This is a genomic window from Leisingera sp. ABM4_103 (assembly GCF_056158685.1).
In genome coordinates, this window is the sequence record NZ_JBSWTU010000005.1 from 2,397,672 (window position 1) to 2,454,547 (window position 56,876).

At 64.4% G+C, this 56,876-nt stretch carries 50 protein-coding genes, 1 pseudogene and 1 riboswitch (2 of these 52 cut by a window edge); of the genes and pseudogenes, 37 read left to right on the plus strand and 14 right to left on the minus strand.

The window, feature by feature from the left end; all coding sequences use genetic code 11:
- On the minus strand, positions 1-272 hold the beginning of the coding sequence (locus ACXAED_RS13305) for a paraquat-inducible protein A (RefSeq protein WP_475050508.1). The gene continues 346 nt to the left of window position 1, outside the view; only the first 272 of its 618 coding nucleotides appear in the window; the start codon lies at positions 270-272; its stop codon lies off the left edge, out of view.
- A gap of 29 nt (positions 273-301) precedes the next feature.
- Positions 302-601 (minus strand): hypothetical protein, encoded by a 300-nt coding sequence (locus ACXAED_RS13310; RefSeq protein WP_475050510.1) that lies wholly within the window; start codon positions 599-601, stop codon positions 302-304.
- A gap of 282 nt (positions 602-883) precedes the next feature.
- Here ACXAED_RS13310 and ACXAED_RS13315 point away from each other — a divergent pair, with 282 nt between their 5' ends.
- From ACXAED_RS13315 to ACXAED_RS13330, 4 genes and pseudogenes are all read left to right on the plus strand, one after another.
- Positions 884-1,927 carry a succinylglutamate desuccinylase/aspartoacylase family protein gene (locus ACXAED_RS13315; RefSeq protein WP_475050511.1) on the plus strand — a complete coding sequence of 348 codons (1,044 nt, stop codon included), beginning with the start codon at positions 884-886 and terminating at the stop codon, positions 1,925-1,927.
- 136 nt (positions 1,928-2,063) lie between these two features.
- Positions 2,064-2,257: riboswitch (cobalamin riboswitch) on the plus strand.
- Between the two features lie 145 nt (positions 2,258-2,402).
- On the plus strand, positions 2,403-3,413 hold the full coding sequence (locus ACXAED_RS13320) for an ABC transporter substrate-binding protein (RefSeq protein ID WP_475050512.1): 1,011 nt from the start codon (positions 2,403-2,405) through the stop codon (positions 3,411-3,413).
- On the plus strand, positions 3,410-4,459 hold the full coding sequence (locus tag ACXAED_RS13325; RefSeq protein ID WP_475050514.1) for a FecCD family ABC transporter permease: 1,050 nt from the start codon (positions 3,410-3,412) through the stop codon (positions 4,457-4,459). The genes ACXAED_RS13320 and ACXAED_RS13325 overlap by 4 nt, the downstream gene beginning before the upstream one ends.
- A pseudogene (locus ACXAED_RS13330) lies at positions 4,456-4,966 on the plus strand (ABC transporter ATP-binding protein); the annotation flags it as partial. The gene ACXAED_RS13325 and the pseudogene ACXAED_RS13330, both read left to right, overlap by 4 nt.
- A gap of 327 nt (positions 4,967-5,293) precedes the next feature.
- Here the strand turns inward: ACXAED_RS13330 and ACXAED_RS13335 are convergent.
- On the minus strand, positions 5,294-6,181 hold the full coding sequence (locus ACXAED_RS13335) for a LysR family transcriptional regulator (protein WP_475050515.1): 888 nt from the start codon (positions 6,179-6,181) through the stop codon (positions 5,294-5,296).
- A gap of 105 nt (positions 6,182-6,286) precedes the next feature.
- On the opposite strand from ACXAED_RS13335, the gene ACXAED_RS13340 reads away from it, so the two are divergent.
- The 11 genes from ACXAED_RS13340 to ACXAED_RS13390 all read left to right on the plus strand — a co-directional run bounded on the left by ACXAED_RS13340 (position 6,287) and on the right by ACXAED_RS13390 (position 18,907).
- Positions 6,287-7,732, plus strand: coding sequence for an aldehyde dehydrogenase family protein (locus tag ACXAED_RS13340; RefSeq protein WP_475050516.1), 1,446 nt, complete (start codon positions 6,287-6,289; stop codon positions 7,730-7,732).
- A gap of 137 nt (positions 7,733-7,869) precedes the next feature.
- Positions 7,870-8,853 carry a membrane dipeptidase gene (locus ACXAED_RS13345; protein WP_475050517.1) on the plus strand — a complete coding sequence of 328 codons (984 nt, stop codon included), beginning with the start codon at positions 7,870-7,872 and terminating at the stop codon, positions 8,851-8,853.
- A gap of 3 nt (positions 8,854-8,856) precedes the next feature.
- Positions 8,857-10,545 carry a hypothetical protein gene (locus tag ACXAED_RS13350; protein ID WP_475050519.1) on the plus strand — a complete coding sequence of 563 codons (1,689 nt, stop codon included), beginning with the start codon at positions 8,857-8,859 and terminating at the stop codon, positions 10,543-10,545.
- Positions 10,542-11,171 (plus strand): DUF3726 domain-containing protein, encoded by a 630-nt coding sequence (locus tag ACXAED_RS13355; RefSeq protein WP_475050520.1) that lies wholly within the window; start codon positions 10,542-10,544, stop codon positions 11,169-11,171. The genes ACXAED_RS13350 and ACXAED_RS13355 overlap by 4 nt, the downstream gene beginning before the upstream one ends.
- Positions 11,172-11,183: 12 nt before the next feature.
- Complete coding sequence (locus tag ACXAED_RS13360) at positions 11,184-12,194, plus strand: Ldh family oxidoreductase (protein WP_475050521.1); 1,011 nt, start codon at positions 11,184-11,186, stop codon at positions 12,192-12,194.
- 77 nt (positions 12,195-12,271) lie between these two features.
- Positions 12,272-14,101: a BCCT family transporter gene (locus ACXAED_RS13365; RefSeq protein ID WP_475050523.1), complete on the plus strand. Its 1,830-nt coding sequence runs from the start codon at positions 12,272-12,274 to the stop codon at positions 14,099-14,101.
- A gap of 285 nt (positions 14,102-14,386) precedes the next feature.
- Entirely contained in the window at positions 14,387-15,214 is an 828-nt protein-coding gene (locus tag ACXAED_RS13370) for a cytochrome c oxidase subunit II (protein WP_475050526.1), read from the plus strand.
- Between the two features lie 111 nt (positions 15,215-15,325).
- A complete protein-coding gene (locus ACXAED_RS13375; RefSeq protein WP_475050528.1) occupies positions 15,326-17,101 on the plus strand; it encodes a cbb3-type cytochrome c oxidase subunit I in 1,776 nt (591 codons plus the stop codon).
- Complete coding sequence (locus tag ACXAED_RS13380) at positions 17,098-17,796, plus strand: cytochrome c oxidase subunit 3 (protein ID WP_475050530.1); 699 nt, start codon at positions 17,098-17,100, stop codon at positions 17,794-17,796. Before ACXAED_RS13375 ends, ACXAED_RS13380 begins: the two co-directional genes overlap by 4 nt.
- A gap of 13 nt (positions 17,797-17,809) precedes the next feature.
- Positions 17,810-18,526 carry a heme-copper oxidase subunit III family protein gene (locus ACXAED_RS13385; RefSeq protein ID WP_475050531.1) on the plus strand — a complete coding sequence of 239 codons (717 nt, stop codon included), beginning with the start codon at positions 17,810-17,812 and terminating at the stop codon, positions 18,524-18,526.
- A gap of 9 nt (positions 18,527-18,535) precedes the next feature.
- Positions 18,536-18,907: a cytochrome C oxidase subunit IV family protein gene (locus ACXAED_RS13390; protein ID WP_475050532.1), complete on the plus strand. Its 372-nt coding sequence runs from the start codon at positions 18,536-18,538 to the stop codon at positions 18,905-18,907.
- Between the two features lie 166 nt (positions 18,908-19,073).
- Here the strand turns inward: ACXAED_RS13390 and katG are convergent, their stop codons facing one another.
- Positions 19,074-21,281, minus strand: coding sequence for a catalase/peroxidase HPI (gene katG, locus ACXAED_RS13395; RefSeq protein ID WP_475050534.1), 2,208 nt, complete (start codon positions 21,279-21,281; stop codon positions 19,074-19,076).
- A 221-nt stretch (positions 21,282-21,502) separates the two neighbouring features.
- On the opposite strand from katG, the gene ACXAED_RS13400 reads away from it, so the two are divergent.
- The 4 genes from ACXAED_RS13400 to ACXAED_RS13415 all read left to right on the plus strand — a co-directional run bounded on the left by ACXAED_RS13400 (position 21,503) and on the right by ACXAED_RS13415 (position 25,349).
- Positions 21,503-22,420 (plus strand): LysR substrate-binding domain-containing protein, encoded by a 918-nt coding sequence (locus ACXAED_RS13400; protein ID WP_475050537.1) that lies wholly within the window; start codon positions 21,503-21,505, stop codon positions 22,418-22,420.
- Between the two features lie 201 nt (positions 22,421-22,621).
- The gene (locus tag ACXAED_RS13405) at positions 22,622-23,683 is read left to right on the plus strand and encodes a Hint domain-containing protein (RefSeq protein WP_475050538.1); all 1,062 of its coding nucleotides are present in this window, start codon (positions 22,622-22,624) and stop codon (positions 23,681-23,683) included.
- A gap of 328 nt (positions 23,684-24,011) precedes the next feature.
- The gene (gene rpsD, locus ACXAED_RS13410; protein ID WP_475050541.1) at positions 24,012-24,632 is read left to right on the plus strand and encodes a 30S ribosomal protein S4; all 621 of its coding nucleotides are present in this window, start codon (positions 24,012-24,014) and stop codon (positions 24,630-24,632) included.
- 147 nt (positions 24,633-24,779) lie between these two features.
- Positions 24,780-25,349 (plus strand): PA14 domain-containing protein, encoded by a 570-nt coding sequence (locus ACXAED_RS13415; RefSeq protein ID WP_475050543.1) that lies wholly within the window; start codon positions 24,780-24,782, stop codon positions 25,347-25,349.
- Between the two features lie 44 nt (positions 25,350-25,393).
- On the opposite strand, the gene ACXAED_RS13420 is transcribed toward ACXAED_RS13415, so the two are convergent.
- Entirely contained in the window at positions 25,394-25,855 is a 462-nt protein-coding gene (locus ACXAED_RS13420; RefSeq protein ID WP_475050546.1) for an Lrp/AsnC family transcriptional regulator, read from the minus strand.
- 104 nt (positions 25,856-25,959) lie between these two features.
- Here ACXAED_RS13420 and ACXAED_RS13425 point away from each other — a divergent pair, with 104 nt between their 5' ends.
- The 5 genes from ACXAED_RS13425 (at position 25,960) to ACXAED_RS13445 (ending at position 32,140) form a co-directional block, all read left to right on the plus strand.
- Positions 25,960-27,384, plus strand: coding sequence for an aminotransferase class V-fold PLP-dependent enzyme (locus ACXAED_RS13425; RefSeq protein WP_475050549.1), 1,425 nt, complete (start codon positions 25,960-25,962; stop codon positions 27,382-27,384).
- Between the two features lie 171 nt (positions 27,385-27,555).
- Entirely contained in the window at positions 27,556-29,202 is a 1,647-nt protein-coding gene (locus ACXAED_RS13430) for a peptidoglycan-binding protein (RefSeq protein WP_475050551.1), read from the plus strand.
- A gap of 120 nt (positions 29,203-29,322) precedes the next feature.
- Entirely contained in the window at positions 29,323-30,408 is a 1,086-nt protein-coding gene (gene hisC, locus ACXAED_RS13435) for a histidinol-phosphate transaminase (protein ID WP_475050554.1), read from the plus strand.
- On the plus strand, positions 30,405-31,325 hold the full coding sequence (locus ACXAED_RS13440; RefSeq protein WP_475050557.1) for a prephenate/arogenate dehydrogenase family protein: 921 nt from the start codon (positions 30,405-30,407) through the stop codon (positions 31,323-31,325). The genes hisC and ACXAED_RS13440 overlap by 4 nt, the downstream gene beginning before the upstream one ends.
- Entirely contained in the window at positions 31,322-32,140 is an 819-nt protein-coding gene (locus ACXAED_RS13445) for an extensin-like domain-containing protein (protein WP_475050558.1), read from the plus strand. Before ACXAED_RS13440 ends, ACXAED_RS13445 begins: the two co-directional genes overlap by 4 nt.
- Positions 32,141-32,302: 162 nt before the next feature.
- Here ACXAED_RS13445 and ACXAED_RS13450 read toward each other — a convergent pair whose 3' ends face one another.
- Positions 32,303-33,301, minus strand: coding sequence for a DUF2125 domain-containing protein (locus ACXAED_RS13450; protein ID WP_475050561.1), 999 nt, complete (start codon positions 33,299-33,301; stop codon positions 32,303-32,305).
- Positions 33,302-33,368: 67 nt separating this feature from the next.
- Here ACXAED_RS13450 and ACXAED_RS13455 point away from each other — a divergent pair, with 67 nt between their 5' ends.
- The 3 genes from ACXAED_RS13455 to ACXAED_RS13465 all read left to right on the plus strand — a co-directional run bounded on the left by ACXAED_RS13455 (position 33,369) and on the right by ACXAED_RS13465 (position 37,013).
- A complete protein-coding gene (locus tag ACXAED_RS13455; RefSeq protein ID WP_475050563.1) occupies positions 33,369-33,899 on the plus strand; it encodes a gamma-glutamylcyclotransferase in 531 nt (176 codons plus the stop codon).
- A 78-nt stretch (positions 33,900-33,977) separates the two neighbouring features.
- Positions 33,978-35,168: a biopolymer transporter ExbB gene (locus tag ACXAED_RS13460; RefSeq protein WP_475050566.1), complete on the plus strand. Its 1,191-nt coding sequence runs from the start codon at positions 33,978-33,980 to the stop codon at positions 35,166-35,168.
- 3 nt (positions 35,169-35,171) lie between these two features.
- Positions 35,172-37,013, plus strand: coding sequence for a peptidoglycan -binding protein (locus ACXAED_RS13465; protein WP_475050568.1), 1,842 nt, complete (start codon positions 35,172-35,174; stop codon positions 37,011-37,013).
- Between the two features lie 356 nt (positions 37,014-37,369).
- Here the strand turns inward: ACXAED_RS13465 and ACXAED_RS13470 are convergent, their stop codons facing one another.
- The 3 genes from ACXAED_RS13470 to gloB all read right to left on the minus strand — a co-directional run bounded on the left by ACXAED_RS13470 (position 37,370) and on the right by gloB (position 41,621).
- Positions 37,370-38,347: a M23 family metallopeptidase gene (locus tag ACXAED_RS13470; RefSeq protein WP_475050569.1), complete on the minus strand. Its 978-nt coding sequence runs from the start codon at positions 38,345-38,347 to the stop codon at positions 37,370-37,372.
- Positions 38,347-40,671, minus strand: coding sequence for an ATP-dependent Clp protease ATP-binding subunit ClpA (clpA, locus tag ACXAED_RS13475; protein ID WP_475050571.1), 2,325 nt, complete (start codon positions 40,669-40,671; stop codon positions 38,347-38,349). Before clpA ends, ACXAED_RS13470 begins: the two co-directional genes overlap by 1 nt.
- A 176-nt stretch (positions 40,672-40,847) precedes the next feature.
- Complete coding sequence (gloB, locus tag ACXAED_RS13480) at positions 40,848-41,621, minus strand: hydroxyacylglutathione hydrolase (protein ID WP_475050573.1); 774 nt, start codon at positions 41,619-41,621, stop codon at positions 40,848-40,850.
- A gap of 55 nt (positions 41,622-41,676) precedes the next feature.
- On the opposite strand from gloB, the gene ACXAED_RS13485 reads away from it, so the two are divergent.
- The 6 genes from ACXAED_RS13485 (at position 41,677) to ACXAED_RS13510 (ending at position 47,703) form a co-directional block, all read left to right on the plus strand.
- Positions 41,677-42,423, plus strand: a complete 747-nt coding sequence (locus ACXAED_RS13485) for a class I SAM-dependent methyltransferase (protein ID WP_475050575.1) — start codon at positions 41,677-41,679, stop codon at positions 42,421-42,423.
- 374 nt (positions 42,424-42,797) lie between these two features.
- Positions 42,798-43,358 carry a F0F1 ATP synthase subunit delta gene (locus tag ACXAED_RS13490; RefSeq protein WP_475050576.1) on the plus strand — a complete coding sequence of 187 codons (561 nt, stop codon included), beginning with the start codon at positions 42,798-42,800 and terminating at the stop codon, positions 43,356-43,358.
- A complete protein-coding gene (gene atpA, locus ACXAED_RS13495) occupies positions 43,359-44,897 on the plus strand; it encodes a F0F1 ATP synthase subunit alpha (RefSeq protein WP_475050577.1) in 1,539 nt (512 codons plus the stop codon).
- 15 nt (positions 44,898-44,912) lie between these two features.
- Positions 44,913-45,788: a F0F1 ATP synthase subunit gamma gene (locus ACXAED_RS13500; RefSeq protein WP_475050579.1), complete on the plus strand. Its 876-nt coding sequence runs from the start codon at positions 44,913-44,915 to the stop codon at positions 45,786-45,788.
- Between the two features lie 21 nt (positions 45,789-45,809).
- Positions 45,810-47,234: a F0F1 ATP synthase subunit beta gene (atpD, locus tag ACXAED_RS13505; protein WP_475050582.1), complete on the plus strand. Its 1,425-nt coding sequence runs from the start codon at positions 45,810-45,812 to the stop codon at positions 47,232-47,234.
- Positions 47,235-47,289: 55 nt separating this feature from the next.
- Complete coding sequence (locus ACXAED_RS13510; RefSeq protein ID WP_222507776.1) at positions 47,290-47,703, plus strand: F0F1 ATP synthase subunit epsilon; 414 nt, start codon at positions 47,290-47,292, stop codon at positions 47,701-47,703.
- A gap of 201 nt (positions 47,704-47,904) precedes the next feature.
- Here the strand turns inward: ACXAED_RS13510 and ACXAED_RS13515 are convergent, their stop codons facing one another.
- Positions 47,905-48,447, minus strand: coding sequence for a GrpB family protein (locus tag ACXAED_RS13515; protein ID WP_475050585.1), 543 nt, complete (start codon positions 48,445-48,447; stop codon positions 47,905-47,907).
- Positions 48,448-48,725: 278 nt separating this feature from the next.
- Between ACXAED_RS13515 and ACXAED_RS13520 the strand changes: the two genes are divergently transcribed.
- Positions 48,726-50,330 (plus strand): class I SAM-dependent methyltransferase, encoded by a 1,605-nt coding sequence (locus ACXAED_RS13520; protein ID WP_475050586.1) that lies wholly within the window; start codon positions 48,726-48,728, stop codon positions 50,328-50,330.
- Positions 50,331-50,474: 144 nt separating this feature from the next.
- A complete protein-coding gene (locus ACXAED_RS13525; RefSeq protein WP_475050589.1) occupies positions 50,475-51,692 on the plus strand; it encodes a PAS domain-containing protein in 1,218 nt (405 codons plus the stop codon).
- Positions 51,693-51,699: 7 nt separating this feature from the next.
- Here ACXAED_RS13525 and ACXAED_RS13530 read toward each other — a convergent pair whose 3' ends face one another.
- The gene (locus tag ACXAED_RS13530; RefSeq protein ID WP_475050591.1) at positions 51,700-52,728 is read right to left on the minus strand and encodes a GlxA family transcriptional regulator; all 1,029 of its coding nucleotides are present in this window, start codon (positions 52,726-52,728) and stop codon (positions 51,700-51,702) included.
- Positions 52,729-52,800: 72 nt separating this feature from the next.
- Positions 52,801-54,231, minus strand: a complete 1,431-nt coding sequence (nhaC, locus tag ACXAED_RS13535) for a Na+/H+ antiporter NhaC (RefSeq protein WP_475053111.1) — start codon at positions 54,229-54,231, stop codon at positions 52,801-52,803.
- A gap of 377 nt (positions 54,232-54,608) precedes the next feature.
- On the opposite strand from nhaC, the gene ACXAED_RS13540 reads away from it, so the two are divergent.
- Positions 54,609-54,959 (plus strand): H-type lectin domain-containing protein, encoded by a 351-nt coding sequence (locus ACXAED_RS13540; RefSeq protein WP_475050593.1) that lies wholly within the window; start codon positions 54,609-54,611, stop codon positions 54,957-54,959.
- Here ACXAED_RS13540 and ACXAED_RS13545 read toward each other — a convergent pair.
- Entirely contained in the window at positions 54,956-55,357 is a 402-nt protein-coding gene (locus tag ACXAED_RS13545; RefSeq protein WP_475050594.1) for a helix-turn-helix domain-containing protein, read from the minus strand. The two genes, ACXAED_RS13540 and ACXAED_RS13545, sit on opposite strands and share 4 nt — an antisense overlap.
- A gap of 69 nt (positions 55,358-55,426) precedes the next feature.
- On the opposite strand from ACXAED_RS13545, the gene ACXAED_RS13550 reads away from it, so the two are divergent.
- Positions 55,427-56,620, plus strand: a complete 1,194-nt coding sequence (locus ACXAED_RS13550; RefSeq protein ID WP_475050595.1) for an MFS transporter — start codon at positions 55,427-55,429, stop codon at positions 56,618-56,620.
- Between the two features lie 55 nt (positions 56,621-56,675).
- Here the strand turns inward: ACXAED_RS13550 and ACXAED_RS13555 are convergent, their stop codons facing one another.
- Positions 56,676-56,876, minus strand: partial view of a ribose-phosphate pyrophosphokinase gene (locus tag ACXAED_RS13555; protein WP_475050597.1) — the 3' end only. The gene runs 822 nt beyond the window's last position; the window shows 201 of its 1,023 coding nt (coding positions 823-1,023); the start codon falls outside the window, past its right edge; the stop codon is at positions 56,676-56,678.

Below are 56,876 nucleotides of genomic sequence, written 5' to 3' on the forward strand. Positions count from 1 at the left end.
GGCCCGCGGGAAAAGGCCAGCACCGCATCCAGCACCGACGCCCGGTGCGACAGTCCCTGAGCCTGCAATTCCAGAAACGGGAAACCGGCCGCGGCGGCCAGCAGGATCAGCGCGGTCAGCGACAGCATCGCGATCCGGGTCATCGCCCCGGACTTGGGTGCCGCCAGCACGGTGCCGCAGCGGGCGCATCTGGCGACCGCATGCTTGGCCACCTCCTGATCGCGGTGCAGCACGTCGCAGGCAGGGCAGGCAATCAGCTGTTCTGGGTCCATCTCATCCTTGTCCGGTCGCGCAGCCAGCCTCAGCACGAAGTTCCGCCTGCCGCGGCCTGAGCTGCAAGCGTCTCCTTGCTGACCCGCCTGTAATTGGCGAAGGCGTTGGCGCTCATAACCACAAAGAAACTGTCCATATCAATCAGAACATAGCCTTTTTCCATCAGCGCGCGCGAGAGTGCGGTGACATCGTCTTCATACAGCCGGCGCCGTCCGCAGATCTCCTGCAACAGTTTGCGCGGGATCCTGTAGCGCCCGGAGGTCTTGCCGCCGAATTCCTGGGTATAAAACCCTGCCAGGGCATTTGCGGCAGTATTAAAGACGGGCATTAAATTTTTCCGGAAGATTTTTGCCTATAGACAAGAAAATATCACGTATGTACTGGGGCGGCAACCGCAGGTCTCCGGCAGCGAGGAGCAGCAGCCTGCGCACGTGGCATTCGGCCGAGGGGGCAGGATTGCAGGCGGCTTACCTGCGTCCACTCTCGCCACGGGCAGTTGCGCAAGAGACAGGAAAGGATTTCAGATGGGACTTGCCAGGCAGGCGGGCAGTGTCAAACCTTTCACCCGCAAAGGTCTCAGGACTGGGGCCATTCAAATCAAGGGGGCAGTATGAAGGCAAGGCAGCATTTCACCATCGGCCACGCCAAGGTGGCGCCGGGTTCACGGCTGACGGTTGACCTGCCGGTCAGCGTTCTGTCCGACCACACGCCGGTCACAATGTCGGCGCATGTGGTGCATGGCCGCCAGGACGGGCCGACGGTGTTTGTCAGCGGCGGCGTGCACGGGGACGAGGTGATCGGCGTGGAGATCATCCGGCGGCTGCTGCGGGCGCCGAACCTGACGACGCTCAAGGGCACGCTGATTGCGGTGCCGATCGTCAACGCCTTCGGTTTCATCAACCACTCCCGCTATCTGCCCGACAGGCGCGACCTGAACCGGGTGTTTCCCGGCAGCGAGCATGGCTCGCTGGCTTCGCGTCTGGCGCATCTGTTCATGACAGAGGTGGTGACCCGTTCGGACCTCGGTATCGACCTGCATTCGGCAGCAATCCACCGGACCAACTATCCGCAAATCCGCATCTCGCCCGATAACTCCAGCACCCGCGAGCTTGCGGGCGTATTTGGCGCCCCGATCGTGATGCAGTCGCCGCTGCGCGACGGCTCGCTGCGCGGCGCGGCCAAGGAGATGGGCAAGGATGTGCTGCTGTATGAGGCGGGCGAGGGCCTGCGCTTTGACGAACTGTCGATCCGTGCCGGGCTGGCGGGTATCCTGCGGGTGCTGCGGCACATGGGGATGGTCCCGGCCAAGGGCATATCCAAGCCAAAGTCGCAGCCGCAGTTCTGCGTCTCCAGCAAATGGCTGCGGGCGCCGATGGGCGGGCTTCTGCGGGTGTACAAGGACGATGGCGAACTGGTCCGGGAAGGGGAGCTGATGGGCTCGGTGTCCGATCCGTTCGGTGAGCATGACGAGGACATCCTGGCGCCTTTCGACGGGCTGATCGTCGGGCGTGCGGTAATGCCCATCGTGAACGAGGGCGATGCCGTGTTCCACCTCGGCAGGGTCCGCTCCGTCGAGAAGGCGGAGGATTCGGTGGAGGACCTGAGCGCCCAGCTGGAGGACGACCCGATGTTCGACGAGGATGAAATTCTCTGAACGGCAACATGGGGGGCAGCACTTGCCAATGGGTCCAGCTGCTCAACACGCGGTTGCCGCAGCTTCCGGCGGGCGCGCCTTTTGCAGGGGATTTCCGCAGCGGCAGCAACTTTTTCTTGCCGCAACCAAAGTGATGCGCTACGCGCGCTTTACCGGTCCCGCAAGGGCTAAGAGGGAATCCGCGGTGCCTGCCGGGCACCAACCGGAACTGCCCCCGCAACTGTAGGCGGCGAGTGCTGAGCCATCGTGTCACTGGATCCCAGCGGTCCGGGAAGACGGCCCAGACGATGACCCGCCAGTCAGGAGACCTGCCGGTATGAAACCGAAGCACACCGGACGGGGTTGTCCGGGGAGGTTGCCGGCAGACCGCGCTGCTGCTTTCAGGCGGCGCAGAGGAAGGGCTCAGGCCCTCCGCCCTGCCGGTCAATGCCCTTTCACCCGTTCTCCGGTCATTGACACATGGAGATCGAAAATCATGTTTCTGCGTTCCGGCCTGATCGGCCTTTCCTTCACCGTCGCGGCCCAGGCCGCGGCAGCCAGCGAGAGCTTTCCGCTGACCATCGAGAACTGCGGCCAGACCGTCACCTTCGAAGCACCCGCGGCGTCTTCCGTCACGGTTGGCCAGGCGGCCACGGAAGTGCTCTATGCGCTTGGGTTGGGGGATAAGGTGCTGGGCACTTCGGTCTGGTTCAACGATGTTCTGCCTGAATACGCGGACGTGAACGCCAAGGTCGAACGGCTGGCCGACAACGACCCAAGCTTTGAAAGTGTGGTGGCAAAACGCCCGGGCCTGGTTGCAGCGCAGTACGAGTGGCACATCGGCCCCGAGGGCGTGGTCGCCAAGCGCGAGCAGTTCCATGACCTGGGCATCCCGACCTATGTGATGCCCGCCGATTGCGCAGGCAAGGACAACACCACCGGCGGCGACGGCACCCGCACCCGGATGTTCACCACCGACAGCCTGTATCAGGGGATCGAGGAGCTGGCAGCGATCTTCGGCGAGGCCGAAAAGGGCGCTGAGCTGGTCGCGGACTACAAGACGCGCGAGGCTGCGGCCGTTGCTAAGGCGCAAGAGGTTGCGCTGGAGGATGCCTCCGCCGTGTTCTGGTTCTCCTCGCCTGAGCTGGAGAGCGATCCGTTTGTGGCCGGCCAGAAAGGCGCGCCGGGCTACATGATGCAGCAGCTGGGCCTGCGCAATGTCATCGAGACGGACGAGGAATGGCCGACCGTCGGCTGGGAAACCATCGCCAAGGCCAACCCGACGGTGATTGTGATCGCCCGCATGGACCGCCGCCGCTTTGCCGCCGATGACTATGAGAAAAAACTGGAATTCCTGCGCAATGACCCGGTTGCCAGCCAGATGGACGCGGTCAAGAACAACCGTATCGTGGTGATGGACGCCCAGGCGATGGATGCCACCATCCGCGCCATCCCGGCGCTGGAAGACCTGGCCGCTGAGCTCAGCGCGATCGGCAACGGCGGATGAGCGTAGCCGCCGCACTTGCATGGCACGGCGTCCGGGGCGCTTGCCTGGCGCTGCCGGTGCTGGCTGCGGCGGTTCTGGCAGGCGCAATGATCGGGGAAACCGCGCTTGCGCCTGACCTTGTCCTGTCCGTTCTGGTCAACAATCTGGCCGGGGCGGGGCTGCCGGTTGACCCGGTGGACCAGGGCATCATCTGGAGCTACCGGCTGCCGCGGGCACTGGTGGCCGGGGCTTGCGGCGCGGCGCTGGCGGTGACGGGCGTGGTGCTGCAGGCGCTGCTGCGCAATGCGCTGGCGGACCCCTACATCCTTGGCATTTCCGCCGGCGCCTCGACCGGGGCGGTGGCGGTCACGATTGCAGGGCTGGGCGGCGGTGCGCTGTCGCTGTCCTTTGGCGCCTTCAACGGTGCGCTTCTGGCCTTTGGCTTTGTTGCCATTCTGGCGCGCGCCGCCGGGGCGGGCAGCAGCCGGGCGGCGGCGGCGCAGATCGTGCTGGCGGGCATTGCCGGCTCGCAGCTGTTCAACGCGCTGACCGCCTTCATCATCGCTAAATCCGCCAATGCGGATCAGGCCCGCGGCATCATGTTCTGGCTGATGGGAAACCTCAGCGGCGTGCGCTGGCCGGATGTGTGGCTGGCGGTGCCGCTGGCGCTGGCCGGCTGGATGATTTGCCGGTTTCACGCAAGGGCGCTGGATGCCTTCACCTTTGGCACCGATTCCGCCGCGGCGCTGGGCATCCCGGTGCGGCGGGTGCAGGTGGTGCTGATCTTTGCCACCGCGCTGATGACCGCGGTGATGGTGTCGATTGTCGGTTCCATCGGCTTTGTCGGCCTGGTGATCCCCCATGCGGCGCGGTTCCTGGTTGGCCCAGGGCATCGCAGGCTGATGCCGGCCGCTGCGCTGACGGGGGCGGTGTTCCTGATCGGCGCCGACATCGTGTCCCGTGTCATCATCCCCGGTCAGGTGCTGCCCATCGGCGTGGTCACAGCGCTGATCGGAGCGCCGGCCTTTGCCATCATCCTGGTGCGCGGGCAGAGGACGGCGCGATGAGGATCGAAGCCCGCAGCCTGTCCTTCTCCGTGCGCGGCAAGGCGCTGCTGTCGGACGTGTCTCTGGCGGTGCAGCCGGGTGAGACGCTGGCGCTGGTCGGTCCGAACGGCTCCGGCAAATCGACGCTGATGCGGTTGCTGGCGGGACTGGCCCGGCCCTCGCAAGGCGAAGTGCTGCTGGCGGAGCAGCCGCTGGCGCGGCTGTCGCGCCGCGAGATTGCCCAGCGGATCGCCATAGTCGAGCAGCAAGCCGACACCGCCGAACGCATTACGGCGCGTTCAGTGGTGGAGCTGGGCCGCACCCCCTGGCTGTCGGCGCTGCGGCCTTGGAGCGGGGAAGACACCCGGCAAGTGGACAAGGCGTTGAAGACGGTGGAAATGGAGGGGTTCGCCAAGCGGGAATGGGCGACGCTCTCCGGCGGAGAGCGGCAGCGGCTGCATATCGCGCGGGCGCTGGCCCAGCAGCCGGGATTGCTGCTGCTGGATGAGCCGACCAACCATCTGGACATCCACCACCAGCTGTCGATCCTGCACTGCATTCGCAATCTGCAGGTGACCGCCGTGGTGGCGCTGCATGATCTGAATCAGGCGCTGACCTGCGACCGGGTTGCGGTGCTGTCGGGCGGGCGCTTGGTGGCATCGGGAACACCGCAGCAGGCGCTGACACCGGAAACGGTATCTGACGTTTTCGGGATCACGGCCCGGCAAATCCGCGATGCGGAGGGCAGTGCGCCGCACCTGTCCTTTCACCTGGCCTGAGGCGGGCGGCGAAACGCTCCCGCCGTTGCCGGTCTTCCTGACGGAAAGCCGCAGCGCCGGCGTCGCGCCGTCTCCGTTACCCCGGCAGATCCGCGGACAGGTCACAAGACTGGATAAAGGCGCTGCATTCCGCAGTCAGCCCCGCGAAGCGGGAGCGTTCGCGCTGATAGAGGTAGACCTCCCGTTTGTCGGGCAGGTCGGCAATGGGGCGGAACGCTGTTGTTTCCGGCATGAAACGCGCAACCGTTTGCGGCAGCACCGTCACCCATTTGCCCGTCCGGACCATGGTGATCAGCGAGTGGGTGTTGTGGATCGTCACATCGGCCGTGCTGATGGCCTCGGCAAAGCGTTCGTTGCGGATCAGTTCGCACAGGGCATTGCGCACAAAGCCAGGGCCTGTGATATCAGCGATGGCGGGACGGGCGTCCTGTAGAATCAGCGGGTGGCTGGTGGAACAGACGAGGCCGAAACGGTCCTCGAACAGAGGCACGGCCTTGACCCCGTTCAGCGGGTGATAGCCGGACGCGATGCCGATGTCCGCCTTGCCTTCGGCCAATGCGTCCAGAACCTGCTGGGTGTCGGTATCGCGGAGCTCGATTTTCAAGCCCGGGTGGCGGGCGGTCATATGCTCCAGCACTGACGGAAAGACCAGCGCCGCCACGGAGGGCACCGAGACGATGCGGATCAGCCCGTGAATGGCCTCAGCCGCCATCTCAATGGCCTGTACCGTCTGGTCGAACCGGCGCACCTGTTTCTGGGCCAGCTCAAAGACTTGCTCCCCCAGCGGTGACAGCTGGTTCTTGCGCTCCCCTTCGAACAGCTTCTTGCCCAGATGATCTTCCATCTGCTTGAGCGTCATTGAAATGGCAGACTGGGTGCGGCCCATCCGGGTTGCCGCTTCTGACAGGTTTCCGGTCTGCGCCACTGTGCAGAAGGCACGCAGCATTTCTATCTTCAGGGCCATGGCTTCAGAAATTGTGAAGTTGTGTTCAGTTTATTGAGTTTGACTGATGCTGGCGGAGAAGTCCATCCTGCCGCAAACCTGAAATTCAGCATCTGGGGCTTCTCCGTGACCAAACTGAACCTGATTGCCGGCGAATGGCTGGCGGGCGAAAGCGAAATCGAAAACCGCAACCCTTCGGATCTGAGCGATCTGGTTGGCATGTTCGCCCAGGCCAGCGCCGATCAGCTGGAAGCGACCCTGGACCAGGCGCAGAAGGCGCAGCGCGAATGGGCGGCCTACGGGCTGGAGCGCAAGCAGGCGGTGCTGATGAACATCGGCAATGAGCTGATGGCCCGCGCCGAAGAGCTGGGTACGCTGCTGAGCCGTGAAGAGGGCAAGCCGCTGGCTGAGGGTAAGGGCGAAGTTTACCGCGCCGGCCAGTTCTTCACTTATTACGCGGCCGAATGCCTGCGCCAGATCGGTGAGAACGCCGACTCCGTGCGCCCGGACATCGAAGTGGACGTGCGCCGCGAGGCCGTGGGCGTTGTCGCCATCATCTCGCCCTGGAACTTCCCGACCGCAACCGCTTCCTGGAAAATCGCGCCGGCGCTCTGCTACGGCAACGCGGTGGTGTGGAAACCCGCCAACATCACCCCGGCCTCGGCCGTGGCCCTGACCGAGATCATCGAACGTCAGGACATCCCCAAGGGCCTGTTCTCGCTGGTGATGGGCTCCGGCCGCTCGATCGGCCAGCGGCTGGTGGAAAGCCCCAAGGTGAACGCGATCTCCTTCACCGGTTCGGTGCCGGTGGGCAAGGGCATTGCCGCCGCCGCGATCCAGAACCTGACCAAGGTGCAGATGGAAATGGGCTCCAAGAACGCACTCGCCGTGATGGACGACGCCGACCTGGACCTGGCCGTCACCCTGGCGCTGGGCGGTGCCTTTGGCGGCACCGGCCAGAAATGCACCGCTTCCTCCCGGCTCGTGGTCCACGCGGCCGTGCATGATGCCTTCGTCGACAAGCTTGTCGCCGGGGCACAGGCCATGAAAGTGGGCCACGCGCTGGAAGAGGGCGTGCAGATGGGGCCGGTGGTCAGCGAGCAGCAGCTGAACGAGAACCTGGCCTATGTCGACCTCGGCAAATCCGAAGGGGCGGAACTGGCCTGCGGCGGCCAGCGCTTGGAGATGCCGCACGAGGGCTTTTACATGTCCCCCGGCGTGTTCCTGAACACCACCAACGACATGCGCATCAACCGCGAGGAGATGTTCGCGCCGCTGACCTCCGTCATCAAGGTCGGCAGCTTTGACGAGGCGCTGGCGGTGGTCAACGACACCAACTTTGGCCTGACCTCCGGTATCGTCACTCAATCGCTGGCCCGCGCCACCCACTTCCGCCGCAACGCGCGCACCGGTGTGGTCACCGTCAACCTGCCGACCGCAGGCACCGACTACCACGTGCCATTCGGCGGCCGCGGCGACAGCTCCTATGGCCCGCGCGAGCAGGGCAAGGCGGCGGCGGAGTTCTACACCACCGTCAAGACCGCCTACATCAGCGCCGGCAAGCCGGTCTGAGACTGAAATCGTGGCAGCGCCGGACACCGGCCTGCCAGTTTGCGGAAGCGCCCGCCCTCCTAGTTTCCCCTGTGGCGGGCGCTTTCTGCCCGCTGCCTGAAGGCCGGGCGTGTGACTTTGAAAACCGAGGTGCTTGAATGACCGGATACCGTATCGACTGCCTGCAATATGCCAACTGGTCGGAAAAGATCTTCCGCCAGCTGCGCGAGGGCAACGTGGACGCGATCCATGTCACCATTGCCTATCACGAGAACTTCCGCGAGACGGTTCTGAACTTCGAGAAGTGGAACCGCTGGTTCGAGCAATACCCGGACCTGATCATGAAGGGGCAGTGGGCCTCTGACATCGACAAGGCCCGCGAAACCGGGCGCACCGCGGTTTTCTTCGGCTTCCAGAACCCCTCGCCGATGGAGGACGACATCGGCCTGATCGAAATCCTGCACACTCTGGGCGCCCGCTTCATGCAGCTCACCTATAACAACCAGTCGCTGCTGGCGACCGGCTGTTACGAGGCCGAGGACATGGGCATCACCCGCATGGGCAAGCAGGTGATCAAGGAGATGAACCGGGTGGGCCTTGTCGTGGACATGAGCCATTCCGCCGACCGGTCCACCATCGAGGCGGCGGAGATTTCCACCCGCCCCATCGCCATCACCCATGCCAACCCGCATGAGTGGTCGCCGGCGCTGCGCAACAAGAAGGACGATGTGATCCGCGCGGTGACCGGCCACGGCGGCATGCTGGGCTTCTCGGTCTATCCGCACCACCTCAAGGATAAATCGGACTGCACCCTGCAAAGCTTCTGCGAGATGATTGCACGCACCGCAGAGAAATACGGGGTGGAGCATCTCGGCATCGGCACCGACCTCTGCCAGGACCAGCCGGACAGCGTTGTCGAGTGGATGCGCGTCGGCCGCTGGACCAAGGAAATCGACTACGGCGAAGGATCAGCCGCCGCTCCGGGCTTCCCGGAAATGCCTGGCTGGTTCAACGACAACCGCGACTTTGGAAACATCGAAGAGGGCCTTCGCGCGACGGGCATGAACGATGACGAGGTCAGCGGCATCATGGGCGGGAACTGGTACCGGTTCTTTGCCGAAAACTTTGGCCCAAAGGGATAGGTCATGGAACGAACCGCGCAGACAACGATATCACGACGGGATCCGGCACAGGTGATGCGCCTCAGCCGGCTCGGCTCCCTGCATCAGTGCCGCCTCAGCTTCATGCGGGTGCTGACACGCCGCATGGCCCGGGAAAACTGGAGTTTTGCGCGCCCCAAGTTCGATATCGACGGCAAGGGCATCGGCGTTGCGGTCTACACCGCCACCGGCCCTGCGCGGACCTATTCCCTGGTTGCCTTTGCCCACGATCTGCCGCCGGAGATGCGGTCGGACCGGGTGATTGCCACCGCTTGGGATGCGACCTTCACCCTGTTCGACGGGGTGCCAACGGAGGCCGACATCGAGCGGCTGTCCAAAAACGTGCCCTATCAGGAGGCAGGCCGGGTCAACGAGAAATCCCTGTCTGTCTCCCGCGCCAACCGTTCTGTGCGCCTGTGGGCGCATTTCGTCGATGCGCTGTCGCAGGGCCAGCAGCCGGACCCGGAACAGGTGGACGCCGTTGGTTACCTGATGCGCACGACTGCCGTTTACGGCTCCGGCAAGCTGGGGGCTGCCGACCGGGAGGCGATTGCAGACCGCCCCGAACTCAGCGCGCCGTTCCAGGCAGAGATGCTGTCGGTCTACCTGACCCGTGTTTTTGTCCGCGACCTGGTGGAGCACATGGCCCGTGCCAAAGGCGGCGACAACGCCGTGCCGCTGGCGCCCGAAATCGCGCTTCGGCTGGGGATCGGCAACTCCACCGGCCTTGGCATGGCGCCCTACATCGTCAATCACCCGGTGCTGTTCAACAACTGGATCATGGCGCGGGAGGAGGCGATTGCCCGGGTGCGCTCGGTCGAGACCGCCTCGGCTGAGGAGGCCGCCTGCTTCCGCCGGATGCTGCGGCGGAGCGAATTGTCGGCGGCGCGCTGGCGCTCCGAACACCCGGTGCAGATTGAAAAGCTGGCCAGCCTGCGCAAGGACCTAGACCTTTTGACGGCGTGGGTGGCGGCAGATGATCTGCTCAACGACCGCCCCTGGGACCGTCTGATCCGCTGGAGCGAGACCGCGCTGGGCCTGGAAGGGCAGGAACTGGCGGCCTCGCTGATCCTGGAGCCTTATGCGGAGCTGGTGGACGGGCTGTCCGACTGCATGGCTGACAGTAACAAGGAAGCCTTTGTGATCGACGGCGCGATGCCGGTTGCACAAGTGCGGGAGCTGATCGGGGACAGCTTTGGCTGGGCGCTGGAGCTGGACTGGAGTGCGCGCGAAAACTGCGCCCGGGCCTGGTACGTCTCGGAGGAGAAGCTGGAACCGCGCATGGGCGAGCGGTTCGACGAGCCCATCGCCAATTACGAGCAGCCGCTTGCGCCCGCCCGCGATGCTGCCTTGGCCTATGCGGCGCTGGCTGAGTGGGACGGGCAGGAGCCAGTTGCGGCCTTCCTGCTGCGCCACCCGGAACACCGTCACACGGTGCGCCGGGCACAGATGAGCCGTGTGGCACCCTATGGCGAGATCCGCAGCAACACCATCAGCGACCGGGTGCTGCCGGTCGACATGCTGCGGGCCAAGCTGTCGTTCTTCGGCGCCACGCATTTCGACCCGCGCTCCGACCGCTGGGTTCGGATCTGCATGTATGCGGGCGCGCCCTATCCCGAAGACCTGACCACCGCCAATGCCGACTTGTGGGTTTATCCGGAGGCAAACCAATGAGCTATGCGCTGAACGAAGTGGAAGCCACCGCCAAACGCGCCGCCCGCGGGGCGGGCTATGACTGGGGGCTGGCCGAGGAGGCCGCCAAGGCCACCCGCTGGCTGTGCGCGCAAGGGCTGGACGGCGCGGCAGTTCTGGCCGGTCTGCTGGAGGCCGGCTACGCATCCGAACGGAACGCTCACGTGCCCCAAGACCTGGAGGGGGACTGGCTGGCCGCCGCACCGCTTTGCCCGCTGGCGACCGGCGCGGCCCTGTCGGACTGCGCCGCACGGCTGCAGGACACACCGCGGAAGATGGGGCCTGTTACCCGGCCTGCGATGATCCTGCCCTTTGCCGCGATGGCCGCCCGTCAGCTTGGCGCTTGCGTTACCGTCGAAGGCGAGGGCTTTCAGGCCGTCACCGACGGCAGCGGACTGCACATTGAGGGCACGCTGCCGGAAACCTCCGGTGCGCTGACCATCCGCGCCGCGGGCAGCCTTGCAAACGCAAACCCAACCCACACCCGCGCCGAACCGGAGGAGGCGGCCTGGGCCGTGCTCAACCGCTTTGCCCATAAAACCTACGCTCCGGCCACCGAGGAGTCGCGTCTGCTGGGCGCCGGCGCCGGGCTGTCGGACAACGACTGAGAAGGTACCGAGATGACCGAAACCCAAACCCTGACCCTCGCCGAAATCGAGGACCTGTCCTTCCGCGCTCTTGTGGCCGCTGGCACGTCAGAGGCAAATGCGCGGCCTTTGGCTGTCGCCACTGCGGCAACCGAGGCGGACGGCGTGGCCAGCCATGGCCTTGCCTATATCCCGATCTATGCCGAGCATGTGCAATGCGGCAAGGTGGACGGGCAGGCGGCCCCGGTTCTGACCCGGCCGCGCCCTGGTGTCGTCGCGGTGGACGCGGCTACCGGCTTTGCGCATCCGGCCATCGACGCAGGCTTTGAGGCGCTGATCCCCGCGGCCCGCGAGCAGGGCATCGCGGTTCTGGCGATCCGTAACAGCTACAACTGCGGTGTGCTGGGCTACCACACCGCCCGGCTGGCGCGCGCGGGGCTGGTGGGCTTGGGCTTTACCAATGCACCGGCCTCGATTGCGCCCTCGGGCGGAGCCAAGCCGGTTGTCGGCACCAACCCGTTCTCGGTCGCGGTGCCGGGCGAAGACGGCGAGCCTGAACTGCTGATCGACCAAAGCGCCAGCACCATCGCCAAGAGCGAAGTGATGAAGCACGCCCGCGAAGGCAAGGAGATCCCGCTGGGCTGGGCGCTGGATGCAGACGGCAACCCGACCACCGACCCGGACGCGGGCCTCAAGGGCTCAATGGCGCCGTCGGGCGGCTACAAGGGCGTCGGTGTGGCGCTGCTGACCGAAATCATGGCCGCCGCGCTGACCGGGGCGACCCTGGGCATCAACGCCTCGCCCTTCTCCGGCACCGCGGGCGGTCCGCCGAAAACCGGCCAAATGTTTATCGCAATCGACCCCGCTGCGACCTCAAATGACACATTTCGTGCCGGAATGGTCGGAATCGTGGAAGCGGTGCGAGGGCAGCCTGGCGCACATGTGCCGGGCGACGGGCGCCGCGGCAAGCGGATCAAGGCCCGTGACCAAGGCGTCGCGGTCAGCGTGGCAACGCTGGACAGGATCAAAGCTCTCTTGGGCTGACGCCACCCCCCGGCGGGACCGCAACCCGCCGGATACCCCGCACCCCGGTGCGGCACGTGCGAAACGGGAGGAAACGCATGTCAATTAAGCAACCTTTTACCGATTTGGAGATTAAGACCTCCAACGGCGGCTTCTACGAGGGCCACAGCGTCGAGATCGCCTTGCTCAGCAAGGGGATCATGGTCGCGCTAGTGCTCTGGGCCCTGGTGTGGCCGGCAAACGCCACCGGCGTGCTGGGCAGCCTGAACTGGCGCATCCTGGAGGATTTCAACGCCTTTTACATCGTCATCGTCGGCTTCTTCGCCTTTTTCCTGTTTGTGGTCGCCGCATTGCCGCAAACCGGTAAGCGGATCATGGGGGCCCCGGGCGAACAGAAGGAGTTCTCGGACTTCTCCTGGTTCTCGATGATGTTCGGCGCCGGTCTGGGCGTCGGGCTGATGGTCTTTGCCACCGCTGAACCGCTGGGCCTGTGGGGCTCCAACCCTGTGGTGCTGTCGCAGGAGGTCGCTGCGAATACCGAAGAGGCCATCCAGTCCGGCTTCCGCTACACGTTCCTGCACTACGGCTTTCATGCCTGGGCGATCTATGTGGTGACCGGCCTGTCGCTGGCCTATTACGCCTACACCCGCGGCATGCCGCTGACCATCCGCACCGCGCTGACGCCGCTGTTCGGCAAGCTTATGAACGGTTTCCTGGGCCACGTCGTTGACGTGCTGGGCGTTGTCGCCACCATCCTGGGCGTGTCGGTCACCATCGGCTTTGGCGTGTCGCAGTTCGTGGACGGCGTCTATGCCATCACCGGCATGGAGTGGATGATGGACATGAGCGGCGACGCGCCTGCACCGGGCACCGTTGGCCTGCTGTCCGGCCTGTTTGCGATCATGGGCCTGTCGATCATCTCCGCAGTGTCCGGCGTGGGCCGCGGCGTGAAGTATCTGTCGAACCTGAACCTGGTTCTGTCGATCATCCTGCTGCTGACCTTTGTTGTCTTCGGCTCCTTCGTGTTTGCCATGAGCACCTACGCGTCGGCCTTCGTGGACTACATCCTGCACTTCACTTCGCTGAGCTTCGGCGCCTTTGGTCCGCAAAGCGCAGCTGAGTTCTCGGCAGCGCTGCCGGCAGAGGCAGCACCTTACGCTGATGCGCTGCGCGGCGGTGCCACCAACGCCTGGGGTTCGTTCGATGGCTTCAAGTCCGGTCTCGAAGGCGAAGCCGCTGCCCTGTCCGACGACGTTCTGTCGGCAGCCTATGCAGCCGGTGAACCGCAGCGCCAATTCGGCTGGCAGGCCGGCTGGACCACCTTCTACTGGGCCTGGTGGATCGCGTTCTCGCCGTTCGTCGGCCTGTTCCTGGCACGCATTTCCCGTGGCCGCTCGGTGCGTGAGTTCATCATCGGCTGTGTGTTCGCTCCGGCGCTGGTCTGCTTTGCCTGGATGACCATCCTGGGCGGCACGGCCATCGACCTGGAACTGAACGGCGCGGCAGAAGGTGCCATCATCGGCGCGTCCAACACTGCCAAGCTGTTCGTGACCCTGCAGAGCATGATCGACGGTGGGCTGCTGTCCGGCATCACCATCATGTGCGTGGTGCTGATCATGACCTTCCTGGTCACATCGGCCGACTCCGGCATCCTGGTGATGAACACCATCATGTCCGGCGGCGACCAGAACATCGGCAACAAGCACAAGATCGTCTGGGGCCTGATCCTGACCGCTGTCATCGGTACCCTGCTGTTCGCGGGCAAGACCAACGGCGGCGCAGACCCGATGGAAGCGCTGAAAAGCGCGATGATCATCGGCGCGCTGCCCTTCACCATGGTCATGGGCCTAATGTGCATCTCGCTGGCCAAGGCGCTGTTCCGTGACGGTCAGCGCGAGAAGGCGGCAGAACGCGCGCCTGCCGAATAAAACACTTCAGCCGTCCAGCCGGGCGGTGCAGGGGCCGGAGGGAGAAATCCCTTCGGCCCCTTTTCCGTCTCTGGTGGCCCGGCGGGAGCGGTGGCGCACCCCTATGCCAGCGGCTTCTGCTGCATCTGGCGAATTACGTGAAATTGGCAACTTTCGGGGGCTCCACGGAGCAGAAACTCCGCTTTCTGGATTAATTTGTGAAATCGCCGTATACTGGCATCTCATGCCGAATGAACCTGCCTGCCGGGCCTTGGGAGTGCCCGGGCAGCAGGGAAAGGGGGCGGGATGCTGATTGCGGTCGTGCTTGTGCTGATCGTTGCGGGGTCTGTCGCGTTCCATCTGTACAGTCCGTGGTGGTGGACGCCGATCGCGTCGAATTGGGACTATATCGACAACACGCTGGTCATAACCTTCTGGATCACCGGCGCCGTGTTTGCCGCGGTGATCCTGTTCACGGCCTATTGCGTTTGGAAATTCCGGCACCGGCCAGGGCACAAGGCGGAATTCGACCCGGAAAACAAGCGCTTGGAATGGTGGCTGACCGCAGTGACCGCCGTGGGTGTGGCGGCGATGCTGGTTCCGGGGCTGTTCGTGTGGAAGCAATTCGTCACCGTGCCGGAAGAGGCCAGCGAGCTGGAGGTGTTCGGCCAGCAGTGGAACTGGGCCTACCGGCTGCCGGGCGCCGACGGGGTGCTGGGCACTGCGGATGCGGAATGGGTGAGCGGCGAGAACCCCCTGGGTGTCAACCCGCATGACCGGTTCGGCAAGGACGACGTCATTGTCGAGGGCGGCGAGGTCTACCTGACGGTGGATCAGCCGGTGAAGCTGCTGCTGCGTTCGATCGACGTCTTGCACAATTTCTACGTGCCCGAATTCCGCGCCAAGATGGACATGGTGCCGGGCATGGTCACCTACATCTGGTTCACCCCCACCCGCACCGGCAATTTCGAGGTGCTCTGCGCCGAGTACTGCGGCACCGCGCATTCCTTCATGCGCGGATATGTGACCGTGGTGGAGGCGGAGGAATACCAGGAATGGCTGCAGGAGCAGCTGACCTTTGAAGACTACGCCCACGCGGCAACTGAACCCGCGACCAGACTGGCAGAACGGTAAGGGCAGTGCCCGGCCGCGGGCGGAAACGAAGTGCCCCCTCCGTATTGCCGGAGGCAAACCTCCGGTGTGACGGGGCGGCCGGGCGGAACGCAACTGCGATGGAGTCCTGTTATGACCGACATCTTGCCAGACCCGGACAGCAATCTGCCGCCGCGCGAAGTTGCAGATGTGATGCCGCCGCATGCGCACAGCTGGATCGGCAAGTACGTCTTCTCGCAGGACGCCAAATACATCGCCATTCAGTATTCCGGCACCGCCGTGGCCATCGGGCTGGTGGCCCTGGTGATGTCCTGGCTGATGCGGCTGCAACTGGGCTTCCCCGGTACCTTCGACTTCATCACGCCCGAGGCCTATTACCAGTTCGTCACCATGCACGGGATGATCATGGTGATCTACCTGCTCACCGCGATCTTCCTGGGCGGTTTCGGCAACTACCTGATCCCGCTGATGGTCGGCGCCCGGGACATGGTGTTTCCCTTCGTCAATATGCTCAGCTACTGGGTCTACCTGCTGGCGGTGCTCGTGCTGGTCGCCAGCTTCTTTGTTCCCGGCGGCCCGACCGGCGCGGGCTGGACGCTGTATCCGCCGCAGGCGGTGCTGTCGGGCACCCCGGGCGGCCAGCAGAGCGGCATCATCCTGATGCTGGTCTCGCTGATCCTGTTCATCATCGGCTTCACCATGGGCGGGCTGAACTATGCCGTGACCGTGCTGCAGGCCCGCACCCGCGGCATGACGATGATGAGGCTGCCGCTGACCGTCTGGGGCATTTTCACCGCCACGGTCATGGCCCTTCTGGCCTTCCCGGCGCTGTTTGTGGCCTGCGTGATGATGCTGTTCGACAGGCTCTTGGGCACGTCGTTCTTCATGCCCACGCTGGTGGAGCTGGGCGAAAAGCTCAGCTACGGCGGCGGCAGCCCGATTGCCTTCCAGCACCTGTTCTGGTTCTTCGGCCATCCCGAGGTCTATATCGTGGCGCTGCCGGCCTTCGGCATCGTCTCCGACCTGATCGCGGTGCATGCGCGCAAGAACGTGTTCGGCTACCGGATGATGGTCTGGGCCATCGTGATCATCGGCGCGCTCAGCTTCATCGTCTGGGCGCACCACATGTATGTGTCCGGCATGCACCCGTGGTTCGGCTTTTTCTTTGCCACCACCACGCTGATCATCGCCATTCCGACCGCGATAAAGGTCTACAACTGGATCCTGACCCTGTGGAAGGGCGACATCCACCTGACCCTGCCGATGCTGTTTGCGCTGGGCTTTATCGTGACCTTCGTGAACGGCGGCCTGACGGGGTTGTTCCTGGGCAATGTGGTGGTCGATGTGCCGCTCAGCGACACCATGTTCGTGGTGGCGCATTTCCACATGGTGATGGGGGTGGCGCCGATCATGGTGATCTTTGGCGCAATCTATCACTGGTATCCCAAAATGACCGGGCGGATGCTGAACGAGGCGATGGGCCAGATCCATTTCTGGGTCACCTTCATCGGCGCCTATGCGGTGTTCTTCCCGATGCACTACGTAGGCCTGGTCGGTGTGCCGCGGCGCTATTTCGAGATCGGCGAGCCGGAATTCCTGACCGCGCCGGTCGATGGCCTCAACGCCTTCATCTCCTCCGCCGCGCTGATTGTCGGCGCGGTACAGGTGCTGTTCCTGTTCAACATCTTCTGGAGCCTGCGCCACGGGCTTGCAGCAGGCGGCAACCCCTGGCGCGCCACCTCGCTGGAATGGCAGACGCCGGAAACACCGCCGCGGCATGGCAACTGGGGGGATGAGCTGCCCAACGTCTACCGCTGGGCCTATGACTACAGCGTGCCCGGCGCGCCCAAGGATTATGTCGCCCAGAACGATCCCTGGGTGCCGGACGGCGAGGGGAGGCGGGTGTGACGGTCATCCTTGCCTTCCTGGCGCTGGTCGCGCTGGCCGCTGGCCTGTGGCTGTCGCAGCAGGGCCTGGCCTCCAAACCCTGGCTGGAAACCGGGATTGCCCCACTGGCAGGGCATGGCCCGGGGAAGGCGCCGGGATTCATCTTCATTGCCGTTTTCCTGGCGGTGGCCGGCGGGCTGTTTGCCATGCTGGGCAGTGCCTTTGTCATGCAGATCGAAGAGACCCCGTGGGAGTTGGTGCCGCTGCCTGGCCGGGTCTGGCTCAATACGGCGCTGCTGCTGCTGGCCAGTTTCTTCCTGCAGTTTGTGGTGATTTCGGCGCGGGCGGGCACCACGCGCTGGCTGCGCGCCAGCCTGATCGCCGCCAGCATCGCCACGCTCGCCTTTCTGGCCGGGCAGGCGCAGGTGTGGATCGCGCTGACCGCGGACGGCTACCCGCTGGACGGCCCCCCGGCGGCGAGCTTTTTCTATCTGATCACCGGCCTGCACGGGCTGCATGTGCTGGGCGGCATCATTGCGCTTGCGGCAATCAGCCTGCGCCACGCCGGGGGCGGGGACGTCAAGGCGCTGCTGCCGGGCGTCCGGCTCTGCGCGCTGTACTGGCACGTGCTGCTGGCCTTCTGGCTGATGCTGTTTGCGCTGCTGCAGGGCTGGGGCAACGCCTTTCTGGCGCTGTGCCGCGCGGCCGTAAGCTGAAGGAGGGAGATTGATGGAACATCCGCTTCAAGGCCAGGACCAGACACTGCTGCAACAGGGTCACAGCGGGTTTGCTGCCGACTGGGGCTCGGACCAGCGGGTGTTCAAAAAGGTCTCCTGGGGCAAGGCGATGATGTGGATCCTGCTCCTGAGCGACACGTTCATCTTTGCCTGCTTCCTGGTCGCCTATCTGAACGCCCGCAACTCCACCACCGTGGAATGGCCCAACGCCAGCGAGGTCTTTGCCCTGCATATCGGCGGCCAGGATCTGCCGCTGATCCTGATCGCCATCATGACCTTCGTGCTGATTTCCTCCTCCGGCACCATGGCGATGGCGGTGAACTGCGCCTACCGCAAGGCGCGCAAGGCGACCGCCGCACTGATGCTGGCCACCGCCGCGCTGGGCGCGGCCTTTGTGGGGATGCAGGCGTTTGAGTGGTCCAAGCTGATCTCCGAAGGCGTGCGCCCCTGGGGCAACCCCTGGGGGGCGGAGCAATTCGGCGCCAGCTTCTTTATGATCACCGGCTTCCACGGAACCCATGTGACCATCGGGGTGATCTTCCTGATCATCGTCGCCCTCAAGGTCTGGCGCGGTGAATTCGACCGCGACCAGCGCAGCTGGATGTCACAGGGCAACGGTGATTACGAGGCGGTTGAGATCATGGGTCTCTACTGGCACTTCGTCGACCTGGTCTGGGTCTTCATCTTTGCATTCTTCTATCTGTGGTAGGGGGCCGCCATGACAGACACACCGCAAGCAATGGATACCGGGCAGATCGCGCATGAAGAGGGGCAGCAGCATCCGATCAAGCTTTATTTTGTGGTCTGGGTTTTGCTGTTCATCCTCAGCGCCGCGTCTTACTGGGTGGATTATGCGCAGCTGCAGGGGCTCTTGCGCTGGAGCCTGATCCTGATCTTCATGACATTGAAGGCGGGGCTGATCATTGCCGTTTTCATGCATATGGCCTGGGAGCGTCTGGCGCTGATCTACGCGATCCTGCTGCCGCCGCTGGCGATGATCGGGCTGCTGGCAATTCTGATTATCGAGTTGGATTACACCGCTGATACCCGTGTGATTGAGCTCGGGCAGGGCGCTTCCGCGCCTGAGTAACTGCCGTTCCGGCCGGCCGCAGGCCGGGCAGCGCCCGACCCTCCCCACGGGAGGGCGCTTCAGCACCCACCCAGGGTCAGGCGCTGCTCCCCGCTTTTTTCTCAATTCAGCAACAAAAGCGGCGCCCCGGTTTCCCGGAGCGCCGCTTTACTATGCTGGGTGCCTATTACGCCGCCAGATCAAAGCGATCGGCGTTCATCACCTTGGTCCAAGCATCAACAAAGTCCTGCACGAACATTCCGGCGGAGTCATCCTGCGCATAAACCTCAGCCAGCGCCCGCAGCTGCGAGTTGGAGCCGAACACCAGATCGGCGCGGGTGGCAGTCCATTTCACCTCGCCGCTGGCACGGTCGCGGCCCTCATAGGTGCCGTCGTCACCCGGCTTCCACTGCACGCCCATGTCCAGGATGTTTGTGAAGAAATCGGTGCTGAGCGTCCCAATTCGATCCGTGAACACCCCGTGCGCGGAGTTGCCGTGGTTGGCGCCCAGCACCCGCAGTCCGCCAATCAGCGCCGTCATCTCCGGCGCGCTGAGGGTCAGCAGCTGCGCCCGGTCCACCAGCATCTTCTCGGCCGGAATGCTGTAGTCCGCTTTCTGGTAATTGCGGAAGCCATCGGCCTCCGGCTCCAGAACGGCAAAGCCTTCAACGTCGGTCTGGTCCTGGCTGGCGTCGGTGCGGCCCGGGGTGAAGGGAACTTCGATGGAATGCCCTGCAGCCTTGGCGGCCTTCTCAACGCCGGCACCGCCTGCCAGCACGATCAGATCGGCCATCGAGACTTTCTTGCCGCCGGATGCACTGCCGTTGAAATCGTTCTGGATGCCCTCCAGAACCTTCAGCACCTTGGCCAGCTTCTGGGGCTCGTTCACCTCCCAGTCCTTCTGCGGTTCCAGCCGGATGCGCGCACCGTTGGCGCCGCCGCGCATGTCGGAACCGCGGAAGGTCGAGGCCGAGGCCCAGGCGGTGGAGACCAGCTCCGGCACCGAAAGCCCGGAGGCGAGCACTTTGGCCTTGAGGTCCGCCACGTCGCCATCGTCCACCAGCGGGTGATCCACCGCCGGCACCGGGTCCTGCCAGATCAGATCCTCCGCCGGAACCTCATCGCCCAGATAGCGCGCCTTGGGCCCCATGTCGCGGTGGCACAGCTTGAACCAGGCGCGCGCAAAGGCGTCGGCGAATTTCTCCGGGTTGGCGTGGAAATCGCGCGAGATCTTTTCATACTCCGGATCCATCCGCATCGACATATCTGCGGTGGTCATCATCGGCGCGTGCGTTTTGCCGGGGTCATGGGCATCCACGACCATATGCTCAGGCTTCACGTCCTGCGCCTGCCACTGGTTTGCACCCGCCGGGCTTTTGACCAGTTTCCACTCATAGCCGAACAGCACGTCGAAATAGCCCATGTCCCAGTTGGTCGGGTTGGGCTTCCAGGCGCCCTCAATGCCGGAGGTCGTGGTGTCGGCCGCGTTGCCGGTGCCGTGCGAATTCAGCCAGCCAAGCCCCATATGCTCGATCTCCGCGCCTTCCGGCTCGGTGCTGACAAGCTCCGGATCGCCTGCGCCATGCGCCTTGCCGAAGGTATGGCCGCCCGCAACCAGTGCCACCGTTTCCTCGTCATTCATCCCCATACGGGAGAACGTCTCGCGCACATCCTTGCCAGAGGCGACCGGATCCGGGTTGCCGTCAGGGCCTTCGGGGTTCACGTAGATCAGCCCCATCTGCACCGCCGCCAGCGGATTGGCCAGGTCGCGCTCGCCGGAATAACGGCTGTTGGGCTGGTCGCTGGTGGCCAGCCACTCGGTCTCCGAGCCCCAATAGACGTCTTCCTCCGGCTCCCACACGTCCGCGCGGCCGCCGCCAAAGCCGAACACAGGGCCGCCCATCGATTCAATGGCGCAGTTGCCCGCCAGGATCATCAGATCCCCCCAGGAGATCCGGTTGCCGTATTTCTGCTTGATCGGCCACAGCAGGCGGCGCGCCTTGTCGAGGTTGCCATTGTCCGGCCAGCTGTTCAGCGGCGCAAACCGCTGGCTGCCGGTGCCGCCGCCGCCGCGCCCGTCCGCCGTGCGGTAGGTGCCGGCACTGTGCCACGCCATGCGGATGAACAGCGGCCCGTAGTGGCCATAGTCCGCAGGCCACCAGTCCTGGCTGTCGGTCATCAGGGCATACAGGTCCTGCTTCACCGCCTTCAGGTCCAGCTTCTTGAATTCTTCGGCATAGTTGAAATCAGCGCCCATCGGGTTCGACGCAGGCGAATGCTGGTGCAGAACTTTCAGGTTCAGCAGGTTCGGCCACCAGTGCTTGTTGGTGGTGCCGCCGGATGCGGCAGCGCCATGAAACACCGGGCATTGTCCTTGGGGGGTATTTCCGTCCATTTTTGTCTCCGATCGTGGCTGCAGTTATTGACGTGCTACGCGGCAGAAGCGTCCTGGGGCCCATGCGGCAGCTTGAAACTCGGGCGCAGCCATGACCACGCCTTGAGGATGCAAGCGCGGCAAAGCTGCTGCCGGTTTTCCCTGTCTTCGTGAGATGAGGCTAGCAGAGGAAAGTCATTGGATTAAGTTGCATTTATTCATCGCAGTGATAATCAAAACCTATGATAAACGTGACCCTCCGCCAGATGCGCTATTTCGAGGCGCTGGCCCAGCACCGCCATTTCGGCCGCGCGGCAGAGACCTGCGCGGTGTCTCAGCCGGCTTTGTCGGTTCAGATCAAGGAATTGGAGGATGTGCTGGGGGTGCAGCTGGTGGAGCGCGGGGCGCGCCAAGTGCGCCTGACCAGCTTTGGCGAGGATCTGGCCTTGCGGGTGCGCGGCATCCTGCGCTCGGTGGATGAGCTGGGCGAACTGGCCCGCGCCTCCCGTGACGGTCTGGCAGGGCGGCTGCGGATCGGGGTGATTCCCACCATTGCGCCCTATCTGCTGCCCTCGATTGTCGGCACGCTGACACGCCAGTATCCGGAGGCCGACATCCGGGTGCGTGAAACCGTGACCCCCAAACTGCTGAAGGAGCTGGGGGAGGGGCGTCTGGACACCGCCATCGTGGCGCTGCCGGTCTCTGAGCCTGCGTTTGAGGAAGTGCCGCTGTTTTCCGAGGATTTCGTGCTGGTGCGCCCGGGGGAGGACAGCGGCAAGCCGGTGCCGGGGCCGGAGGGCTTGCGCGAAATGCGGCTGCTGCTGCTGGAAGAGGGGCACTGCTTCCGTGATCAGGCGCTGTCGTTCTGCAATATGCAGTCAGCGGCCCCGCGCGAGCTTTTGGACGGAAGCTCCCTGTCGACCCTGGTTCAGATGGTCAGCGCCGGCATTGGCGTCACGCTCATTCCCGAAATGGCGGTCCCGGTTGAAACCCGCTCGGCGGTGGTCTCGGTGGCGCGCTTCCGCGATCCGCAGCCTGCGCGCACCATCGGCATGATCTGGCGCCGCAGCAACCCGCTGGCGCGGCAGCTGACGCAGGTCGCGGATGTGGTGCGCCAGGCCGCCGATGCTTTGCGGGCCAGCTATAATCCGATGCCTTGAGGCATGGCATTGTTCAGCCATTGCGAACAATCGCGGGTCCTTTCCCCGATGATTGAGTTCCCTTACGGCAACTTCAACTGCATGAGGAATGGTGCGTAAAGGGCACGTTCACAAGCATTTTATGGCCCTGTTGTTTCCTGCATCAGGGTGCTTGGTTAATGTTTCGTAAAAAATAATGAAGTGAAGCGGGCATACAGGCAGATGAAAACGGGCTTTCGTGGCACGTTTGTTGTTTCCTGGTCGCAAACCGAGATCGACGGCCTTCCGGCCGCGCCGGTGGACGCTCTGGATGTGGGCGCGGCCTGGTCCTGGCACGGCGACGCTGTGCGGGTGGACGGGCCGGCAGGGCTGTTGCGGCTGGATGGGGCAAACGGCAAGGCAGAGATGCGCCGCCGGGCGGCAAGGACTGTGCGCAGGCTGGTCGGGGCCGCGGTGCAGAACCGGACCGATGTGGCGGCGGTCGAGGCTGATGATCCGCTGATGGACAGAAGCTTTGCTGTGACCAATGGCGTGCAGAGTTTCACCGTCACCCTGATCGAGGTCGGCCCGGGCCAGCGTCCGCTCCTGATGTTCGTCGATGAGCTGCCGCCGCGCGGAGCCGACCTTTGGGTGGTGCATCATTCGCTGGACACCCTCCGCGAAGACCGGCCCCAGGGCGAAACCGGGGTGGTCTGCTTTACTCCGGGGACCCTCATTGCCACACCCTCCGGCCCGAAACCTGTGGAGCAGCTGCGCGAGGGCGAAAAGGTGCAGACGCGCGACAACGGCGCACAGGAAATCCTGTGGATCGGTTCGCGCCGGATTACCGGGGCCCGGCTGTACGTGATGCCGCGGCTGCGTCCGATCCGCATTCATGCAGGGGCCTTGGGCATCGACCGCCCGGAACGGGAGCTGCTGGTTTCTCCCGATCACCGGATGCTGCTGCGCGGCGACCGGGTGCGGGACCTGTTCAACACGCCCGAAGTGCTGGTGGCGGCTGGCGATCTGGTCAACGGCCGAACGATCCTGCCCGATGCCTCGGTGCGGGAAGTCACCTATATTCACCTGATGCTGGCCAGCCATCAGGTGCTCTGGGCCAACGGGGGGGAGACCGAAAGCTTCCATCCGTCGAATGCATCGCTGACCGCACTGAACGGCGCAGACAGGGCGCGGCTGTTCGGACTGCAGCCTGAGCTGGAGCACAACCCGCTGTCCTACGGCGCCGCGGCCCGCCGCAATCTCAGCGCCTCTGAGGCGGCGATTCTCGGCCACGAGGCCGCCTGAGCCTTTACCCGGCCGGGCCGGGGCGCTATTTCGCGGCCAGGCTTCCGCCGCAGGTGCAGATTTTCACGCCTAACCTTGCCGGGCCATGTTGACTCTGCCCCGTCCCCCTATATAAGCGCGGCTTCATTGGTGTTGGTGGCCCCCGCAAGGGGATGCCTGTCATGCCCGGATCCTGGATACGGAGCAAGAGGACAACGCCCTTCGATTGTTGCAGGTGCTCCTGGAACAGGTGACCACAGACGGCGCAGTGGCAGACGCGATTGCAGCCCGAAAAATGGGAACCGGTTTTCGGAAACAGCTGCAATGCCATTTATGAAGGAGATCAGCCGTGACCAAACGCACGTCTGCCAAGTACAAAATCGACCGCCGCATGGGCGAAAACATCTGGGGCCGTCCGAAGTCCCCGGTCAACCGCCGCGACTACGGCCCGGGCCAGCACGGCCAGCGCCGCAAGGGCAAGCTGTCCGACTTCGGCATCCAGCTGCGCGCCAAGCAGAAGCTGAAAGGCTACTACGGCGACCTGACCGAAAAGCAGTTCCGCCGCATCTACGGCGAAGCCGTGCGTGTGACCGGCGACACCGGTGAAAACCTGATCGGCCTGCTGGAGCGCCGCCTGGACGCGGTTGTTTACCGCGCCAAGTTCGTTGCAACCGTCTTTGCAGCCCGTCAGTTCGTGAACCACGGCCACGTCCTGGTGAACGGCAAGCGCGTGAACATCCCCTCCTACCGCGTGAAAGAGGGCGACGTGATCGAGGTCCGCGACAAGTCCAAGCAAATGGTTGCCCTGCTGGAAGCAACTCAGCTGGCTGAGCGCGATGTGCCGGATTACATCGAAGCCGACCATTCCAAGATGACCGCAACCTTCGTGCGCACCCCGGCTCTGGGCGATGTGCCGTACCCGGTTGTGATGGAACCGAACCTGGTCGTCGAATTCTACGCCAAGAACTAAGCCTGCTGCCCTTGGGGCATCCGGCGGAAGGGCTGTCCTCTGGGGCAGCCCTTTTTCGTTTTGCACGGGCCTTTGCCGCCGCAGGAAAAGCCGGTAGCCCTGCGCGCGTCCTGCCACTATCCTATGAGAAACATTAGGGAGTGACAGATGAAGAACATGATGAAGGCCGCTGCTATCGCACTGACGGTCATGGCCTCTGCCGCTGGCGCCGCGCCGCTGAAACTCACCCCTGCGGATCCGCAGCCTTCAGGTCTCCAGCCGGGGCTTTCCGTGGTCTACGCCTATCCCCAGGATGTGAAGACCCTGGCAGAAGCGTCTTCGGCGCTGAAGGTCGGCAGCGAGCGGGGCCGCCCCATTGCCGGGCTGGACAACCGCGACACGGAGGAGGGGCAAAACACGCTGACCTCCAAGCGTCCGATGCATGTGGTGGCCCGGATCACCGGATACGTGAAGCTGGACCGGCCCGGTGTCCACAACATTGATTTCCTGACCAATGACGGCCTGCGCGCCAATATCGGCGGTCAGATCGTGGGCGAATTCGACGGCCGCCAGTCCTGCGACAGCACCATCATGACTCAGGTCGAAGTGCCCTCCGCCGGCTGGTATCCTGTCGACATCCTCTATTTCCAGCGCCTTGGCACCGCCTGCCTGCATATGCGCATGGGGCCGGACGGCAAACGCCCCAAATGGATGAAGGACAGCGCCTTCGCGCACTGACAGCGTTTGACAACAGGAAGCGGGCGAACCTTGTGCCCGCTTCATCACAAGGGCAGCGGGCGCCCTTCGGCAATGGCCTCCATCGCGAAATAGGAGGTCACGCTGTCCAGCTCGACACCTGAGATCAGCCGCTGATAGACCTTGTCGTAGCTCGCCATGTCCTGCGTTACCACCTTGAGCTGATAATCGTAGTCGCCGCCGATGCGGTGGAAATCCACCACCTCAGGGATGGTCAGCACATGACGGCGGAACTTTTGCAGCCAGTCGGCTGAGTGGTGCCGGGTGCGCAGCAGCACAAAAACCACCAGATCCAGCCCCAGCTGCTTGCGGTCCAGCCGCGCGGTGGAACCCTTCAGCAGCCCGCTCTCGTTCAGCGCCTTCAGCCGCCGCCAGCAGGCGTTCTGCGACAGCCCAACCTGGTCCGCCAGCTCCCGTTGGGACAGGCTGGCGTCCTGTTGCAGCGCCCGAAGTATGGCGCGGTCTATATGATCGGCTGTTATACTCATCGATAGATCATATGACACAAAAAGACTGCAATCCACTCAGTAATTGATAAAGTTACCTCGCAGATTGCCGTTCAAAATGCCTCAACAGACTTCGGAGGCGCGGCATGACCCTGGCAGCATTCAAACAATCAATCCGGCAGGCGGCTTTGGACGGAACCCTTGGCCGCAGCGTGATCGGCGACGGGGTGATGATCCCCGGCCTCGATGGCGAGGTGCCGCTGGTTTATGCGGACTACGTCGCCTCCGGCCGGGCACTGCGCCAGGTGGAGGACTTTGTGGCAGAGCAGGTACTGCCTTTCTACGCCAACTCCCATACTGAGGCGTCCTATTGCGGCACCCAGATGACCCGCCTGCGCCGCGAGGCGCGTGCTGAGATCGCCCGCATTACCGGCGCCACGGCGCAGGATGCTGTGATTTTCACCGGATCGGGCGCCACCGCGGGCCTCAACCGGCTGGTCAGCCTGTTCGGCGTGAACGAGGCCACCCGCCCGGTTGTCTTAATCGGCCCTTATGAGCACCACTCCAACATCCTGCCCTGGCGCGAGAGCAAGGCGAAGGTGGTCGAAATCCCCGAAGCGGCTGAGGGCGGACCGGATCTGGCAGTGCTGGAACTGGCCTTGAGGCAGCACGCGGACAGCGACCTGAAAATCGGCAGCTTCTCCGCCGCCTCCAACGTGACCGGCATCGTGACCGATCCCGATCCCGTCAGCCGCCTGCTGCACGCGCACGGTGCGCTGGCGGTCTGGGACTACGCCGGCGGCGGCCCCTACCTGCCGGTCGACATGGGCGCGGGCGGGGCGGAACGCAAGGACGCTGTGGTGGTCTCGCCGCACAAGTTCCCGGGCGGACCTGGCGCCTCGGGTGTGCTGATCGTCAACACAGCCGCCGTGCGCCGCCGCTGCCCCTCGTGGCCGGGAGGGGGAACAGTCAGCTTTGTTTCCCCTTGGCGGCATGAATACAGCCAGGACCTGGCGGCCCGCGAGGAGGCCGGGACCCCGAATGTGATCGGCGATATCCGCGCGGCGCTTGCGTTTCTGGTCAAGGAAGCTGTGGGGCAGGAGCAGATCGAGGCGCGCGAAGCGCAGTTCGCTCAGATGGCCTGGGACGGCTGGTCCGCCAACCCGCGGCTGCGCATCCTCGGCCACCGCGAGGCGCACCGGCTGCCGATCTTCTCCTTCCTGGTGACAGACGAGGCAGGCAAGCCGGTGCACCAGCAGCTCTTCACCCGGATGCTGAGCGACGTCTACGGCATCCAGGCCCGCGGTGGCTGCGCCTGCGCTGGTCCCTACGCGCACCGGCTGCTGGGCATCAGCAAGCCGGAGTCGGAAACCCTGTTCGCCGACCTGCAGGCGGGGCAGGAAATGAAGAAACCGGGCTGGGTGCGGCTCAACTTCTCATACCTCATGGAAGAGCAGACCGCGCAGTACATCATTGATTGCGTCAATGATCTGACGCTTCGGGCAGGGGAGATTTCCGCCCGGTACGATGCGGATCCGGCAACGGCCCGGTTCAAGGCGCTGGTGGCCTAGGCCAAGCCCTGATGGGTGCTTTCCCGTGCCGGGGAAGCACCTCACATACTTGTGATATGTAGGCAGCGGACCCCCGCATTTAAAGGGGGAAAGTCTATTTCAAATCCCCCGCGACGGGGCTGACAGGTGCATGGCACGCTTTGATCGTACTTTATTGGTTGGAGCAAAGTTATGGCCCTCAAGCTGTCCGCCCCTGTTGGTGACAAGAAGCGGATCACCAAACCGGACCCAAAAACTGGCGAAAGCAAATTCAAACCGGTCAAGAACGCCCCTGCGGATGTCGAACTTGTCCGCCTGATGCTCAAGGCAAACGGCTATTCGGTCGAGATTAGCACCAAATGCGATGCCGGGCTGATCAAGACGATCAAGGATTTTCAGAAGAAGAAACTGGGCTTCCGCAAGCCCGACGGGATCGTCGATCCCGGTATGCGGACCTGGAACGCAGGCCTGCCCAAGCTGGCCGCGATGCATGCTGCCGACACCAGGGTCGAGCGGGTGGAGGTTGTCGAGAACGGCAAGACCAAGCTGATCACCGTGGCGGAATTCGAGGCCGGGCAGGAGGAACTGCGCCGCAAGCTGCTGGCCAAGGCCAACATGATGTACGGCCAGGCGGAATCCTGGGTCGACTTCTGCAACGAGGTGGAGAACACCCGCCAGGGCAATGAAACCTTCCTGAATGCGCTCACGGAATTTGCCGTCAGCGTGGTCAACGACAAGACTGATCCGCCCTGGACCCCGATCCTGAATGCCCGCTCCGAGTCGAGCCTGCTGAAAACGCTGGTTTCGAAGAAAAAGCCTGACTGGAAAAAGGTCTACAAACAGGATGTTAAGGCCTCCAAGGCCTATAACACCGGCGGCAAGGCTTTCAAGAAATTCATTGACCAGCGGATCGCCACCGCCGGCGGCATCGTCTGGAAACTCGAAGTGGTGCGCGAGGTCTCCTTTGCCGTGGTCGAAACCTATATGACCGCCCGTCTTGTGGCGACCAAGGGCATGTCGCCCGCCAAGGCCCATGCCGTTGCGGCGGCCAGCACCGAGGCGCTGAAATCCAGCGCCGGCCAGCTGGGGGAGCACCTGGCAGGCAACAAGGTCACCTGGGACGGCGCCGCCAAGAAGGTGTTCATCGACAGCTTCATTGCGGGCCTTGCGGGCGCAGCCGGCGGCAAACTGACGGCCAAGCTCTCTGCCGGCCTTGCCGATGACCTGGCCAAGGCCGCGGCCTCCAAGCTTTCCCGCGAGATGCCCAAGAAGGCGGTCAAGGTCTTCTTCGAGAAGTTCCTGAAGTCCAAGGCCGGGGAGGCCATGGTGACAGAAGCGCTGAAGGAAACCATCGGACTGGCAAAACCGCTGATCGAAAAGGGCCGCCCGCCGAACACCAAGGAGATCAAGGAAAGCATCGCCAAGATCCTGACCGCAGGCATCATGTCCGCAGGCGCGGGCAAGGCGCTGGACAAATTCTCCTCCGGATTCACTTCGGCAGCCGAGAAATTCCTCAAGACCAAGCTGGCGCCCGCGGCAATGGAAGGCGTGGTGAAGAAGGATCTGATCGCCAAATACGGTGTGAAGGCGACCGAGGATTTCATCAAGCTGCATGGCGACGCCATCTATGGCGAGATTTCGAAACAGATTTCCGGCAAGACCTTCAGCAAATACGCCGGCGAGGTGCTGACCAGCTCGGACGGCTCTCAATCTGCATCGACCATGCAGAAGCAGGCCAATGAGGCGATGCGCAAGGACATGGAGCTGCGCAAGCAGATCCAGAAAATCATCATGGCCGAGGCCAAGCGCAAAATGCCCAAGACCGCAGCCGCGCATTAACGCGGTCCTGCGGGCAGGGCAGGCTGCCGGAGGGGGCGGCAGCATGGGGGAGCGTCATCTTGGTGCTTCCCCGCCAGCGTTCGGGCCGTTATGACGGGTTGGAATTAAGGAGCCCGTATTATGACCCAACTCACACCGCAGCCCGGTATCATGGACATCGCTCTGTACCAGGGCGGGGCTGCCCATGTGAAAGGGGTGAGCAATGTTGTGAAGCTCTCCTCGAACGAGAACCCCCTTGGCCCCAGCCCGCGCGCCATCCAGGCGATGCAGGACGCGGCGGCCAATATGCACCGCTATCCCAGTTCGGACCACGCGGCGCTGCGGCAGGCCATCGGCGAGGTGCACGGGCTGGAGCCGGAGCAGATCATCTGCGGCGCCGGCAGCGACGAGATTATCGCCTTCCTGTGCCAGGCTTACGCCGGCCCGGGGGATGAGGTGCTCTATACCGAGCACGGCTTTGCCATGTACCGCATCAGCGCGCTGGCCGCCGGGGCAACCCCGGTGGAGGTGAAGGAACGCGAGCGCGTCACCGATGTCGACGCGCTGCTGGCGGGCTGCACTGAGCGGACCAAGCTGGTCTTCATCGCCAACCCCAACAACCCCACCGGCACCATGATCAGCGAGAGCGAGGTCGCGCGCTTGGCCGATGGCCTGCCGGATGGCGCGCTGCTGGTGCTGGACGGCGCCTATGCCGAATATGTCGAGGGTTTTGATGCAGGCGCCGCAGTGATCGGTGCGCGCAGCAACGTCTTCATGACCCGCACCTTCTCCAAGATCTACGGCCTCGGCGGCGCCCGGATCGGCTGGGGGTACGGCCCCAAGGAGATCATCAGCGTGCTGAACAGGGTCCGCGGTCCGTTCAACGTCTCCAGCACCGCGCTGGCGGGCGCCGAGGCCTCTGTGCGCGACACAGACTATGTGGATCATTGCCGGTCCGAGAACGCCAAGTGGCGCGCCTGGCTGGCCAATGCACTGGCCGAACTCGGCGTTCCCTCGGATGTCTCCAGCACCAACTTCATCCTGGCCCGCTTCTCCAGTCAGGCAGAGGCGGAGGCTTGCGACCTTTACCTGCAGGCGCAGGGCCTGATCGTGCGCCGGGTGGCGGGTTACAACCTGCCAACCGCACTGCGCATCACCATCGGCGACGAGGACTCCTGCCGCCGCATTGCGCAAGGCGTGAAGGCATTCAAAGAGGGGCAGGCATGAGCAACCAAGTATACGGGCGCGTCGCGCTGATCGGGCTTGGCCTGATTGCCTCCTCGATGTTCTGGGCAATGAAACGCGCCGGGCTGGCGGGCGAGGTCACCGGCTATGCCCGCAGTGCGGAAACCCGCGAAACCGCCCGCCGCATCGGCCTGTGCGACCGCGTCTGCGACAGCGCGCGCGACGCCGTGCAGGACGCCGATCTGGTGGTGCTCTGCGTCCCGGTCGGCGCCATGGGCCCGGTGATGGAAGACATCGCCCCGGTGCTGAAACCCGGCGCCACGGTCTCCGACGTGGGCTCGGTCAAGCGCCACGTGATCGAGGCGGTGCAGCCGCACATCCCCGCGGGCGTGCATTTCGTGCCCGCTCACCCCCTGGCAGGGACCGAGCATTCCGGCCCCGAATCCGGCTTTGCCGAGCTGTTCGACAACCGCTGGTCGCTGCTGGTGCCGGTTGAAGGCACCGACCCGGCGGCCACCGCCCGTCTGCGCGCCCTATGGGAAGGCATGGGCGCCAATGTCGATGAGATGGACGCCGACCACCACGATCTGGTGCTGGCCGTCACCTCGCACACGCCGCACCTGATCGCCTACACGATGGTGGGCGTGGCGGACGACCTGCGCCGGGTGACCGACAGCGAGGTGATCAAATACTCGGCCGCGGGCTTCCGCGACTTCACCCGTATCGCGGCCTCCGATCCGACCATGTGGCGCGACGTGTTCCTCACCAACAAAGACGCCACACTGGAAATCCTCGGCCGCTTCACGGAGGAGCTCTTTGCCCTCCAGCGCGCCATCCGCACCGGCGACGGCGAGCATCTGCACGACTACTTCACCCGCACCCGCGCCATCCGCCGCGGCATCATCGAGGCTGGCCAGGACACCGATGCGCCGGACTTCGGCCGGGGGCAGAAGAAATGATCCGGGCCGGGGTGACGCTTCTGGCTGCCGCTTTTGCCAGTGCGGCAATGGCCTTGGCTCCGGAAGCACCGCTCCGGCCCGCTGCGCGTCCGGCACCTGCCAGCCAGCAGCTAGAGGCGCCGGCACCGGTTGCGGACATCCGCCCGGCGCTGCGCCCGCAATCGGAACAAGTGCTCGCCGCCGCTTCCCGGCCCGGGGCGTTGCCGGCGCTGGGGCCGGGGTCCTCGCTTCTGCCGCAGGCCCGCCCGGACAGCGTGGCAGAGCAGGCGCTGTTCAAACGCCGCCAGCGCCGCAAGGGCTCGGTCTGCGGGGATATCGACATCCAGGGCGAGCGCGCAGGCAATGTCACCGGCGCGCTGCCCGGCTGCGGCGCCAAAGACGCGGTACGGGTGCGCGAGATTGCCGGGGTGCGCCTCAGCCAGACCTCGCTGATGACCTGCAACACCGCGCGGGCATTGAAGACTTGGATCAACCGCGAGGTGGAAACCGCCTTCGGGCGCCGCAACAAGGTGGTTGGCCTGCGGGTTGCCGCCCATTACGCCTGCCGCACGCGCAACAACCGCCCAGGCGCCAAGATATCCGAACACGGCAAGGGCCGGGCGATCGACATTTCCGGCTTCACCCTGGCCAGCGGCGAGACCATCACCGTTCTGCGCGGCTGGCAGAAACGCAAGACCCGGAAGAAGCTGAAAAAGATCTGGCGCGCCGCCTGCGGCCCCTTCGGCACCGTGCTGGGGCCCGAGGCCGACCGCTATCACAAGGACCATTTCCACCTGGATATCGCCCGCCACCGCGGCGGAACCTATTGCCGCTAGCCTTTGCCGCTGCCGTGGCCGGTCTGAAGCAAGGATCCCTTGTTCATCTGGCTGAAAATATCCCGGAGCGCGAGGCAGAGCCTCGCACGCCCCCGGTCGCCTCAACGGCCCGCAGGCTGCTTCGTGCTGCCATTGCACGGCCCTTGACAGGCGGCGCCTTTGTCAGCGGATGATCAGCCGCGGCGCGTGTCCCAGGGGCAGCGGGCCGAGCGTGACATAGCCGTCCGAGAAACCCAGCGTGATATCAAGATGCCGCGGGTTGCCGCCGGCCTCTGCCAGCAGGCCCAGCACCCGCTCCACCGTGCCGCGCAAGGAAGGCGCCAGGGCGCCGGTGCGTTCTGCCATCAGAACAAGTCCGCGCCAGTTCTCTGCCTGCAAGGCGATCTCGCCTTCCGGCAGGCCGCGCTCATCCACCGTCAGCGTCCCCGCCGCCTTGAGCCGCAGGTCGCCCCAGCGGGCCTCCGCCAGTTTCAGGGTGATCCGCCGCGGCTGCGGCCGCTGCTGCTCCAGCGCCGACCGGTCCCAAGGCTTGTCAAAGGCAACCGTCATCTCCAGCGCCAGCGCATCAAAACGCTCCGGCAGGGCAGAGCTGGCCGCCAGCAGCCGCCGCCAGGCCGCGCGCGGCGCAAACTCCCGGGCATCGGCGGTGATCCGGTAGCTCTCGGGGCTGTCCGTTTGCACCATGCGCAGATCCAGCGCTGCGCCGCTCAGCACCGTCTCGCCGCTGCGCTCGATCCGCCAGGGGGCAGAGACCAGCGCCATGTCCTCCAGCTCCAGCGCCACGCCCGGCGCCAGGTTGAGGCTGGCCTGCAAGCCTTGCGCAGTGATCACCGCAGTCCGGTCGAAATACGAAAGCCGCTGCGCCGTGGCGGGAAAACGCAATGTCAGCCGCCCGGGCCAGGCAGCCGGGTTTTCCAGCTCCAGCCAGTCCGCCCGCCAGGCAGTGCCGGTGCCTGGGTCGGCCAGCGCCGGGCGCTGGATGCGGTTCAGGTGCCGCAGCGGATAACCGCTCGTTTCAAGCCCCGCAAACTCTGCCTGCCAGCCCTGCCGCTCCTGCTCGGCGAACCAGGTTGCGATCCCTGTGCGCAAGCCCCAGGCCGCCGCCGCCCAGTACAGGCTCCACACCGCCGCAAGGGCGATCAGCAGTTTTGCCAGGCGCATCGGATAGCCTCTTTTGTCCGCAACAGGATTGCTGTTTATAGGGGGGGAGCAGAAAGGGCCAGACGACATGACCATGTGGGTATTCGGATACGGATCACTTCTTTGGAACCCCGGTTTCCCGGTGGCCCGGCGCGAGGTGGCGGTGCTGCACGGCTATGCACGTTCCTTCTGCATGACCTCGATCCACCACCGAGGCACAGAGGACCATCCGGGCCTGGTGCTGGCGCTGGATGAAACCGAAGGCGCCCACTGCAAGGGGCTGGCGCTGTCGGTGGAGCAGGGTCACGAGGAGCAGACCCTGGCGGAGCTGCGCGAGCGCGAACTGATCTCCTCGGCCTATCTGGAGCGCGACCTGGAGGTGGAGCTCGCGGATGGCTCATCGGTGACCGCCGTCACCTATGTGATCGACCCGCACCACGTGCAGTACTGCGGCGGCCTCAGCCTGGAGAAGCAGGCGCAGATCATCGCCCATGCGGTCGGCGGGCGCGGGCCTAACACCGAGTACCTCTATAACACCGCCGAACATCTGGCTGAGATCGGCCTGCATGACAGCGATCTCGACTGGCTGGCCGGCCGGGTGCGGGAAATCACCGCATAAAGCCTTGGCGCTTCTGACACTTTGCTTATAGGCTGCGAACGCAATAAGAGCAGTCAAAAGTGTCAGGAGCCAAGACGTATGGCGCAGCCAGACCGTAAGACCCGGCCGCAGTTCTCCCAGCCGGTGCGGCAGATCATCATGATGCTGATCGCACTCGGGCTCTCGGGCTTTGGCGCCTTTGTGGCGCTGCCGCGGGTGCTGCCGGTGTTCGAGGCCAACCCCTGGCTCAACGGCTTCATCGTCTTTGTCTTCGTGATCGGGGTGCTGGCCTGCTTCTGGCAGGTGGTGCAGCTCATTGGCTCGGTGCGCTGGATCGAACGCTTTGCCGCCGGCGACAGCCAGGAGCACCGCCGCCCGCCGTCGATGCTGGCACCGCTGGCCTCGCTCCTGGCGACGCGCAGCGCGCGGATGCAGCTGGGCTCGGCCTCGACCCGCTCCATTCTGGACTCGGTCGCCAGCCGCATCGACGAGGACCGGGAAATCACCCGCTATATCGTCAACCTGCTGATCTTTCTCGGCCTTCTCGGCACCTTCTACGGCCTGGCCACCACTGTGCCCGCCGTCGTCGACACCATCCGCAGCCTGGCACCGCAGGAAGGGGAGGAAGGGCTTTCCGTCTTCAACCGCCTGATGACGGGTCTTGAGGCGCAGCTGGGCGGCATGGGCGTGGCCTTTGCCTCGTCGCTCCTGGGCCTGGCCGGATCATTGATCGTAGGCCTTCTGGAACTCTTCGCAGGACACGGCCAGAACCGCTTTTACCGCGAGCTGGAGGAATGGCTGTCCTCGATCACCCGCGTCAGCTTCTCCTCCGGCGAGGATGGCGCCAGCGACAGCGGTGTGGTCTCGCAGGTGCTCGACAACATGGCCGAGCAGATGGACGCGCTGCAATTGATGTTTGCCGAGACCTCCGAAGGCCGCGCGGCGGTGGACCGGAAACTTGGCGCGCTGGTGGAGACCATCCAGGAGATGAACCAGCGTCAGGAGCAGACCGGCACCATCACCGCGGCGCTGGACCGGGTTGCGGTGGGGCAGGAAGCGCTGACCGAGATCCTGCGCGCTCAGGGCGAACAGGGCGGCATCGACGCCGAAAGCCGGATGCGGCTGCGGTCGATCGATGTGCAGATGCTGCGCATCCTTGAAGAAATTTCAGCGGGCCGCCAGGAAAGCCTGGCCGAGCTTCGCAAGGACATCGACCTGATGATCAAGGCCTTTGCCCGCCCGCGCGGCCTGTCGCGCGGGGGCCTGCCGGGCCGGGACGCGGGGGAATAACCGATGGCCCTTTCCCGGCGCACAGGGCAGCGGTTCCAGGCCTCGATCTGGCCCGGGTTTGTCGATGCGATGACCGGGCTGCTTCTGGTGCTGATGTTTGTGCTGACCATCTTCATGGTGGTCCAGTTTGTGCTGCGAGAGACAATCACCGGCCAGGAAAGCGAGCTGGATGAGCTCTCCGCCGAAGTCAGCGCGCTGGCCTCCGCGCTGGGGCTGGAAGAGCGTGAAAACAGCCGCCTGAACGCCCGGCTGGGGGCGCTGACCTCGACGCTCAACACCGCTGAACAAGACTTGGAACAGGCCCGCAGCCTGATCACCTCTCTGACCGCGGAACGCGACCGGCAGGCGGGCGAACTGGCCGAGGCCGCCAGCCGCATCACCAGTTTCGAGGCGCAGGTGGCCGCCCTGATCGCCAGCCGCGATGCCGCGCAGGCCCGGGTGGCGGACCTGAGCGCCGAACGCGAAAGCCTGGAGGCGGCGCGTGCGGCTCTGCTGAGTGAACAGGAGGCGCTGAACCTGGCGCTGGCCCAGGCCCGCGGTGAGATTGATGCCCAGGCAGAGGCCGCCCGGCTGGCCGCGGCAGAGCGGGAGGCGATGGAGGCCCTGATCGCCAGCCTAGAGGCGGAGGAGGCCGCGAATTCCAAGGAAATAGCAGGTCTTCAGGAACAGCTGAGCGCCGAGGAAGCGGCCCGGATGGTGGAAGCCGCCGCCGCCGAAGCGCTGCGCGAAAAACTGCAATCGGCAGATGCCGAGCTCACCGCGATGACCCTGGCGCTGGAGGCGCAGCGGCAGGAGGCGGAGGACACCCTGACATTGCTCGCCGCAGCCGAGGCCGCAAAGAAGCAGCTGGACACACAATTGTCCGAACTGGAAACGGCCCGTGCAGGCGCTGATGCCGAAGCGGGGCGGCTGGCGGCGGAGCTGGCAGAGGCTAAGGCCGCGCTGGCGGCGGCGGAAACCCAGGCCAGCGAGCTGGACGTGTTGCGCCAGCGGCTGCTGGCGGCCGTCGCCGCGCAGGAAACCGCAGAGGCCAGCGCCGCCGAGCAGCTGAGCAGCGCCGAAGAACGCGCAGCCCTGCTGGCGCAGGCGCGCTCGGCGCTGTCGGAGGAGCAGGCCCTGTCCGAGGAGGCCCGCCGCGAAACCGCACTGCTGAACCAGCAGGTGGCCGCTCTGCGCGAGCAACTGGGCGGGCTTCAGGCCATTCTGGATGACTACCAGGCCCGCGACGCCGCCCAGCAGGTGCAGCTGCAGAACCTGGGCCAGGATCTGAACGCAGCCTTGGCCCGTGCCGCATCAGAGGAGCGCAGGCGGCGGCTGCTGGAGGAGCAGGAGCGCAAGCGGCTGGAAGCCGAGGCCGAGGCACTGGCCAGCAAGGCGCAGGATCTGGAGCGCTACCGGTCGGAGTTCTTTGGCCGTCTGCGCGACCTTTTGGGCACTCAGGAGGGCGTGCGCATCCAGGGCGACCGCTTTGTCTTTGCCTCCGAGGTGCTGTTCACCCCGGGCAGCGCCACCCTGTCGCCGGAGGGGCGGGTGGAAATCGCCAAGGTGGTGTCGATCCTGCAAAGCGTGGTGGCGGCGATCCCGCCGGAGATCAACTGGATCATCCGGGTTGACGGCCACACCGATGACACGCCTTTGGGGGCGCATCCGAAATTTGCCGATAACTGGGAGCTCAGCCAGGGGCGGGCGCTGTCGGTGGTGCGTTACATGGTGGAGGCGCTGGGGGTGCCGCCGTCGCGTCTGGCGGCCAACGGCTTTGGCGAGTACCAGCCGGTGAACCCGGCGGACACACCGCAGGCGCGCGCGCAGAACCGCCGGATTGAGCTGAAATTCACCGAGAAATGACCGAAAGCATCGCGCCTGGCGCTTGGCTTGCGCTCAGGCCGCCGCCTGCGGGCGCGCGCGGGACCTGCGGCATGCGGCCGACGGCAGGTGCAACCCGCTTCACTAATGGAGACAAGCTACTAGTTACACACGGGTTGCGGCCCCACCGGGCAGTAGGGCTCCTCTAAAACTATTGCGAATTCGGGAGTTATCAACTTTTCGCCGTGAAACGCGGCGCAAGGGGCGGTGGCTTCACCCGCAACCAGGGGGGCTCCCGCCCGGTGCCTGGCCGCCCCAGTGGGACGTCCGCACCTGTTGGGCCGGGCATCTGCCGGGGCTGGCGCCCCGGCAGATGCGGAACCGCTATTCATCCGGTGTCATTGCAAGGCGCCCGCAAGCGTCATGCTGCTGCTGAAACTGTCCACCTCGCTGCCGCCGCGCAGCAGCCGGGCCGTTCCGGTATAGCTGCCCGCAGGCCAGGACCCGCCGCGCAACCGGCGGCCGGCGGCGCGGAAGAACTGCGCCTGGTCCTTATTCAGGGCCTCGCTGTGGGCAACAAGCTCGCCGCCGGGGCCGGTCACCGTCAGCTCCAGCGTGTCGCCGGCCTGGCCGCCAAAGGCGTAGGCCCAGAACACAAAAGCCGGCGCATCCGCGGCCAGCGGTGCCTGATCCGCGGTGCCGTCCTTAACGTCCTGGTATTGGGGAATGGCGGTGCTGAAGCCCGCGCCCAGCACCCCGCCGGGCTGGTAGGCCGGCGGATCGGCCCAGAGCGTCTGCCCGGACGGGCCGCCGCAGGTGCCCAAGCTGTCGGGGGCAAAGGGATCAACCACCGCGCCATCCTTGCGGACGGATAGATGCAGGTGCGGAAACTGGGTCTTGCCGGAGAGGCCAACCTCGCCCAGCACGTCGCCGGCCCTGACCTTCATCCCGCTTTGGACCCGGACCGAGCCGCGCTTCATGTGGCAATACTGGGTTTCCCAGCCGCCGCCGTGGCGGAGCACGACGCCGTTGCCGCATTCCCTGCCGTCGATCCCGTCCGCGTTTGCATCCGTCGCGTACTGATCCGGCATTGTATTGCGGGTTCCGAGGACAACGCCATCTGCGGCGGCAAGCACCGCGGCACCGGACCGCATGTCCGCGAGATAGGGCAGGGCGATATCCGTCCCCTTGTGGCCCTCATAGCTGAGGGTGCCGCAGGTGAAATCCGCAGCCCCCGGTCCCGGATCATGGTCCACGAACTGCTGGATATGGCAGTCCTGGCCCAAGGTGCAGTCCAGCGGGAACTGCAAACGAAAATCGCCCGCCGCGGCGGGCGCGGCGAGCGATATAGCAATCAGAAGCCCTGCAGGGCGCATCAGTCCGCGGTCAGCAGCGGCGGCTTGTCGCCGGAAATCCGCGGGTTACTGGGGCCTTCCAGGCGCAGTTCCAGCTTGCCGTCCTTGATGCCAACCTTGACGACACCGCCCTTGGTCAGCTTGCCGAACAGCAGCTCCTCGGCCAGCGGCTTTTTGATGTGCTCCTGGATCACCCGGCCCAGAGGCCGCGCGCCCATCCGGTCGTCGTAGCCCTTGTCGGCCAGCCATTCGGCCGCCTTGCGGGTCAGCTCGATCGAGACATTGCGGTCCATCAGCTGCGCTTCCAGCTGCAGGACGAACTTCTCGACCACCTGCAGGATCACCTCTTTGCCCAGCGGCGCGAAGGAGATCACCGCGTCCAGACGGTTGCGGAACTCCGGCGTGAAAGTGCGCTCGATGGCAGCGGTGTCCTCGCCCTCGCGGCGGTCGCGGCCAAAGCCGATGGCGGCCTTTGCCATGTCAGAGGCGCCCGCGTTCGAGGTCATGATCAGGATCACATTGCGGAAGTTCACGGTCCGGCCGTTGTGGTCGGTCAGCTGGCCGTTGTCCATCACCTGCAGCAGGATGTTGTAGACATCCGGATGCGCCTTCTCGATCTCGTCAAGCAGCAGCACGCAGTGCGGGTGCTGGTCGACACCGTCAGTCAGCAGGCCGCCCTGGTCGAAACCGACATAGCCCGGAGGCGCGCCGATCAGACGGGAGACCGCGTGTTTCTCCATGTACTCGGACATGTCAAACCGCAGCAGCTCAACGCCCAGCTGGTCTGCCAGCTGCTTGGCCACCTCGGTCTTGCCGACGCCGGTCGGGCCTGCAAACAGGTAGTTGCCAATCGGCTTCTCCGGTTCGCGCAGGCCGGCACGGGCCAGCTTGATGGCGCTCGACAGGGCGGTGATTGCATCGTCCTGGCCGAAGACCACGCGCTTCAGCGACTTCTCCAGATCCTTCAGCACCTCGGCATCGTCCTTGGAGACGTTCTTGGGCGGGATGCGGGCGATTTTCGCGACGACAGCCTCGATCTCCTTGACGCCGATGGTCTTGCGGCGCTTGCTTTCGATGATCAGATGCTGCGCGGCGCCGGCCTCGTCAATGACGTCAATCGCCTTGTCCGGAAGCTTGCGGTCGTTGATGTAGCGCGCCGACAGCTCCACCGCGGTCTTGATCGCGTCGCCGGTGAACTTGATGCCGTGATGCTCCTCGAAATAGGGTTTCAGCCCCTTCAGGATCTCGATGGAGTCTTCCACCGACGGCTCGTTCACGTCGATCTTCTGGAACCGGCGGGACAGGGCGCGGTCCTTCTCGAAGTGCTGGCGGAACTCCTTGTAGGTGGTGGAGCCCATGGTGCGCAGCTTGCCGCCTTGCAGCGCAGGTTTCAGCAGGTTGGACGCATCCATGGCGCCGCCGGAGGTGGCACCTGCACCGATCACGGTGTGAATCTCGTCGATGAACAGCACCGCGTCCGGGTGCTCCTCCAGCTCGGAGACCACCGCCTTCAGCCGTTCCTCGAAATCGCCGCGGTAGCGGGTGCCGGCCAGCAATGCGCCCATGTCGAGCGAGTAGATGGTGGTTTCCGACAGGATATCCGGGGTTTCACCGGAGACGATGCGGCGCGCCAGGCCTTCAGCGATGGCAGTCTTGCCGACGCCGGGGTCGCCCACCAGCAGCGGGTTGTTCTTGCGGCGGCGGCACAGCACCTGGATGCAGCGCTCCACCTCGTGATCGCGGCCGATCAGCGGGTCGATGTCGCCGTCGCGGGACTTGGCGTTCAGGTCGACGCAGTATTTCGCAAGCGCGCTTTCCTTCTTCTCGCCTTCGGGCGCGGTGGTCAGGTTGTCCTCTTCCTGGTCCGTCGCGCCGGTGACCGGACGGGATTCCCCGTAGGCCGGGTCCTTGGCAACGCCGTGGGCGATGAAGTTCACCGCGTCATAACGGGTCATCTCCTGGTCCTGCAGGAAGTAGGCGGCATCGCTTTCGCGCTCGGCAAAGATCGCCACCAGCACATTGGCGCCTGTCACCTCGGTCCGGCCGGAGCTTTGAACGTGGATCGCGGCGCGCTGAATGACGCGCTGGAAGGCGGCGGTCGGCACCGCCTCGGATCCGTCTATGTCGGTGACCAGATTGGCAAGATCCTCATCCACGAATTCCACCAGGGAGGATCGCAATTCGGTCAGGTCGACACTGCAGGCGCGCATCACGCGGGCCGCGTCGGGCTCGTCGATCAGGGCCAGAAGCAGATGTTCCAGGGTTGCGAATTCATGACGGCGTTCATTCGCCAGCGCCAGCGCTGCGTGAATGGCCTGTTCCAGGGTGCTCGAGAATGAAGGCACGGGCGTGCTCCTCTGATCTTGGGTTGGCCGGCGGGGCGGTATTAACCAACCCCTCAGTTCAACCATGTGCTTATATGGTTAGAGTTTGGTTGATAGCGCGCCGGCTTCAAGGGCTTTTCTTCATTTTGGGGTCACAATTATTTTCTCCCTGTGGCGCCGTGATGCCCTTGAACTGCTCAGAAATTGTCCTTGCGCTTGCGGATTTCGGCGAAAACTGCTGCGTCTTCAGCATCTTCCATGCCCAGATGCGCTCTCACGGCACTGTCACCCGCGCGCAGGAATGGATTGGTGCCGAGTTCCAGCTGCAGGGACGAAGGCACTGTCGGGACGCCGTTTTCACGGGCCTTTGCGATATCCCTGATGCGATCCTGCAACGCCGGGTTGCCCGGGTCCACGGTGGCCGCAAATGCACCGTTGGACCGGGTGTATTCATGCCCTGAGTAAACCATAGTTTGCGGCGGCAGCGCGGCAAGACGCGACAGGCTGGCCCACATCTGCTGCGGCGTGCCCTCAAACAGCCGCCCGCAGCCCAGTGCCATCAGGCTGTCCGCAGTAAACACGGCTTCAGCGCCGGGAATGTAATAGGCGATGTGGCCCACCGTGTGGCCGGAGACATCCATCACCTGCACCTCTTCACCCAGCAGGGAGAATGCGCCGCCATCCTCGACCGCCATGTCCAGCGGCGGCAGCCGGTGCGCGTCTGCCTTGGCGCCAACCACCTTGGCGCCATAGGCATCCCGCAGCTCTGCCACGCCATCCACATGGTCCCAATGATGGTGAGTCAGCAGGATCCAGTCCAGCCCCCAGCCGCGTTCCGCCAGCGCGGCCTTGACCGCACCGGCTTCGGGCGCATCCACCAGCGCGGTCTCGCCCGAGCCCGGATTATGGATCAAAAAGGCATAGTTATCGGACAGGCAGGGCAGGGTGATGATCTCAAGAGGCATGGTCATTCGCCTTTACATTGCTAAACTGCGCCCAGATTGGCCGAAGCAGCAGGCGCCCGCAATGCATCTTGATGTTCAGGATCTGAGGAACTTCTATTACCGCAGCACGCTGGGCCGCGCGGCGCAGGCGTCTATCCGCGGCCGCCTGCTGGAGCTGTGGCCGGAAGCCGAGGGGCTGACGGTTGCGGGCTTCGGCTTTGCTGCGCCGCTCTTGCGCCCCTACCTGCCTGAGGCGCGCCGGGTGATGGCGCTGATGCCGGGTCCGCAGGGGGTAATGCAGTGGCCCGCGGGGATGCCCAATGTCTCGGTCCTGTGCGAGGAGACCAGCTGGCCCATCGACACTGGCCGGGTCGACCGGCTGGTGGTTCTGCACGGTCTGGAAACCTCCGAACGCCCCTCCCGCCTGCTGGAGGAATGCTGGCGGGTGCTGGGGCCGGGCGGGCGGGCGATTTTCATCGTGCCGAACCGGGCCGGGTTCTGGGCGCGCTCGGATCTGACCCCTTTCGGCTATGGCCGCCCCTACACGCTGCGCCAGCTCGAAGGCCAGCTGCGCGAGCATCAGTTCGCCATCGAGCAGCACACCGCGGCGCTTTACCGGCTGCCCAGCCACAAGCGGTTCTGGCTCAAATCCGGCGCCATGCTGGAAAAGATGGGCCGCAAACTGCCCGCGATGCTGGCCGGCGGGGTGTTCATGGTCGAGGTCAGCAAGCAGACCTACCCGCAAAAGGGCCACATGATCCGCACCAAGACCCCCAGCCGCATCCGGGTGCTGGAGGGGCTATCCAACCCGATGCCCGAACCGGCCTGACGTCGCGGCCGCCGATTTCGATTCCCTGAAACTGCCCAAGTGGCCCCATGACTGCGCCAAAAGCGGCCTCAGCACCGATATGTGACGTTTTTTGGCGCAAATGCCGCTTTCCGGAATTGCAAAATCCTGCAGTTCAGCCGCACTTTTTTAATTACCGACTGTGGTCAAAGGGCCGCACTTCCCGCAAGTCATTGAAAACACGTGAAACATGCTTTCATCTGTTACCGTTATAGGCAGTTGATAGGTCGCATCCGCTCTGCTAGACCCACGCTGATTTCAACGCCCCGCTGCCAATGGGGGATGACTCACGCCCCCGGACGCCTCCTGAAGCCAGGTATGCCAACCGGGGCCAAAAACATATCGGAAGGGTGGACGTGTCCGAACCAGCTTCGATTTCTGCAGGCATTGCTGCGCGCTATGCCACGGCGGTGTTCGACATCGCTGAAGAAAACAAGGCGCTCGACAGCCTTGAAACCAGCATCAATGACCTGGCAGCCGCGCTGGCTGACAGCAAAGACCTCAACAGCCTGATCCACTCGCCGCTCGTGTCGCGCGAAGAGCAGGGCGCCGCGATCACCGCGGTGGCAGACAAGATGGGCCTGGAGCCCGTCCTGCGCAATACCCTTGCCCTGATGGCCGACAAACGCCGCCTGTTCGTGGTGCCCGCGATGATCGAGGCGCTGCGCGCCCGTCTGGCCGAAGCCCGCGGCGAAGTCACCGCCGAAGTGGTGTCCGCCAAGGCGCTGACCAAGACCCAGAGCGAAAAGCTGGCCAAGACTTTGGCTGAGCGCGTGGGCAAGAAAGTCACCATCAATGCCACCGTCGATGCGTCCATCATCGGCGGTCTCGTCGTTAAAGTGGGCTCGAAGATGATCGACAGCTCGATCCGCTCCAAGCTCAACTCCCTACAGAATGCAATGAAAGAGGTCGGATAAATGGGTATCCAAGCAGCAGAGATTTCTGCGATCCTGAAAGACCAGATCAAGAATTTTGGTCAAGAAGCCGAAGTGGCAGAAATCGGCCGCGTGCTGTCCGTTGGTGACGGTATTGCCCGCGTTTACGGCCTCGACAATGTTCAGGCCGGTGAAATGGTCGAATTCCCGGGCGGCATCATGGGCATGGCGCTGAACCTGGAAAACGACAACGTCGGTGTGGTTATCTTCGGCTCCGACCGCGACATTAAAGAAGGCGACACCGTCAAGCGCACCAACTCGATCGTGGACGTTCCGGCCGGCCCCGAGCTGCTGGGCCGCGTTGTCGACGGTCTGGGCAACCCGCTGGACGGCAAGGGCCCGATCAACGCCTCCCAGCGTCTGGTTGCAGACGTCAAGGCGCCCGGCATCATCCCGCGTAAATCGGTGCACGAGCCGATGGCAACCGGCCTCAAGTCCGTTGACGCGATGATCCCGATCGGCCGCGGCCAGCGTGAGCTGATCATCGGCGACCGTCAGACCGGTAAAACCGCCGTGGCTCTGGACACCATCCTGAACCAGAAAACCTACAACGACGCCGCAGGCGACGACGAGTCCAAGAAACTGTACTGCGTCTACGTTGCTGTCGGCCAGAAGCGTTCGACCGTTGCCCAGCTGGTGAAGAAGCTGGAAGAAGCCGGCGCGATGGAATACTCCATCGTTGTGGCCGCAACCGCGTCCGACCCGGCGCCGCTGCAGTTCCTGGCGCCCTACGCCGCAACCGCGATGGCCGAATACTTCCGCGACAACGGCAAGCACGCGCTGATCATCTATGATGACCTGTCCAAGCAGGCCGTGGCCTACCGCCAGATGTCCCTGCTGCTGCGCCGTCCGCCGGGACGTGAAGCCTATCCGGGCGACGTTTTCTACCTGCACTCCCGCCTGCTGGAGCGTTCGGCCAAGCTGAACGAAGACTTCGGCGCCGGCTCGCTGACCGCTCTGCCGGTTATTGAGACCCAGGGCGGCGACGTGTCCGCGTTTATTCCGACCAACGTGATCTCGATCACCGACGGCCAGATCTTCCTGGAAACCGAACTGTTCTACCAGGGCATCCGCCCCGCCGTAAACACCGGTCTGTCGGTTTCGCGTGTGGGCTCCTCGGCCCAGACCAACGCGATGAAGACCGTTGCAGGCCCGGTGAAACTGTCCCTGGCCCAGTACCGCGAGATGGCGGCCTTTGCCCAGTTCGGCTCCGACCTCGACGCCGCCACCCAGCAGCTGCTGGCCCGTGGCGCCCGTCTGACCGAGCTGATGAAGCAGCCGCAGTACTCGCCGCTGACCAACGCGGAAATCGTCTGCGTCATCTTCGCCGGCACCAACGGCTACCTCGACAAGGTCGACCTCAAGGACGTCGGCCGCTGGGAAGCAGGTCTGCTGGCGCACATGCGCGGCAAAGGCAAAGAGACCCTGGACTGGATCACCAACGAAGATCCCAAGATCAAGGGCGACGCCGCTGACAAACTCAAGGCTGCGATCGACGAATACGCCGCCACCTTCGCATAAGGAGAGAGTCGGGACATGCCTTCTCTCAAGGACCTTAAAAACAGGATCGAGTTGGTCAAATCGACCCGCAAGATCACAAAAGCCATGCAAATGGTGGCCGCGGCGAAACTTCGCCGCGCCCAGGAAGCTGCCGAGGATTCCCGGCCCTACACCAAGCGGTTCAATGCCGTGATGGCGGGGCTGGCGGCCTCGGTCGGCGGCTCCGACTCCGCGCCCAAGCTGCTCCGCGGCACCGGCTCGGACCAGGTGCACCTGCTGGTCGTGATGACTGCCGAGCGCGGTCTGTGCGGCGGCTTCAACTCGAACATTGCCAAGCTCGCCCGCCAAAAGGCGGCCGAGCTGAAGGCCGCGGGCAAGACGGTCAAGATCCTGACCGTCGGCAAAAAGGGCCGCGACGCCCTGAAACGCGACCTGGGCGATGATTTCGTCGGCCATGTGGACCTCAGCGAAGTCAAGCGCGTCGGCTATGCCAACGCGCAGGCGATCGCCAAGGACATCCTGACCCGGTTCGATGCTGGTGAATTCGACGTTGCCACGATCTTCTACTCGGAGTTCGTCAACGTGGTGACCCAGATCCCGACCGCGCAGCAGATCATCCCGGCTTCGTTTGAAGCTGAGGAAGGCGAAAGCTCTGGCGCTGTCTACGACTACGAACCCGGCGAAGAGCAGATCCTGGCGGACCTGCTGCCGCGCGGCGTGGCGACCCAGATCTTCTCGGGCCTGCTTGAAAACGGTGCATCCGAACAGGGTGCCCGGATGAGCGCGATGGACAACGCGACCCGCAACGCGGGCGAGATGATCGACAAGCTGACCATCGAGTTCAACCGGTCGCGCCAAGCCGTGATCACCAACGAGCTGATTGAAATCATTTCGGGCGCTGAGGCGCTCTAAGAGACAACCGGAGACCAACAAATGGCACAAGCAAAAGGCAAGGTGACCCAGATCATCGGCGCCGTTGTGGACGTCCAGTTCGACGACCACCTGCCCGCAATTCTGAACGCGCTGCACACCGAGAACGAGGGCAAGACCCTGGTTCTGGAAGTGGCCCAGCACCTGGGTGAAAACACCGTCCGCACCATCGCAATGGACGCAACCGAAGGCCTGGTCCGCGGCCGGGAAGTGACCGACACCGGTTCCCCGATCTCGATCCCGGTCGGCAACGCAACCCTGGGCCAAATCCTGAACGTCGTCGGCGAGCCGGTGGACGAGAAGGGCCCGGTCAACGCGACCGAGACCCGCGCAATCCACCAGCCCGCGCCCGAGTTCAGCGACCAGTCGACCGAGTCCGAAGTCCTGGTGACCGGCATTAAGGTGATCGACCTGCTGGCCCCGTACTCCAAGGGCGGCAAGATCGGCCTGTTCGGCGGCGCCGGCGTGGGCAAGACCGTTCTGATCATGGAACTGATCAACAACATCGCAAAAGTGCACTCCGGCTACTCGGTGTTCGCGGGTGTTGGCGAGCGGACCCGTGAAGGCAACGACCTGTACTGGGAAATGATCGAATCCAACGTGATCAAGCCGGACAACCTGGAAGAATCTCAGGTGGCTCTGGTTTACGGTCAGATGAACGAGCCTCCGGGAGCCCGTGCCCGTGTTGCGCTGACCGGCCTGACCCTGGCCGAGCAGTTCCGCGACCAGTCCGGCACCGACGTTCTGTTCTTCGTGGACAACATCTTCCGCTTCACCCAGGCAGGCTCGGAAGTGTCCGCTCTGCTCGGCCGTATCCCCTCCGCTGTGGGCTACCAGCCGACCCTGGCCACCGACATGGGCGCCATGCAGGAGCGTATTACCTCCACCAAGAACGGCTCGATCACCTCGATCCAGGCCGTCTACGTTCCCGCGGACGACCTTACCGACCCGGCACCGGCAACCACCTTTGCCCACCTGGACGCGACCACCGTTCTTAACCGTGCGATCTCCGAGCTGGGCATCTACCCGGCCGTGGACCCGCTGGACTCCACCTCGCGTCTGATGGACCCGGCGATCGTTGGCGAAGAGCACTATGCGGTTGCTTCCGACGTTCAGCAGATCCTCCAGCGCTACAAGTCGCTGCAGGACATCATCGCCATCCTCGGCATGGACGAACTGTCGGAAGAGGACAAGCTGACCGTTGCGCGTGCGCGTAAGATCCAGCGTTTCCTGTCCCAGCCGTTCGACGTTGCGAAGGTCTTCACCGGCTCCGACGGTGTTCAGGTTCCGCTGGAAGACACCATCTCGTCGTTCAAGGCTGTTGTGGCCGGCGAATACGACCACCTGCCCGAAGGCGCCTTCTACATGGTTGGCGGCATCGACGAAGTGATCGCCAAAGCCGAGAAGATGGCTGCGGAAGCCGCCTAAGAACGGATTTTCCCCCGCGCCTTTGCGTGCGGGGGAACCCTGAAAGGAGGCCCCAATGGCACAAACGATGCAATTCGACCTCGTGAGCCCCGAGCGCGCCCTGGCGTCGCTGCAGGCCAGCGCGGTTCAGATCCCCGGAGCCGAGGGTGACATGACGGCGATGCCTCAGCACGCGCCGACCATCACCACCCTGCGCCCCGGCGTGCTGAAGGTCGAAAGCCCGGAAGGCAACTCGGAGTATCTGGTGACCGGCGGTTTTGCCGAAATCGCAGGCGACAGCCTGTCGGTTCTGGCCGAACGCGCGATCCCGATGGCCGAGATGACCCGCGATCAGATGAACGCGCTGATCGAGGAAGCCCGCGAGATGTACAAGACCGCGAAAGAGGAAGACCAGCCGCACGGCCTGGTCGAGGACGCAGCCAAGCTGCTGGCCGACATGGAAGCCCTGGGCACCCATATGTCCCTCTGATCCAAACGCGGATTGGACAAATTGAAACCGGCTCCCTTTGGGGGCCGGTTTTCTTTTGGGGGGGCAGGTGGCCTTAGAAGAGAGGCCGTGATCTTGTACGCTTCCAAGGGAACTGTGCGTATTAGGCGCTACACGGTGAAATCACCGCCTGTTGCGCTTGTACAGCCGACAGCTTCTTCCGGAACGATCCTTACTACGGCGTCAGTCGTTTACTTGCCAAGACAGCACTCGCTGAATGAACCCTGCCTTGGCGGCGGTGTAGCTGGCCCGATCGTCGGGCAGTGCGGCAGCCAAGTCTGTCTTTAAGCGTCCATACTGCGTGCGCAGATCTGCATTCGACCTCAGAATCCAACGGAATTTCAGATAGGCGTCCCATTGGGGGTCACCTTTTAGGATAACATGCATGTGAACAGTTCGAACGCCGGGAGAGGACTCCAGTACAAAAAAATGGCCACCTTGTTCGCCGTGGTTTCCTCGGTATGAGTACCCTTTTGAGCATAGGAAGGACTTCAAGTTCGGAATGATCGCGGATTGCCGCACGAGCAAAGCGATATCGAGGATTGGTTTTGCCGGCAAACCCTTCACCGACGTGCTGCCCACATGTTCGACATAGAACTCGCGAGAAATTGGGATCGCCGCCAATCGCTTTCGTTCATTCTGAAAGGCTTGTTTCCAAGAATCATGATGCGATCTCAACTCGACGACGCCCTTGTTCAGGCCCAAAGTCATCTGTTCAACTTTCATGATGCAGTTTCCTTCTTATGAGCGCACCCGTGTGAACTGCATCCTTCTTCCGCAAGTGATCACATGCAATTATGGCGGCTGGGCTTGGGGACACAGGAAACGGTAGGATCTTATCTGACCTTAGTCTGGCGCGTGCCGTTATGTTTGGCTGCGGGCAACCATCCTAACTCTGTTTTTCCCGGATTACCGCGCCAATCGTATCAGCCTTAACCCAATTCTCATCAATTTTCCAAAAAGTCGACGGGAACCATCAATATACCCAACCAGCAGGATTTCCCGTGACCGATTGGACCTCCGGCTATGTCGCCGGCATCGACTACACCTTTGATTTTCACTGCCAGCTGACGCCGGCTCTGCTGGCGTTCGGCGCTATGCGCCAGGGGCACCGGCACGGGCTGGACAAGGCCAGGCTCTCCTATTGCGAGCTGGGCTGCGGCCAGGGGTTCTCGGCCAATCTGCTGGCAGCCGCCAATCCGCATATCGACTTTCACGCTATGGACTTCAGCCCCGCGCATATCGCCGGCGCGGCCGAACTGGCGCAGGAGGCGGGGCTGGAGAATGTGCATTTCCATGAACGCAGCTTCGAGGATTTCGGGCAAACCCCGGACCTGCCGGAGAGCTTCGACATCATCGCGCTGCACGGGGTCTACAGCTGGGTTTCCTTGGAAAACCGTCAGCATATCCTCCGCTTCATTGCTGAGCGGCTGCGGCCGGGCGGGCTGGTTTACGTCAGCAGCAACGCGCAGCCGGGCTGGGCTGCGGCGATGCCGCTGCGCCGCCTGCTTGCCAGCCGGGCAGAGCAGGGCAGCGGCCCGCTGGCCAAGCGGATCCAGGATGCCATGGCGTTTGCCCGCCAGCTGAACGCGGCCGGCGCGGGGTTCTTTGCCAGCAACCCGGCCGCCGCCAAGCGGCTCAAGCACATGGACGCGATGCCCGCCAACTATCTGGCGCATGAATATTTCAACAAGGACTGGACGCCGTTCCACTTCGAGGATCTGGCGGCGGAACTGGCAGGCGCCAAGCTCAGCTTTGCAGGCTCGGTGCATCCGCTCGACAATATCGACAGTGTCCGCTTCACGCCGCAGCAGCAGGCGCTGCTGGAGGCTGAGCCGGACCCGGACCGCCGCGAGGGCCTGCGGGATGTGCTGCTGAACGAGCATTTCCGCACCGACATCTTTGTGAAGGGCAAGCTGGCGCATACTCCGCGCGGCGAAATCGGTGCTTGGTTTGCAACGCCGTTTGCGCTCACCCGCACCTACAGCGGCGGCGCGCTCAAGTTCAATCACCGCGGCAGGGACCTGCCGCTGGAGCAGGAACAGTACGCGCCGGTTCTCAAGGCTCTGGCGAACGGCCCCGCAACGGTGCGCAGCCTGCTGGATCAGGGCGTGTTCGGCACCGTGGACTGGGGCAGCATCGCCCTCATGCTGTCAGCGCTGGCAAGCACCGGCTGTATCGCGCCGTGCCTGCCGCAGGAGGGGCTGGCGGAACGCGCCGCCGCCTGCCGTGCCTTCAACCAGGCCGTCTGCAAACGCGCAGAAGACAGCGAGGCCCTGCGCTTTCTCGCCTCGCCCGTCACCGGCGGCGGGGTGGAGCTTGACCGGTTTGAGCAGCTGTTCCTGCTGGCCCGCAGCGAGGGGCTGGAGACCCCGGCGGACTGGGCGGGCCTGGCCTGGCGCATCCTGGCGCCGCAGGGCCAGCGTCTGCAGCACGAGGGCCGGGTGCTGGAAACCGAAGAAGAGAACCTCGCCCTGCTGCGCGCCCGGGCCGGCAATTTCGCTGCCCGCCGCCTGCCGCTTCTGGAAAGCCTGGGCGTGACGCTTCAGGACAGCAGCGCTGCGCTGCAGGCCGGCGCAGCTGCGCCGGCACAGGGCGCCGCAGCCTGATTTCGCGGGCGCCGGCAGCGGTTCAGCAGCCGGCCCCGGACCGCCGCCGGAACGGCCGCAGGGCTGGCGCCGCATTAGCATTTTGACAAGCACTGGCGGTTAGACAGGACCCTGTAGAAAACTAACACTGACAGGAACTGAAACGTGTCCTTTGAAGACCGCACGCTGGCTGCTCCGGCAAGGAGCAAAGAAGCTTACTTTGCCTTGGACGAAGTGTTCTTTTCCCGAACCGATAGCCGCGGTGTTATCCGGGCCGGCAATGCGGTGTTCAGCCGGGTTGCCAAATACCCGCTGGAGGAGCTGCTGGGCGCGCCGCACAAGGTCATCCGCCATCCGGACATGCCCCGCGCCGTGTTCCAGCTTCTATGGGATACCATCAAGGACGGCGGCACCGTCGGCGCCTATGTCAAGAACCGCGCCAGCGACGGCAGCTTCTATTGGGTCTTTGCCATCGTCACCCCCTGCGAGGGCGGCTATTTGTCGGCGCGGATCAAGCCCACCAGCCCGCTGCTGCGCACGGTAGAGCAGGAGTACGCCAAGGTGCGCCAGGCCGAGCAGGCCGAGGGGCTGAGCCCGGAGGACAGCGCTGCGCTTCTGCTCGCCCGCCTGAAGGAGCTGGGCTTTGACACCTACAATGATTTTGCAGGTCACGCCCTGGCAGAGGAGCTGCTGGCGCGCGATGCCGGTCTCAACCGCCCGGCCTGCGCCCGGCTGGCGGAACGCCGCACGATGCACGCAACCGCCGGCACGCTGGTCGGGGAGACCGAGGCGCTGGTGCAGGAGTTCGAATCCATGCGCACCATCCCGCATAACCTGCGGGTGATCGCCTCGCGGATTGAACCGGCGGGCGGGCCGGTGACAGTTCTGTCGCAGAATTACAGCTCCATGTCCCGCGACATGTCCAGCTGGTTCGAGGCCCACGTCTGGGGCAAGGACAGCAATTTCCGGGCCATCAAGGGTACCGTGACGGCGGCGATCTTTGTCGAAGGGCTGGCGCGCATCCTGACCGAATGCGGCCACCAGCTCGACCAGGAGGACGGCTCCGCCTCCACCGACATCGCCCGCGAGCAGGCCATCCTGTCGGAGCTGACCGAAACCCAGTTCACCAAGGCCCGGGCCAGCCTGCACGACGTCCGCTTTGAGGCCGACCGCATCCAGAAGGCCTGCCTGACGCTGCACCGCCACTTCATGGCGCTCACCACCACCCGGGTGCTGTGCAAGATCGAATGCGCGCGGCTGGGCCACGTGGGGGAATCGCTGAACTCGATCATTGACGAGCTGGGCCAGTTCCAGGACCGGATCTCGGCACGGCTCGAAAGGATCTCTGAGCTGAGCACCGCACTCGCCTGCGAAGAGGGCTGAGCGGCGCTCAGTCCCCGTTCTCTTTCGCTTTCTCCGCCCAGCTCTTGCGGAAGGAGGCGGGCGACTGCCCGTACCGCTTCTTGAACCGGATCGACAGCTGGGTGGCGCTGCTGAACCCGGTGGCGGCGGATATTTCCGCCACCGTCATGTTGGTCTCATTCAGCAAGGCCAGTGCCCGGCCCACCCGCAGCTCGATATAGAACTGCACCGGCGAGGTGCCGGCATAGCGCTGGAACAGCCGCTCCAGCTGGCGCCGCGAGATTTGCGCATGTTCCGCCACCACGCCGATCTCCACCGGCTCCTCGATGGTGTCATGCATGAACTGCATCGCGTTGATCAGATGCTGGTTACGGCTGCTGAGCGCCACGGAATAAGCCGACTTCTGCAGCGCCTCCCGGTTGTTGGAGCGGAAGTGGATGCACATGTCCGACACGATCACCGCCAGGTCCTTGCCATGGTCGGTCTCGATCATCTCCAGCATCATGTCGGTGGCCGCATTGCCGCCGCCGCAGGTCATCATCCCGTTGTCGATCTCATAGAGGTTCGCAGTCGGTTCCAGCCCCGGAAAATACTCGGAAAACGACGGCTGATTCTCCCAATGCAGGGTAAAGCGCTGGTCCTGCAGAATTCCTGCCTGGGCCAGGGCAAAGGCGCCGGTGCAGATGCCGCCAAACCGGCTGCCATGGGCATTCTGCCGCCGGATCCAGGCGAGCGTCCGGGGGTTGGTGCTGTCCGACGGCTCAATGCCGGAGCAGACAAAGGCAAAGCTGCCGCGCGGCAGGTCCTCCAGCGCCATGCCGGTGTTGATCTCAATACCGTTGGAGCAGGGCACCGGCGCGCCGTCCTCGCTCAGCAGAAACCAGCGGTACAGCTCCTTGCCAGTCACCTGGTTGGCGATCCGCAAGGGTTCCACCGCGGCGCTGAATGCCAGCATGGTCAGCTTCGGCAGAAGCAGGAAGTAGATGTCTTTGGGCGGCCCGTCGTAATCAACCCGGAAACTGGCCGCACCTTTCGGGACAAAGCTGCGGAGTGTCATATCGCTAACCTAACAGATGGGATGTTCACTTTGAAATGCGCGCCGGAGGGGAGGCTCCGGCGCGCGGGGCGGTCAGGCGGTCAGCTCGGCCACCGGTTCGCCGCTGTCCTCCCAGGCGGTGATTTCCTCCTCACTGGCCCGGGGCGAGAACAGCCCGGTCATCGCATAGAAGATGCCGATCAGCGGCGACAGCCAGCAGGCAAAGGCCAGCGGGATGTACAGCAGGTTCTCAAAGTTGCCGTCGGCAATTCCCAGCGCCAGCGCCGAGATCACAAATGCGCCGCCCGCGTTCCAGGGGATCAGCGGCGACACCAGCGTGCCGCCTTCCTCGATGGCGCGCGACAGGTTCAGCGGCGAGTACTTCATGCCGCGGTAAACCGGCGCATACATCCGGCCGGGCAGGGCGATAGACAGATAGGGGTCACCCGCCACGGTGTTGGTCGTCACCGAGGTCAGAATGGCCGAGGTCTGGATGCCGGCAAAGGACTTCACCCGGGCAATGATCACCTCGATGATCGCCTGCAAACAGCCGGTCCGCTCCAGCGCGCCGCCGAACCCCAGCGCCAGCAGCACCAGCGAGATGGTCCACATCATAGACTGGATGCCGCCGCGGTTCAGCAGCGGGTCGATCTCCGCCACGCCGGTGTCGATGGAATAGCCGCTGTTGGCGAAGGTAAAGGTCTCATGCAGGCCCGCACCCTGACACACCATCGCCATGATGCCGCCGACCACAGCCCCGGCAAACAGCGACGGGATCGGCGGCTGCTTCTTCACGGCCAGGAAAATGACCAGCAGCGCCGGCAGCAGCATCAGCGGCGAGATCCAGAACGCCTCGTCCAGCGCCGCGGTGATCGCGTCAATCCGCTCAAACGACACTTGCGAGGTGTCGATCAGGGTGAAGCCCACAACCAGATAGATCACCAGCGCGATCAGCATCGACGGCACGGTGGTCGGCAGCATGTTGCGGATGTGGTCGAACAGGTTGGTACCAGTGACGGCAGGGGCCAGGTTGGTGGTGTCCGACAAGGGAGAGATCTTGTCGCCGAAGAAGGCGCCCGAAACCACGGCTCCGGCGGTCCAGTACATCGGAATGCCAAAGCCCGCGCCGATCCCCATCAGCGCCAGGCCGACGGTGCCCACGGTGCCCCAGGAGGTGCCCAGCGACACCGACACGATGGAGCACAGCACCATGCCCGCGGCCAGGAACAGCTCCGGCGACAGGATCTTGAGGCCGTAATAGATCAGCGTAGGCACGGTGCCGCTGGCAATCCAGATGCCGACGATCATGCCCACGGTGATCAGGATCGACACCGACGGAAGCGAGATGTTGATGACGTGGAACACGCCCTCTTCGATGTTGTCCCACTTGTGGCCCAGCTTCAGCCCCACCAGCGCGGTGATGGCAATGCCGATGGCCAGCGGGATATGCGGGGTGAAGTCCCCGAAATAGAACAGCTGGACCCCCAGTACGGCCAGCGTCAGCACGATGGGCAGCAGCGCCATTCCAAGGCCGGGTTTAACAGTTTTCGGATCGATTGGTGACACGGGGTTTCTCCTCCCTTGGGTCAGATCGCCTGTGCGAGGCGGATGCAGATACACACCAGACAACGCCCTCCCGGACTCGATGCCAGCGCGCCGGAATGGTCGGCATTTGCGACATTGAGGAGATAATTCCCCCTCTGGGGAAGTTGTGTTCCAATAGGGGAATTGTTCCGATGCGGCCTGGGCTGCGGCACCGTGAGGGAACACGGGACAGCACGCGCAGGGAGCCTCAGGTGCCTTGCGCAAACGCAACAGCCGCAGGGTGATTGCAGCCGGTTTCTGGATTATCCTGCCGGTTGCCTTACTCTGGCCGGCAGGCTAACCGCTTGGGAAACGGCATGAAAAGACTGCGCAACCCCCGCACTGGGGTCGATCAGGGCGATACCGGCATCTTCTCGGATTTCGAGGATGGCGGCGCGATGTGGACCGGCTCCGGCCCGCGCGAGCGGCGCCGGGCGGTGGCTTTTGCGGAACCTTTTGCCCGCCCGCCCTCCGTGCATGTGTCGGTATCGCTGTGGGATATGGACACCTCCGCAGCCATTCGGGCAGAGCTGGTGGCGGAAAACATCACCTGCGAAGGGTTCGATATCGTTTTCCGCACCTGGGCCGACAGCCGCGCCGCCCGGCTGCGCGCCGCCTGGCTGGCAATCGGCGAACTGCCCTATGCCGATGACTGGGACGTCGATTAAGCCTCGGCCGTAAGGCGTCCGGCGCGCAGCAGCTTGCGGAACTTGGGGCACTCCAGATGGCTGGGCGCCGGGCAGTCCGCTACATGGCGCAGCGCGTCGCGCAGGGTGGACAGCTCTTGGATTTGCGCCTCCAGCGCGTCGGCGCGGGCGTGCAGCTGGTCCCGCGGCAGATCCGGCCGGCCGTCCTTGCCGAACATCCCGGAAATCTCCTGCAACGAAAACCCCGCCGCCTTGGCCAGCGTGATCAGCGAAAGCTGCAGCAGCGTTTCGGGTCCGAACTGCCGCCGCAGCCCCTTGCGCCCGGCTGAGGTGATCAGCCCGATCTCCTCATAATACCGCAAAGCCGAGGCCGCGACGCCAGAACGCTCCGCGACCTCGCCAATATCCAGAAGTTTCATCCTTGACCTCAAGCTGGCTTGAATTCGCAGGCTGCCAGTCTTGAACGGATTGGACAAGGAATATCCCCGATGAAAACGCACGAGACAGCGGTTTGGCAGCAGCCCAGGGCCATCGCGCTGCTGATGGCGGCCAGCCTCACGGTGATGGCGAACGCCACGATCAGCCCGGCGCTGGCCGGGCTGGAACAGGAATTTGCGGATGCAGAGGACGCGGGCTTTCAGGTGCGGCTGCTGGTCACCGTGCCCTCTCTGGGGGTGATGCTGACCGCGCCGCTGGCGGGCTGGCTGACCGACCGCGCCGGGCGGCGCGGGGCGCTTCTGGCGGGGGTCTGGCTTTTCATCCTCTGCGGCACGGCGGGGTTTTACCTGCCGGATCTGCACCTGATGCTGGCCAGCCGCTTTGGCCTCGGCATCGCAGTCGGCCTGATCATGACCGCACAGACCGCCCTGATCGGCGACTACTTCACCGGCGCCCGGCGGCAGGCGCTGACCGGGCTGCAAATCTCTGCCCGCAACTTTGGCGGGCTGGTGTTCATCGGCACAGCAGGGCTGGCCGCGACACTGTCGCCGCGGCTGCCGTTCCTGATCTACGGGCTGGGGGCGGTGTGCCTCTTTGCCGTCTGGCGCCACGCCCCGGAACCCCGGCACAGCGGCAGCGGGGCAGGGCAGCCAGAGGCGCCAGGGCACCCGGCCTGGCTGGTGCTGGTCATTGCCGTCTCGGCGTTGCAAATGCTGACCAATGGCCTTTTCTTCATGATGCCGACCCAACTGCCGTTCTTCTTTGCCGCGCAAGGTCTCAACAGCGCACTGATGACCGGCGCCGGTCTGGGCCTGCTGTCGCTCTGCGGCGGCATCACCGCGCTGCTTTATGCGCGGTTCAAAGGCACGCTGCCCCATGCTGCGGTCTTTGCCGCCGGCTACAGCGCGCTGGCCCTTGGCTTTGCAATTCTGGCGCAAGAGGGCAGCCCGGCCCTGTCCCTCACCGGGGCGATGGCCGTCGGCATCGGCTATGCCACGGTGTCCCCGGGGTTTGTGGCCATTGCACTGGCGCTGGCCCCGGCCAGGCGGCGCGGCACCGCAGGGGCGATCCTCACCGCCTCGGTGTTCTGCGGCCAATTCCTGTCGCCCTTCGCCAGCACTCCGGCAATAGCGCAATGGGGGTATGGCTGCGCTTTCGGCGCGGCTGCGGCGGTGCTGGCGCTGATGGCAGCCGCCGCGCTGGCCGCGGCCCTGCACACGGCCCGCCGCCGCGCCGCCGCCTGAAACGAAAAAGCCCCGCAGAAACGCGGGGCTTTCCAAATTCCGGAAAACAGCAGCTTCAGCCGCCGTTGGAATAGAGGCTCTCGTAGATCGGAACCAGCGTCTTGTCCTCGAACAGCGACGACACAGAGGTGCCATGCCAGATGTTCAGGATCGCCTGGGTGAACAGCGGCGCGGTCGGCACGATACGGATGTTCGGCGCGGCCTTCACTTCTTCGGTGGGCTGGATCGAGTCGGTCAGCACCAGCGATTTCATCAC

Excerpts from the sequence above, each read along its gene's own strand:
- ACXAED_RS13310 (WP_475050510.1), bottom strand. The coding sequence starts at position 601 with ATGCCCGTCTTTAATACTGCCGCAAATGCCCTGGCAGGGTTTTATACC.
- ACXAED_RS13315 (WP_475050511.1), top strand. The coding sequence starts at position 884 with ATGAAGGCAAGGCAGCATTTCACCATCGGCCACGCCAAGGTGGCGCCG.
- ACXAED_RS13320 (WP_475050512.1), top strand. The coding sequence starts at position 2,403 with ATGTTTCTGCGTTCCGGCCTGATCGGCCTTTCCTTCACCGTCGCGGCC.
- ACXAED_RS13325 (WP_475050514.1), top strand. The coding sequence starts at position 3,410 with ATGAGCGTAGCCGCCGCACTTGCATGGCACGGCGTCCGGGGCGCTTGC.
- ACXAED_RS13335 (WP_475050515.1), bottom strand. The coding sequence starts at position 6,181 with ATGGCCCTGAAGATAGAAATGCTGCGTGCCTTCTGCACAGTGGCGCAG.
- ACXAED_RS13345 (WP_475050517.1), top strand. The coding sequence starts at position 7,870 with ATGACCGGATACCGTATCGACTGCCTGCAATATGCCAACTGGTCGGAA.
- ACXAED_RS13350 (WP_475050519.1), top strand. The coding sequence starts at position 8,857 with ATGGAACGAACCGCGCAGACAACGATATCACGACGGGATCCGGCACAG.
- ACXAED_RS13355 (WP_475050520.1), top strand. The coding sequence starts at position 10,542 with ATGAGCTATGCGCTGAACGAAGTGGAAGCCACCGCCAAACGCGCCGCC.
- ACXAED_RS13360 (WP_475050521.1), top strand. The coding sequence starts at position 11,184 with ATGACCGAAACCCAAACCCTGACCCTCGCCGAAATCGAGGACCTGTCC.
- ACXAED_RS13365 (WP_475050523.1), top strand. The coding sequence starts at position 12,272 with ATGTCAATTAAGCAACCTTTTACCGATTTGGAGATTAAGACCTCCAAC.
- ACXAED_RS13370 (WP_475050526.1), top strand. The coding sequence starts at position 14,387 with ATGCTGATTGCGGTCGTGCTTGTGCTGATCGTTGCGGGGTCTGTCGCG.
- ACXAED_RS13375 (WP_475050528.1), top strand. The coding sequence starts at position 15,326 with ATGACCGACATCTTGCCAGACCCGGACAGCAATCTGCCGCCGCGCGAA.
- ACXAED_RS13385 (WP_475050531.1), top strand. The coding sequence starts at position 17,810 with ATGGAACATCCGCTTCAAGGCCAGGACCAGACACTGCTGCAACAGGGT.
- ACXAED_RS13390 (WP_475050532.1), top strand. The coding sequence starts at position 18,536 with ATGACAGACACACCGCAAGCAATGGATACCGGGCAGATCGCGCATGAA.
- katG (WP_475050534.1), bottom strand. The coding sequence starts at position 21,281 with ATGGACGGAAATACCCCCCAAGGACAATGCCCGGTGTTTCATGGCGCT.
- ACXAED_RS13400 (WP_475050537.1), top strand. The coding sequence starts at position 21,503 with ATGATAAACGTGACCCTCCGCCAGATGCGCTATTTCGAGGCGCTGGCC.
- ACXAED_RS13405 (WP_475050538.1), top strand. The coding sequence starts at position 22,622 with ATGAAAACGGGCTTTCGTGGCACGTTTGTTGTTTCCTGGTCGCAAACC.
- ACXAED_RS13415 (WP_475050543.1), top strand. The coding sequence starts at position 24,780 with ATGAAGAACATGATGAAGGCCGCTGCTATCGCACTGACGGTCATGGCC.
- ACXAED_RS13420 (WP_475050546.1), bottom strand. The coding sequence starts at position 25,855 with ATGAGTATAACAGCCGATCATATAGACCGCGCCATACTTCGGGCGCTG.
- ACXAED_RS13425 (WP_475050549.1), top strand. The coding sequence starts at position 25,960 with ATGACCCTGGCAGCATTCAAACAATCAATCCGGCAGGCGGCTTTGGAC.
- ACXAED_RS13430 (WP_475050551.1), top strand. The coding sequence starts at position 27,556 with ATGGCCCTCAAGCTGTCCGCCCCTGTTGGTGACAAGAAGCGGATCACC.
- hisC (WP_475050554.1), top strand. The coding sequence starts at position 29,323 with ATGACCCAACTCACACCGCAGCCCGGTATCATGGACATCGCTCTGTAC.
- ACXAED_RS13440 (WP_475050557.1), top strand. The coding sequence starts at position 30,405 with ATGAGCAACCAAGTATACGGGCGCGTCGCGCTGATCGGGCTTGGCCTG.
- ACXAED_RS13445 (WP_475050558.1), top strand. The coding sequence starts at position 31,322 with ATGATCCGGGCCGGGGTGACGCTTCTGGCTGCCGCTTTTGCCAGTGCG.
- ACXAED_RS13450 (WP_475050561.1), bottom strand. The coding sequence starts at position 33,301 with ATGCGCCTGGCAAAACTGCTGATCGCCCTTGCGGCGGTGTGGAGCCTG.
- ACXAED_RS13455 (WP_475050563.1), top strand. The coding sequence starts at position 33,369 with ATGACCATGTGGGTATTCGGATACGGATCACTTCTTTGGAACCCCGGT.
- ACXAED_RS13460 (WP_475050566.1), top strand. The coding sequence starts at position 33,978 with ATGGCGCAGCCAGACCGTAAGACCCGGCCGCAGTTCTCCCAGCCGGTG.
- ACXAED_RS13465 (WP_475050568.1), top strand. The coding sequence starts at position 35,172 with ATGGCCCTTTCCCGGCGCACAGGGCAGCGGTTCCAGGCCTCGATCTGG.
- ACXAED_RS13470 (WP_475050569.1), bottom strand. The coding sequence starts at position 38,347 with ATGCGCCCTGCAGGGCTTCTGATTGCTATATCGCTCGCCGCGCCCGCC.
- gloB (WP_475050573.1), bottom strand. The coding sequence starts at position 41,621 with ATGACCATGCCTCTTGAGATCATCACCCTGCCCTGCCTGTCCGATAAC.
- ACXAED_RS13485 (WP_475050575.1), top strand. The coding sequence starts at position 41,677 with ATGCATCTTGATGTTCAGGATCTGAGGAACTTCTATTACCGCAGCACG.
- atpA (WP_475050577.1), top strand. The coding sequence starts at position 43,359 with ATGGGTATCCAAGCAGCAGAGATTTCTGCGATCCTGAAAGACCAGATC.
- ACXAED_RS13500 (WP_475050579.1), top strand. The coding sequence starts at position 44,913 with ATGCCTTCTCTCAAGGACCTTAAAAACAGGATCGAGTTGGTCAAATCG.
- atpD (WP_475050582.1), top strand. The coding sequence starts at position 45,810 with ATGGCACAAGCAAAAGGCAAGGTGACCCAGATCATCGGCGCCGTTGTG.
- ACXAED_RS13510 (WP_222507776.1), top strand. The coding sequence starts at position 47,290 with ATGGCACAAACGATGCAATTCGACCTCGTGAGCCCCGAGCGCGCCCTG.
- ACXAED_RS13515 (WP_475050585.1), bottom strand. The coding sequence starts at position 48,447 with ATGAAAGTTGAACAGATGACTTTGGGCCTGAACAAGGGCGTCGTCGAG.
- ACXAED_RS13530 (WP_475050591.1), bottom strand. The coding sequence starts at position 52,728 with ATGACACTCCGCAGCTTTGTCCCGAAAGGTGCGGCCAGTTTCCGGGTT.
- nhaC (WP_475053111.1), bottom strand. The coding sequence starts at position 54,231 with ATGGCGCTGCTGCCCATCGTGCTGACGCTGGCCGTACTGGGGGTCCAG.
- ACXAED_RS13540 (WP_475050593.1), top strand. The coding sequence starts at position 54,609 with ATGAAAAGACTGCGCAACCCCCGCACTGGGGTCGATCAGGGCGATACC.
- ACXAED_RS13545 (WP_475050594.1), bottom strand. The coding sequence starts at position 55,357 with ATGAAACTTCTGGATATTGGCGAGGTCGCGGAGCGTTCTGGCGTCGCG.
- ACXAED_RS13550 (WP_475050595.1), top strand. The coding sequence starts at position 55,427 with ATGAAAACGCACGAGACAGCGGTTTGGCAGCAGCCCAGGGCCATCGCG.